Below are 57025 nucleotides of genomic sequence, written 5' to 3'. Positions count from 1 at the left end.
CTTGCGGTTGCTCAGGACAGTGGCGAAGCTCTGGAAGAGGTTACTGTTACTGGTATTCGTGGAGCTCTGCAAGACGCTGTAAATATCAAGCGCGGCGCAACCAGCCTGGTTGACGCCGTATCGGCGGAAGATGTTGGCAAGTTCCCGGACTCTGATGTCGGTGAAGCTCTGGGGCGTATTCCCGGTATCACCGTAGGTCGCGCATTCGGTCAAGGTGCCTCTGTATCCATCCGCGGTGCAGCTCCGCAGATGACCCTGACCCAGCTGAATGGGCAAAATGTCGCGTCCACTGGCTGGTTCGATCAGATCCCGGTAGACCGCAGCTTTAACTACTCTTTACTGCCTTCTGAGCTGATCGGTGGTATCGAGGTTTACAAGACTTCCCAGGCTGATCTGAACGAAGGTGGTGTCGGCGGTACCGTAATCGTCAAGACCCGCAAGCCGCTGGATCTGGACGCAAACACTGCCTGGTTTGGCACCACCGCAAAAATAGGAACCGTCAGCGACGAGCTGGCACCGGAAGTGTCTGGCTTGTACAGTTGGAAAAATGACTCCGAGACTTTTGGTGTACTGGTATCCGCTGCAGCGGAAGACAGTGAGTATGTGCGTCGCGGTACCGAGTCCGACTACCGCTGGTGGGGTGACGTAGCACCGACTACCTTCCTGCAGGAGCGTGAGCGCAAGGCGCTGGACGTAACTCTGCAGTACGCCCCGAGCGAAAGCCTCTCCTTTACGCTGCACTCCATGTCCCTGGACCTGGAGGCAAACAACACCAACACCAGCCTGTACCTGTTCTCCCTGTTCGACAATGGTGGCCTGACCTGCCACACCACTAATGCAGCGGGTCTGTGTACTTCCAGCACCACCGAAAATTCGCAAGCCGGTGACCTCGCTCCGGGTTGGGCCAGTGGCTCCCTAGGCAACGAAACCTTCAACCAGACCTGGGGCCGCCTGTCTTCGATGAGCTCCAAGACATTCGATTTCGGAACTGAATACGAGGGGGATGGTTTCCGTGTAAGCGGCAACATCGGTTCCTCCAAGGCCGACGGCGGTACCGATTTCACCACCAACTTCTCTCACTTCCCGAGCATTCGCGCGGGCGACACCATGTCTCTGTGGGAAGGTTCCATTGATGCAACCGGCAAAGAAATCAAAATCCACCCGACCATGGATCCGAGCCTGACTCTGGATGACTACGGCGATACCCTTTCTCCCGAAGGTTGGGCAGTCGGTAGTGGCCCGGCCAATGACGAAGAGGTTTACGCACAAGTAGATGTCGAGTTCGACCTTGAAGCCGGCATTCTGACCTCTTTCAAAACCGGCGTTCGCTGGACCGATCACGAAGTAAACCGTCGCGCCTATCGCGGCGTGATCACCGACCCGGTTCAGGTTGCGTCCTCTGACATTTATGGTGGCTCTTTCGAGGTTGGCTCCCAGGGTTTCACTGCACCCAAGCCCAACCTGGGTGCCATGGTTGCCGCGACCCGAGCGAGTATCGACGAGTGGGTTGAGGCTCGTGCCGGTTACTCAGATCTGACCGAAGAGAACACTGCGCTGTACGGCATGTTCGAATTCGAGTCCGGCGCGGTTAGCGGTAATTTCGGTCTGCGCTATGTCTCTACCGACATCACCCGTACCCAGTACAAACTGGACGGTTCCGCCCTGGCTGCCGGTGATCTGCCGCGCAACAACGGCTACAGCTATTCTCTGACAGATCACAACGCCGACTACAGCGATGTTCTGCCGAGCGTTAACGTCGTATACGAACTGTCTGAAGAAGTTGTACTCCGCGCCGCGGCCTCTCAGACCATCTCGCGCCCGAACTACGACGATATGCTGGTTTCCTACTCCGGTTTCGACGACAGCAATGCACTCAACCAGACTGCGCGGCTTGGTAGCGAAAGCCTGAGTCCGATGAAGTCCACTAACTTCGATCTCGCACTCGAATACTACTACGGCGATGGCAACCTGGTTTCCGCAACCTACTTCGTCAAGTCTATCGACGACTTTGTAACCTCCAGTTTCCTCACTGACCAGTCTATCGGCCTGGTGGATCCGGATGGCGGTGATAGTTGGAATATCGAGACGCTGGAGAATGCCGGTGGTGCCGATATCCAGGGTATCGAGCTGCAGATTCAGCACGCTTTCGACAATGGATTTGGTATAGCGGCTAATTACACCTATACCGACGCTGAAGCACCTGAAGAAGCGTTTATGGATCAGCTGCCTATCTTCACCGAGTCTTCAGAGCATGCATATAACCTGGTGGGTTACTGGGAAAATGATGTGATCTCTGTTCGCGCAGCGTACAACTATCGTTCTGAGTACCTGATTCGAGACGGCGGTTTCTGGTATGGTAACCGCATGCACGACGACTATGGTTCTCTGGACCTGAGCTTTAACTGGTATGCTACCGAAAGCCTGGACGTTACCTTCGAGGCAATCAATGTGCTTGAGGAGGATGATATCCAGTACGGTGCAGCCGGCACTGAAAGCGCTGCGACCGGCATGAAGGCTTCTTTGCAAGAGGGCTTCCCGGCCTGGTCATTCCAGGGTGAGGCCGTCTACCAGCTGGGCGCCAGCTATAAGTTCTAAGGATCAGAGCTAAGAAAAGCCCGGCTAACTGCTGGGCTTTTTTTTGTCTGGAGATTGGTAAGATGAAAATAAGAAAGATTGCTATTGTTGGTGGCGGGACGGCGGGTTGGATGGCAGCCAATCATCTCGGTGTGGAGTTATCTCGAGATCCCGACATCGAAATCACACTTATCGAATCCAAGGATGTTCCAGTGATCGGGGTCGGTGAGGGTACTGTACCCAGGATCAAGGAGACCCTGAAAAAATTCGGCGTCTCTGAAGTGGATCTGCTGTCCAGTTGTGATGCAACATTTAAGACGGGAATTAAATTTTCCAACTGGTCGTCGGTAAAGGCGGGTTCGCCGAAGCATTACTACTATCACCCCTTCAGCTCCCCCTATCCAGAGGGGTTTGATGTTACGAACTATTGGTTGCAGGAGAATGAGAGTCTCGAGTTTTCCAGGTTGTCTGACATTTACCCGGTGGCAGAAAACAACCGTTGTCCCAAGCATAGATCCTCTCCTCCCTATATTGGGTCGGTCGACTATGCCTATCATTTCAATGCTGGAAAATTCTCAGATCTGATCGCCAGAAACGCGAGAAAAAGATTTGGAGTAAAGCACAAGTTTGAAACAGTAAAGGATGTCAGGATAAGTTCGGACGGTAGTATCGATTCGCTTATCTATACAACTGGAGTAGAGGAAAAATTTGACTTTTATATAGATTGCAGCGGATTCAGTGCTGTTTTGTTGGGGCAGGCGCTGAAGACGCCGTTTGAGGATAAATCTTCTCAGATACTGACTGACTCAGCACTGGTGCTCCAGGAATCAACGCCCGGAGACAGCGAAATTCAACCTTATACTACTGCGTTGGCGCACAAGGCTGGCTGGATTTGGGATATACCTTTGACAACTAGAAGAGGATTGGGGCTGGTTTACTCCAGTACTCACTTGTCCGAGGCCGAAGCGGTAAGCGAATTTTCAAAATATGTAGGTCGTCCTCTAGAGTTGGGGCAAGTCAGAAAAATACCCATGAAGATTGGCTTTCGTCAGGATTTCTGGAAGAAGAACTGTGTCGCTTTGGGGTTGGCTCAGGGGTTTGTAGAGCCTTTGGAGGCAACATCGATTCTTGTTACGGATTTTTCTGCCAATATGTTGGCGAAGAGTTTTCCAAGGTTTAAGGACGATGTGTCCTCTTTATCCGGTTATTACAACAGGGCTGTTCGCTACACGTGGGAGCGTATCATAGACTTTGTTCAGCTCCACTACTGCATTTCCGACCGCAGAGACACCGAGTTCTGGGTGGACTGTACGGAAAATGCGACTATGTCTGATGTGCTTTCTGAGAGGTTGGAGCGTTGGTCAGTAACAACACCAAAAAGTACTGACTTTTTCAGCACTTTTGATATTTTTGGGGTGGAAAATCACCTTTTTGTCTTGTATGGAATGTGCTACTCGACAAAGAGCATTGCCGTGAGTGCCCAGGAAGGAGCTAGGGCTAAGGAAATCATACACGATTTCCAGGTTAAGTCAGAAAAAGCGGCGGTGGATCTGATGTCGCATCGGGCTTGGTTGTCGGAGCTGCAACGACAGTTGCGTCAAATGAGTGCACCTTGTGGGTGAGCTGTGGTGTACCTTCTTTCGGTAGCGCTAACTTTCAGTCAGGGTCAATTTTATTATGAAAGTGCTAGAGTTGGGCGAGGAAAAAAACAAAGTCATCATCCTGGATGATTTTCTTGAGAATCCAGATGAACTTATTGAGTTTGCCAGGAGGGTGGAGTTCATGCCTTACGCAGTCGCGATAGAACGCAAAGGGTATCCCGGCGTGCGTGCTGCGGGACCTGCGGAATATGGCGCGAAAGTTAGAGCTCACGTTGACTCTATAGTGCGATCCGAGTTTGAAGTTCCCCCGCGGGCCGAGTTGAAAACATACCAGGAGGCGCTAAATTTGATTTCGGTGCCTGAGGAGAATCTGGGGCCTTTGCAAAGAATCCCGCATTTCGACGCTAGTGATCCCTATTTCTTTGCCATCCTGCTGTATCTATGCGATGACAGCCATGGAGGCACCGGCTTTTATAGGCACAACAGCACGGGGTTTGAGTCGATATCCCCGGAGCGGTGTGACCGCTATCTGGATTGCTGTTTCGAAGAGCTGAATAGAAGTAGAAGGCCAAAGAAGTATTTTTCAGATTCCGATGATCTTTTCACTAAGGTGGGGTTTGTGCCTGCACGTTTTAACCGCTTGGTCATATACCGGGGACGGCTGCTCCACAGCGCCAATATCGGGGGGGATCGGAGTATCAGCCTGTGCCCTGATACTGGGCGCCTCACCGCGAATGTCTTTGTTGGGTACTCGTAGCGGCACAACACCGCTTTCCGCATCCTGTATTGCTTCTCCTTGAGGCCCGTGCCGCTCTGCTGGGAGCTGACTCGAGGGTTGTCGTGGCGGGCGCTTGAAGTCTGTTTTTAGGGGAGGCCTGGTATCTAGGCGCCGACTGGTGTAACTTTCTGCTTCCCTTTTCGAGTATAAAAAATATACTAAGCGGGTTTTTTTAGAATAACTTCAAATTGATAAGGTGTTGTATGGCCACTGCAGAAGCCCCCAAAATCGTCCCCCTGCGCAGCGACGCCCACGGCAAGCTGAAAATCCGCGAACTGGGCTCCTTTGAGCACGTCAAGAGCGCCCATATGGTGCCGGTGACCGCCCACGAGTTCTCCCGCCTGGGTGCCGAATACCCGATCGTTTTTGTCAAGAATTCCGATACCGGCCAGTTCCAGTCCGTGGCCCTGCTGGGCCTGAAGGTCGGCGAGAACCTGTTTGTCGATGGCGACAAGTGGAAAGGGGTCTTTGTGCCGGGCAGTATCCGCAACCACCCCTTCGTGCTGGCTCCCGCTGGAAAGGGTAGCGACCAACTGATGGTCGGGCTGATCGAAAACAGCCCGCTGGTCAGCGAGGAGGAGGGCAATGCGCTGTTTTCCGACTCGGGTGAGGAGACAGACTACCTGAAGGCCAAGAAAGAGACTCTGGTGAGCTTCCTGGAGAGCGACCAGATGACCAAGGCTTTCGTCAATGTCCTGGTGGAAAAGGAATTGCTGACCTCCCAGACCGTGACGGTCAATGCCGGTGAAGAAAAGATCAATCTGAGCGGCCTGTACATCGTCGATGAGAAGAAGCTGGGTGAGCTGAGCGAGGAAGATTTCGCTGATTTCCGCAAGCGCGGTTTCCTGCCGCCGCTGTATGCGCAGCTGGGCTCGCTGCACCAGTTTTCCAAGCTGGCGAAGATGCAGGCCGGCGCCTGAGTTTGATCTGAGTCCGCGCGCCCTGGCGGCTCAGGCCATGGCGCGCCCGTCCGGAGCCGGGCTGCTCCGGGTGAAGCCTGCTCCTCATATCCCATACATCCCATGGCACTTCTCTCCCGCTTCCGAGCTCCACGTGAACGCAGTTTTCTGTGGATATGGCTACTTTTCCTGGCTGCGTTTTACTGCGCCTGGCTGATTCTGGTCGCGGGCTTGGGTCATTGGGATCTTGCCCGTGAAAACTGGCCCATGGCCCTCGCCATGGCCATCGGCAGCTACGCCGCCGGCTCCACGCCCATGGGCGGCGGAACCGTGGGCTTCCCCGTCCTGGTGCTACTGTTCGACACTCCCGCCAGTCTCGGCCGCGACTTCAGCTTCGCGGTGCAGTCCATCGGCATGGTCAGTGCCAGTATCTTTATCCTCTGCCGCCGTCAGCCGCTGGCCTGGTCCATGTTGCGCGGGGCCATGCTGGGGGCTTTGATAGGCACGCCGCTCGGCATTCTGTTTGTGGCGCCGCTGATCCCGGAGCTATGGATCAAGCTGGCGTTTGCGGTGATCTGGGGCAGCTTTGGGGTTCTGCATCTGTACCGCCTCGGTGAGATCACGTCGCATAGCGAGAGCGCGGGGCAGTGTCCGCGGCGGGATTTCCGTGTCGGCCTGCTGCTGGGAATGCTGGCGGGGGCCTTCGCGGCGGCGGTGACCGGCGTCGGCATCGATATGGTGATCTACGCGGCGCTGGTGCTGCTGTGCCGGGTGGATCTGAAGGTGGCGATTCCCACCTCGGTGGTGATCATGGCTTTCACCTCGCTGGTCGGGGTTGCGGTGAAGAGCCTGGCCGGGGACTGGCAGCCACAGGTGTTCGGTAACTGGCTGGCCGCGGCACCAGTGGTGGCCTTGGGGGCGCCCTTGGGTGTGTTTATTGTCGGCCTGATCGGGCGGCGGCCGACGCTGTTGGTCGTGGCGGTGCTCTGCGTGGTGCAGTTTGTGTGGACCTGTACGGCCGAGCGGGATGCGCTGGGCCAACTGGGGCTGCTGGCGGCCCTGATCGCCGTGGGTATCTGTCTACTGGGTTTCGAGTGGCTGCGGCGTCTGGGGCTGCGAATGGCCGCTGGCAGTGCGATAGATCGGGAAGTGTCCGGCGTGCGCACGGAGCTGTCGGGAACGGCCTAGTCCAAAAGGCTGAGAGTAGGTCGCGGCTCGGAGTCCAGGAGTTGTCTTGGCTGAATAAGAGAAAATGGCTGGGGCGGTAGGATTCGAACCTACGCATGACGGGATCAAAACCCGCTGCCTTACCGCTTGGCTACGCCCCAGTTGCAGGACTGCGAATCGACGATTCGCGAGTTGAAAATGGTAGCAAGGGGGAGACTTGAACTCCCGACCTCAGCATTATGAGTGCTGCGCTCTAACCGGCTGAGCTACCTTGCCACTTTCTCTCCCGGTACATACTGCCCTTGGGGCCTTACCGAGGGCGCGCATTATCGGGCGCCGGGGCGGGGCTGTCAACCCCTGTTTTCGTTGTCTTTTCAGTAAGTTAGCGATTTTCTCCAGCCGCCGACCAGGCGCTTCCAGTCGCGCCTGGCGGCCTTTGCCGATAGCCGCAAAAGAGCCCTATCGACCTTTACCGATAGCCGCAAACAGCGAGCCGCAGACCACTGCGGCCGCCCCCAGCCAGCTGATCCAGTTCAGGGGCTCCACTTCAATATAGCCGGGCCAGAGGGCACCTATCAGGGCGCTCAGCGCCAGGGTCATCAGCGGTACCAGCGCCAGGGTGGCGCTGACGCGGGAGGCCTCCCAGTTGGCCAGGGCCTTGCTGAAGGCGCCGTAGGCGATCAGGGTATTGGCGGTCAGGAAGATCAGCAGCGCCCAGCCGACCCAGTCCAACTGGACCACACTGAACGGATCCGCCTTCGGCAGGAAGCAGAGGGTGCCGGCGATATAGATCAGCACCAGCAGGTCCTGGGAGGAGGCGCGGCTCAGTATCTTTTTCTGGAAGAAGCCGTATATCGCCCAGCCGATCGCGGCGACGACGATAAAGCCGAGGCCCAGCAGGTAGTCGCCGGCGGCACCGCTGGCCAGTTCGGACAGCCGCTGGTTGAAAAAGAGCGGCAGGCCGGCGGCGACCATGGCCACGCCCAGCCACTGGCGCGGCGAGAAGTGTTCGCCGAGCCACAGTACGCTGGAGATCAACAGCATCAGTGGCGCCAGCTGGATCACTATCTGCGCCGCGCCGGCGGTAATGTAGTTGAGGCCTGTGGCGTAGGTCAGGTAGTTGGTCAGCAGGCCGGCCACGGCGAAGAGGGTGAAGGGCAGCAGGGCGCGGTCGAACAACTGGCGCAGGTTGAGGCGCCGCGTCCAGCCGTAGTAGCCGCCCGCCAGTACCGCGGCGCCGACGAAGCGGTACCAGGTGGCGGTGGTGGCGGTGACGCTGTCCAGCAGGCCCTTGAGGGCGATCGGCAGCAGGGCCCACATGAAGGCGGTGATCAGGGCCAGGGGGAGGCCGATTTTCCAGTTGGATTGAGGCATTGCTTTTCCGGTAGTGGGGGAGCAGGCGTTGATCTGCGCTCTGGCGGAAGTGGCGACACGCGGGCCAAGAGATACAAGGGCAAGATACAACACAAAAACGCGACAGATGCTACATCACGAAAGTCATTTTAGGCAGGGAAAGTTGTTGAAGGAGCAGTTAAGGGGGATGAGTCCTGTTTGGTGTTGTTGTTAGCGGTGGGTAATAGTATGCTTTGTGGCACCAATAGTATGATTTTGTATGTTTTGAGGTTGGCATGGCTACTGTACGCAAAACCATCACGCTGACAGACCAGCAAAGCGACTGGGTCAAGTCGCGCATCGCCAGCGGCGATTTCACCAATGACAGCGAATACTTCCGTGATCTGATCCGGCGCGATCAGGAGCGCAACTCCGAAATAGAGCAGCTTCGCGCGGCCCTGGTTGAGGGTGAGCGGAGCGGAATCAGTGAGCGTAGGCCGGATGACATTCTCCGCGCTGCCAGGGAAGGGCTAAAAAAGGATGGCCGGATATAGACTGAGCAAGCGCGCCGATGAGGACTTCGAGTCCATCTATCTGTTCGGGGTGCAGACATTCGGATTAATGTAGGCCGATGCTTACGCTGCCGGCATGCAGGCGCGCTTCGATCAACTGGCGGAACAGCCGCTTCTCTGTCGGGCCATTGATGACGTGCGGCCGGGGTATCGGCGCAGTGTCTATGGCAGTCACAGTATCTACTATCGTATGGACGGTGACAGCGTACTGATTGTCCGTGTTCTGCGTAATCAGAACCCTGGCGCGGCGCTGGGGAAAGGCACAGAAAAGTAACAAAATCTACGCGACGCCAATAATGCATGCCCTGATCCGCTCTTCCGGGTTTCGCAGTACAGGGAACTTGGCGAAATGTGCTTCAAGTTTCTCAATCAGGCCATCCTTGTCCATCAGCAAATCCTTGCGAATGTCCTTCAGCAGCAATGGTGTTTCACCTTCGGCGTCGATAATTTCTTAGACTTGCGATCAACAACGGACAGGCGGCTGAGCGGTCGGGTCAAGACGTTGGCACTGGGCTGGTCAAGTTCCAGGCTTTCCGCATCGCCGGCGGGATCGGCAAGGTGCGGGGTGCCGGCGGCTGGGGCGGGTACACCGCCGGCCATCATGGCCGGCGGTGCGTAAGGCATCAGACGTTAAAGCGGAAGTGGATAACGTCGCCGTCCGCGACGACATAGTCCTTGCCTTCCAGACGCCATTTGCCCGCTTCCTTGGCGCCGGCCTCGCCCTTGTAGGCGACGAAGTCGGCATAACCGACTACCTCGGCGCGGATAAAGCCCTTCTCGAAGTCGGTGTGGATCTTGCCCGCCGCCTGGGGCGCGGTGGCGCCGACGGGGATGGTCCAGGCGCGCACTTCCTTGACCCCGGCGGTGAAGTAGGTGTGCAGGCCCAGCAACTGGTAGCCGGCGCGGATGACGCGGTTCAGGCCCGGCTCTTCCATGCCCAGTTCCTCGAGGAATTCCTGCTTCTCGTCGTCGTCCAGCTCGGCGATTTCCGACTCCAGCTTGTTGCAGATGGGCACCAGCACCGCGTTCTCCTCGGCGGCGATGGCGGCCACCGCGTCCAAGTGCGGGTTGTTCTCGAAGCCGTCCTCGTGCACGTTGGCGATGTACATGGTCGGCTTGACCGTGAGCAGGCTCAGCTCGCGGAGGTTCTCGAACTCCTCGTCGGACAGGCCCCCTTCGGCGAGATTGAAGGAGCGCAACGGCTTGGCCTCGTCGAGGTGCGGCAGGATCTTTTCCAGCAGCGCCTTCATCCTGATGGCGTGCTTGTCCTGGCCCTTGGCGGCGCGGCTGTAGCGCTGCAGTGCCTTCTCCACGGTGTCCAGGTCGGCCAGTGCCAGCTCGGTGTTGATTACCTCGATATCCGCCACCGGGTGCACCTGGTTGGACACGTGGATGACGTTGTCGTCCTCGAAGCAGCGCACCACGTGGGCGATGGCGTCGGTCTCGCGGATGTTGGCGAGGAACTTGTTGCCCAGGCCCTCGCCCTTGGAGGCGCCGGCCACCAGGCCGGCGATATCGGTGAACTCCATGGTGGTGGGGATCACCTTCTGCGGCTTGACGATCTCCGCCAGCTTGTCGAGGCGCGGGTCCGGTACCGGCACCACGCCGGCGTTGGGCTCAATGGTGCAGAAGGGGAAGTTCTCGGCGTCGATGCCCGCCTTGGTCAGGGCGTTGAACAGGGTGGATTTGCCCACGTTGGGCAATCCGACGATTCCACAAGTGAATCCCATAATTTTGCTATTCCAGTCGTTGATCGCCTGCAGGGCAGGCTCCCACAGCGCCGAGAATTGGCTCGGCAGTTGGATTTAGGCGTTTTTCCCGAGTCCCGAGTCCCGCGTCCCGCGTCCCGTTTGTTGCGTGTGCAGCGTTTTCATGGCCGCGCCCCAGTCGCCGGAGACGGCGGCGGGCATCACATCGACGGCGCGGTCGATGGCTTCGGCCAGTTGTTCCTGTTCCGCTCTGGGGGCGCGCTGCAGCACATAATTGACCACGTCGCGGGCGCTGCCCGGGTGGCCTATGCCGAGGCGCAGGCGCATGAAGTCGCGGTTGTTGCCCAGGGCGGAGATGATGTCCCGCAGGCCGTTGTGGCCGCCGTGTCCGCCGCCGGCTTTCAGGCGCGCGGTTCCCGGGGGCAGGTCCAGTTCGTCGTGGGCCACCAGTATGGCTTCGGCGGGAATCTTGAAGAAGTTTGCCAGCGGGCCGACAGACTGGCCGCTGCGATTCATGAATGTGGTGGGAACCAGCAGGCGCACTTCCCGGCCGCCGATCCGCACCCGGCCGCTGAGGCCGTGGTACTTGCTGTCCGGCGCGAGCTGGGCGCCGCAGTGGCGCGCCAGCTCGGCGACGAAGTCGGCACCGGCGTTGTGGCGTGTCCGGTCGTATTCGGGGCCGGGATTGCCCAGGCCCACGATCAACTGGATTGGCGTGTCCGGTGCCTTAGACAAGGGTCTTACTCTTCGCCGCTCTCGCCTTCAGCGGCTTCCGCTTCGGCTTCGATGGCGCCGCGCGGCTTGTGCACTGAGGCTACAACCAGGTCGTGGTCGGCGCCGTGGCTCAGGTCCACAGACTCTACACCGGCCGGCAGCTTGAGGTCGGAGATGTGCAGGATGCCGTCCATTTCCAGGTTGGCCAGGTCCACTTCGATGAACTCGGGCAGCTTGGAGGCCGGGGCGCTGATTTCCAGCTCGGTCAGGGTGTGGGACACGATACCGCCGGCCTTGACGCCCTTGCAGGTGTCTTCATTCAGGAAGTGCAGCGGCACTTTCACGTGCACCTTGGTATCGGCAGATACGCGCTGGAAGTCAACGTGCAGCAGGATCGGCTTGGCCGGGTGGCGCTGCAGGTCGCGCAGGATCACGGTGTCTTTCTTGCCGTCTACGTCCAGGGACAGGACGGAGGAGAAGAAGGCCTCGTTTTCCAGGGCCTTGAACAGGTCCTTCTGCAGTACGGAGATGGACTGCGGCTCGGCCTTGCCACCGTATACGATGCCGGGGACACGACCTTCCAGGCGACGCAGGCGGCGGCTCGCACCTTTCCCTTCGTCGCTGCGGACGTTGGCGTTCAGTTTGATATCAGACATGGGGTAAACCTCGGGTTGTCTGCCCAGAGCGACCTGCGACCGGACCGCCCTGGCATTGTTGTAAATCGGATTGCTTCAATCCAATAGTAAACGCCCGGCGGAGCCGGGCGGGCGCGTATTCTACGGGAATCGGCGGGGGTACGCCAGTAGGGGCGAACCTTGTGTTCGCCCTCAATAAAGGCGATCAAAACGACGGTTTCGATGCGAAGGCCCTGATGCCGGTGGCTGTTTGCGGGACTGTCAGCGGGAGGGGCCTCGCTGCCTAGCCTGCAGGGATGTATTAAGGGGGGGCGCCTAGCCCGTGTTCCGCAAACATCCACCGGTAGCAGGGCCGCCACTGCACCAGCCGCGGAACAACCCCGCCTCGGGCGAACACAAGGTTCGCCCCTGCAGGTGAGGTGAGGTGACGGGTCAGCGGAACATCGCCGACAGCGATTCCTCGTTGCTGATGCGGCGCATGGATTCGGCCAGCATGGCGGAGAGGGTCAGCTGGCGGATCTTCGGGGCCTTTTCCATCTTGTCGCCCAGGGGGATGGAGTCGGTGACCACCAGCTCATCCAGTACGGAATTGTTCAGGTTGTCGATCGCCTTGCCGGACAGCACCGGGTGGGTACAGTAGGCCACCACCTTCAGGGCGCCGTGCTCCTTGAGGGCGTTGGCGGCGTTGCACAGGGTGCCGGCGGTGTCGACCATGTCGTCCACCAGCAGGCAGGTGCGGCCGTCCACCTCGCCGATGATGTTCATCACCTCGGCCACGTTGGCGGCCGGGCGGCGTTTGTCGATGATGGCCAGGTCGCAGTCCAGGCTCTTGGCCACGGCGCGGGCGCGCACTACGCCGCCGATATCCGGGGAGACCACCACCAGGTTTTCGTAGCTCTGGCGCTCGATATCGTCCAGCAGCACCGAGGAGCCGTAGACGTTGTCCACCGGCACGTCGAAGAAGCCCTGGATCTGCTCGGCGTGCAGGTCCACGGTCAGTACCCGGTCGATACCCACGCTGACCATCATGTCCGCGACCACTTTCGCGGAAATCGGCACCCGCTGGGAGCGCACGCGGCGGTCCTGGCGCGCATAACCGAAGTAGGGTACCACCGCGGTGATGCGGCCGGCGGAGGCGCGACGCAGGGCGTCCACCAGCAGGATCAGCTCCATCAGGTTGCGGTTGGTGGGCTGACAGGTGGACTGCACCACGAAGACGTCGCGGCCGCGCACGTTATCGGTGATTTCCACCGCGATCTCGCCGTCGGAGAAGCGCTTGACCACCGCTTCGCCCAGGGGGATCGCCATATGGTCGACAATTTTCTGTGCCAGTTCCGGGTTTGCGTTGCCGGTAAAGACCATTAAGTCAGCCACTGTAAGAGTCCCTTTGGTTCTGTCTGGAAGTGAAAAAGTGTAGATGCCTGCAATTGTGAAAGCTGTTAGCGCGCGTTTGCGTCACCTTTTGCCGGGCGGCACAGGCGGCCGCGGAGGATCTGGAAAGAAATGGCTGGGGCGGTAGGATTAGCTTCGCCCTGCGGGCTCGCTGGTCTCCGGCGGCTGCGCCGCCTCCGGCTCGAACCTGTCGCGCCCAGCAGTTTCGTTCAGGCATTTTCGCAGCCTGATAAAATGGCTGGGGCGGTAGGATTCGAACCTACGCATGACGGGATCAAAACCCGCTGCCTTACCGCTTGGCTACGCCCCAGTAAAATTTGCGCCTCACCCAAATGCAGGTTTGGGTGCGGACGCAATCTTCGCGAGCTGCCGGTGGGCGGGAGATTCCTGCACCCCGGCGGCGACAAAGCCGCTCCATTTCGGCGGCAGTTCGGCGAACACATGCTTGGCTGCCTCTGCCGAGTCAAAAGCTGCGAATACGCAGGCCCCGGTACCGGTCAGTTGCGCCCTGGCGAACTGTTGCAGCCACTCTCTGGCTGCACGGATTTCCGGGTAAAGGCTTTCGACCAGTGCTTGGCAATCGTTGCCGGAGTGTCGCTCCAGCCAGTCGCCGTCCAGTGCCGGCTCACCCCCTGGCCCCTTGCGAAGGTGCGCTAATTTAATTGCGGCGGAATCTCTTGTCAAACGCGGGTGGCCAAAAACCGCCGCGGTGCTGACCGCGCAATCGGGCACAAGCACCAGGTAGTTGCGCGATGCGGTGTTCACCGGAGTCAATATTTCACCCACGCCCTCGGCCCAGGCGGTGCGACCGCGCACAAACACCGGCACATCTGCCCCCAGCTGTCGGCCCAGCTCCGCCAGTTGGTCGAGGGTCAGGCCGCAGCCCCAGATGTGGTTGAGCCCCAGCAGCGCCGTGGCCGCGTCCGAACTGCCGCCGCCGATACCACCGCCCTGGGGCAGGTTTTTCTGCAGGCGGATATGCGCACCCTTATCGCAACCGGTTTTCTGCTGCAGCAGGCGTCCGGCGCGGTAGATCAGGTTGTCCTGCAGTGGAATATCGAGACTGCCGGCATCCACGCTGATTCCATTGTCATCGCGCAATTCGAACTCCAGCGAATCGCCGAAGTCCAGTAGTTGGAACAGTGTCTGCAGTTCGTGGTAGCCGTCGGGCCGGCGGCCGAGGATGCGGAGGATCAGGTTGAGCTTGGCGGGGGCGGGGAGCTGCATGAAGTAATGATGAATAATGACAAATTTGCTGGGATCAAATTTGGACGCCGCAGGCGCCCAGCGGGTGAGCGCCATGGATGGCGCGAATCAATGATGAATGATACCCGCTCACCACCTGTTCATCATTCATCATTATTCATCATTCCGCATTCATCATTCAGAACAGCCACTCCTTGATCACCAGCTTCACCGTCACCGGCCCCGCCGCGCCGCGCGTGGATGCATTGATACGCGTCGGCAGGACATAGGGTCCCCGGTTCTGGTAGCCGCTGAAATCCAGCTGCCAGCCGGATTGCTGCAGGCTCTGCAGCTGTCCCTGCGCATTGCGCTGCTGGCTGGCGGCAGGGCCGGGGGCGGCCAGACCTCGGACCCAGTAGAACATCTCGTCGATCGGCAGTGGCCAGCCCAGGGTCTGCATGGTGAGCTGTGCCGCGCTGGGTGCCTGCACCGGTGGATCGTCGCCCCGCTGCAGGTTGACGCCGGCGGGGCTGCCGGTGATCACCGTGGCGCCGGCGCCCAGCGGGCCGCTGAGGTTGATGCGGTAATTGGATGCCGCCTGCTGTTGCCAGTTCAGGTTGGCGCTGCCGTTTTCGTCGGGCGAGCGCACACCCAGCTTGCCCTTGATGGTCCAGTGCTGCAGCTGCGCCACCGAAGTCGGTGATTCCACCGTGGCCGGCGGTTGCGGTTGCGGCTGTGGTTGCTGGCCTGCGCAGGCGGCGAGCAGCAGCGCGAAAAAACCGGGCAGCAAGTAGCTTGTAAACCCTCTCCCCCAGCCCCTCTCCCGCAAGCGGGAGAGGGGGGCGCATTTACCGAGTCCCGAGTCCCGAGTCCCGAGTCCCGTTTCTTCACGTGTCGGATGCATGTTGTTCCAGTGATTCGTTGATTTGCAGGCGCTTCATCGCCGCCGGGATGACTTTGCTCTGCGGATTGATTTTCAGGCCCTGCTGCCAGACCTCCATGGCCCGCTCGCGGTTGCCCTGCATCCACAGCACTTCGCCCAGGTGCGCGGCGATTTCGTGGTTGGGCATCTTTTCCATGGCCTCTTGCAGGTATTTCACCGCTTCGCTGTGGTTGCCGAGACGGTACTGTACCCAACCCATACTGTCGATGATAGCCGGGTCGTCCGGGCGCAGCTCCAGCGCCTTGCCGATCAGCGCGAGCGCCTCGTCCAGGCGCGCGCTGTCCTCGATCAGCTTGTAACCCAGCGCGTTGAGCACCGTCGGGTTGTCCGGGTCCCGTTCCAGCAGCTTGCGCATGCCCTGTTCGAAGGCGGCGGCGTTGCCCAGCTGTTCGTAGAGCAGCGCCTGGGTGTAGATCAGGCGGCCGCTGTCACTGTGCTGCTCGAGGGCCCGGTCGGCAAGTTCCAGGGCCTGGCCGTGTTCTTCGTGCTTGCTCAGCAGCTGCACTTCCATCAGGTAGAAATGTTCCGCCTGTTCGGGGTGGCGCCGGCGCAGCTCCGCAAACCAGTCGCGGTTGCGCTGGACCCGGCCTGAGGCCGCGAGCAGTTCGGTGCCGCGGGTGATGGCCTCGACATAGTCGTTTCCTGGCTCCACCCGGCGATAGTGGTCTACGGCGGAGAGAATATCGTTTTCCCGCTCGGCGATGCCGGCGAGGTAAAAGTGCGCGGCGGACTCGTGCTGTTCCAGTTCGAGCAGGCGCTCGAACAGCGGCTTTGCCTCGGCGAAGTCGTCCGTCTCATAGCGGATCAGCGCCAGGGACAGGATCATGTTGCCGTCCCGCGGGTGCTGTTTCACCAGTTCCGCGAACTGCTGCTGGGCCAATGCCAGGTCCTCGCGGATCAGCAGGCGCGCATACTGCAGGCGCAGGCGGCTCTCCCGCGGGTAGATGGCCACCAGTTTCTCCAGCAGTTGTATGGCCTCCCGGCGCCTGTCCTGGTCGACCAGCAGGTGTGTCTCCAGCAGCGGCGCGTCCAGTATATCCGGGTGCTGTTCCTGTACCTGCCGCACGATCGCCAGCGCCTCGGGATACTGCTCGGTGGCCCGCAGCATCATCGCGTGGGCCAGGGCGACCTCGCCGTTGTCCGGGTACATCTGCGCCAGGCGCCGGAACTCCGGCAGCATCTTCTCGGACAGCTCGCGGTTGGAGACGGCGGTGGCCGCGACCGATTGCAGCGGCGCGTCCCCTCCCAGGGCCAGGGCCTTCTCCGCGTGCGCCATGGCGGCGTCCAGTTCGCCGGCCAGGGTCAGCTCCGCGGTGGCGGCCAGCTGCGCTTCCGGCTCCTCGGGTTCCAGTTCCGCCCACAGCTGCGCCGACCGGAGGGCGGCGCGGCGCGCGTTCAGGAAGCGCGCTATGCGGGTGGCGCGGGCGGCCACGCCGGCGTCGCGGGTCTGTTCCGCCTGGCGGTAGTAGTTGAGCAGGGCGATGTCGTAGTGCTCCCGGTTGCCGGCCACCTCGGCCACCAGCAGGGTGTAGAAGGTATCTATCGGGAAGGGGCGGGTGCCGGCGTCCGGCTCCGCGGCCGTGTCGGCTGCCAGTTGTGGCGCCTCGGCGGCTGCGGGCACCGCCTGCTGTTGGGCGCAGGCGCCGAGCAGCAGGGCGGCTGCCAGCAGCGAGGCGGGGAGGCGGAGGTATCTGCCGGAGGATGCCGGTCGCGGTGCAGGGACCATAGGGGTGTATCCGTACATTGGTGCCGCGCGGGCCATTGCGCGGGTGGCGTGTTTTGGGCGGTTATCACCGTATAATTCTAGTCGCGATTCGCGCTCCGGGCCGGTTCGGGGCCTCCCTCTCGTCGAGTCTGCGCCAAATTAAACCGGCGTTCGACCTTGCAAGCGGCGCGGCCGCCCGGGAAAATGCGCCCCCAACGCGGGCTCCTCCAGATTTAACGCCGACGGGAATCTATGCCAATCCTCGCCCTGGGTATCAACCACGACAGTGCTCCGATAGAGGTGCGCGAGCGGGTGGCCTTTGCTCCCGAGGTGATGTCCGGAGCCCTGGCCGATGCGCGCAAGGCCCTCAGGTGCCCGGAACTGGCGATACTGTCCACCTGCAACCGCACCGAGATCTACGGCGAGGTGGATCGCGACCGCCTGCTGGAATGGCTGGCCCAGTACCACAGGGTGTCCCGGGAGCAGCTGGAAAACTGCAGTTACAGCTACAGCGGCGAGGCCGCGGTGCGCCATATGATGCGGGTGGCCTGCGGGCTCGATTCCCTGGTACTGGGGGAGCCGCAGATCCTCGGCCAGATCAAGTCCGCCTACGCGGTGGCGCGGGAGAGCGGCAGCGTCGGCAGCCTGCTGCACAGCGTCTTCCAGCAGGTGTTCGCGGTGGCAAAGAAGGTGCGCACCGAGACTGCCATCGGCGAGAACCCGGTGTCCGTGGCCTATGCCGCCGTGTCCCTGGCCTCGCGCATCTTCACCGACCTGGGGCAGCAGACGGCCCTGTTGATCGGCGCCGGCGAGACCATCGAGCTGGTGGCGCGCCACCTGCTGGAACAGGGGGTCAAGCAACTGATCGTCGCCAACCGCACCCTGAACCGCGCCCAGCAACTGGCGGAGAACTTCGGCGCCGAGGCGATACTGCTGGCGGATATTCCCGAGTATCTGCCGCGGGCGGACATCCTCATCAGTTCCACCGCCAGCCAGCTGCCGATCCTCGGTAAGGGTGCGGTGGAGTCGGCGCTGAAGGAGCGCCGCCACCGGCCGGTATTCATGGTGGATATCGCCGTGCCGCGGGATATAGAGCCGCAGGTGGGCCAACTGGACGATGTCTACCTCTACACGGTGGACGACCTGCGCGGCGTGATCGACGAGGGCAGGCGCTCGCGGGAGAAGGCCGCCGAGGCCGCCCACACCATCGTCGAGACGGCCGCGGCCGAATTCATGCGCCAGCACCGCGCCCTGGGCGCCGTGGACACCATCCGCAGCTACCGCCAGCGCGCCCAGGAGATTGGCGGTGCCGAACTGGAGCGGGCGCTCACACAGCTGGATAAGGGCGAGGATCCGCGGCGGCTGCTGGAGCAGCTGGCCCGCTCGCTGACCAACAAATTGATACACGCGCCCACCGTCAGCCTCAAGCGCGCCACCGCCGAGGGCGATCTGGAGCGGCTGCGGTTGGCGCGGGAAATTGTCGGGCTGGAACCGCTGCCCGGGATTGAACTAGAGAAAAAAGACGGATGAAAGACTCGCTGTTAAACAAGCTGGACAACCTGGTGGAGCGCCACGAGGAGGTGTCCGCCCTGCTCGGCGATGCCGGCGTCATCTCCGATCAGGAGCAGTTCCGCGACTTGTCCCGCGAGTACGCCGAGTTGGAGGAAGTGGTCAAATGCTACAACCGCTACCGGCAGCTGCAGGAGGACATGGCCGCGGCGCGGGAAATGCTCGGTGAGAGCGACGCGGAGATGCGTGAGATGGCGCAGGAGGAACTGGATGCGGCGGAGGCGCAGCTGGAACCCCTGGAGCGGGAGCTGCAGACGCTGCTGCTGCCGAAGGATCCCAACGACCGCAAGAACGTCTTCCTGGAGATCCGCGCCGGCACCGGTGGCGACGAGGCGGCCATCTTCTCCGGCGACCTCTTCCGCATGTATTCCCGCTACGCGGAAAAGCAGGGCTGGCGCATTGAGATCATCAGCGAGAATCCAGGCGAGCACGGCGGTTACAAGGAGATCATCACCCGCGTGGCCGGCGAGGACGTCTACGGCAGGCTGAAATTCGAGTCCGGTGCCCACCGGGTGCAGCGGGTGCCGGAGACGGAATCCCAGGGCCGCATCCACACCTCCGCCTGCACAGTGGCGGTGATGCCGGAGCCGGACGAGCGCGACGCCATCGAGATCAACAGGGCGGACCTGCGCGTGGACACCTACCGCGCCTCCGGCGCCGGCGGCCAGCACGTGAACAAGACCGACTCGGCGGTGCGTCTCACGCACCTGCCCACCGGCATAGTAGTGGAGTGCCAGGACGAGCGCTCCCAGCACAAGAACCGCGCCAAGGCCATGGCGCTGCTGCAGGCCAAGCTCTCCAGCGAGCAGGAGGCGGCCGCGGCCCGGGAGATCTCCGACGCGCGCCGCAACCTGGTGGGCAGCGGCGACAGATCCGAGCGCATCCGCACCTACAACTTCCCCCAGGGTCGCGTCACCGACCACCGCATCGGCCTGACCCTGTACAAGCTGGACGAAATCATGCAGGGCGCACTGGAAGAGGTGATAGAGCCGCTGCGCACCGAGCACCAGGCGGATCAGCTGGCGGCGCTGGGTCAGTGATGGGTGGTTGGTGGTCAGTGGGACCTCCCTGTAGGAGCGGCCCATGGCCGCGATCGGGCTTTCAGTAGTGAGCGGACTCAGATTGCGGCCACCGGTCGCCCCGGCCGCTCCACGCTTTCACGGCGCCTTCGTCCCTACAGAATTAAGATGACCACGGTAAAAGAAAATCTCACCCGCAGCACCCAACTCACACAAAGCGACAGCGCCCGCCTGGATACCGAAATCCTGCTCGGCCATATCCTCGGCCGCCCGCGTACCTGGCTTTACACCTGGCCGGAATACGAACTCACGGAAACCGAGCAGAAGCAGTTCGACCAACTGCTGGAGCGCCGCAAAAACGGCGAGCCGGTGGCCCACCTGACCGGCGAGCGGGAATTCTGGTCGCTGCCGCTCAAGGTCAATGCCTCCACCCTGATACCGCGACCGGAAACCGAACTGCTGGTGGAAACCGCGCTCGCCCTCTGCCCGCAGGAAAAACTGCGCGCATTGGACCTGGGTACCGGCACGGGCGCCATTGCCCTGGCGCTGGCCGCGGAAAAGCCCGGCTGGCAGATAGTCGCCGCGGAGAAATCCCCCGACGCTTTGCGGCTTGCGGGGGAGAACCGCCGTTCGCTCGGCTTCGACAATGTGCAGGTAATCGAGAGCGACTGGTTCGAAAACATACCGCCGCAAAAATTCGACCTGATCGTCAGCAACCCGCCCTATATCGACGCCGCCGATCCGCACCTGGGCGAGGGCGACGTGCGTTTCGAGCCCCGTTCGGCATTGGTGGCCGGGCGCGAGGGGCTCGCGGATATTGAGTTGATTGCGCAGAAGAGTCTCGAATATCTCGAAGCAGGGGGTTGGCTGATGGTCGAGCACGGCTGGCAGCAGGCGGAGGCGGTGCGTGAAATTTTTGCCGCCGCCGGTTTCAAAGAAATCGAGAGCCGCAGGGACTACTCCGGCTGGGAGCGGCTGACGCAGGGCCGGAAGTAGTGCCTGTAGGAGCCTGCTTGCAGGCGAATGGCTACGGAGCGCCGTTCTTTTTCGCCTGCAAGCAGGCTCCTACAGGTGAAAAATCAAACTTAGGGAGGGAACCTGTGCACGACCACGTCCACCACCGCCGCGGCAGCGGCCATCTGCGCCCGCTGGTCTGGAGCTTGGTCATCACCTTTGCGTTCGCGATGGTGGAGGCGGTCGGCGGCTGGCTGTCCGGCTCCCTGGCGCTGCTCGGCGACGCCGGCCATATGGCTACCGATTCCCTGTCCCTGGCCCTGGGCGCGGTGGCGGCGCTGCTGGCGCAGCGGCCGGCGGACCGCGAGCTGTCCTTCGGCTGGGGCAGGGCGGAAGTGCTGGCGGCGATCGTCAACGCAGTATTTATGCTGCTGATCGTGATCGGCATCTGCTATGCGGCGGTCGATAGGCTGCGCGACCCGCAGCCGGTTGCCGGCGGTACGGTGATGCTGATCGCGTTTATCGGCCTGCTGGTCAATCTGCTGGTGGCCTGGACGCTGCACCGCGGCGAGCAGACCCTGAATATCCGCGGCGCGCTGCTGCATGTGATGGGTGACCTGCTCGGTTCGGTGGCAGCGCTGGTCTCCGGGGCGGTGATCTATTTCACCGGCTGGCTGCCGATAGACCCGTTGCTGTCGTTGCTGATCTGCCTGCTGATCCTGCTTTCCAGCCTGCGCCTGCTGCGCGACGCGGTGGATGTGCTGATGGAGCGGGTGCCGCGGGAGCTGAGCCTGCCGGTGGTGGGGGAGACGCTGGCGGCGGTGGACGGCGTGCGCTCGGTGCACGACCTGCATATCTGGCGGTTGGACAGCAGCACCATATCCCTGTCCGCGCATATCGTCGTCGACGACCTGCAGGCCTGGCCGGCGGTGCTGGAGCGGCTGCGGCAGACGCTGATAGTGCGCTTCGGCATCGACCACATCACGCTGCAACCGGAGCCGATTCGGTTGCTGGGGATCAGTGATTAGGCCTCTGGCCACTCACCACTCCCTAATCCTCGTCACTCTCCACCGTCCCCGCCTCCGGAACCTCCTCCGCCGGCTCGTCGGTAGCGGGTTCCTCCGCGGCCGGCGCGGTGGTTTCCGCCTCGGCCTGCTCGCTCTCCGCGGTCACCTCTTCGGGCGGGCTTATCTGCTCCTGCGGCGCCTGAATCCCGATGTGATAGGCGGCGAAACCGGGTTGCACCACCTGGTTCATGGCCATGCCGAGGATGCGGCCGTTGTGTTCCGAGCGGATCTCGGTGCGCACATTGGTGATCGGGTTTGTGACCGTGCCGAGCAGGTCGCCCTTGCGCACGAACTGGCCCAGCTCCACCTTGCTGAAGATGATGCCGCCGGTGGTGGCGCGCTGCCAGGTGGAGTTGTAGTAGACCGGTTCGGGATCGCCCCAGAGGCGGAACTTGGTCACCATGCCCAGTTGGTTCAGCAGGGTGCGGATGCCCTTGACGCTGTGGCTGACGGAGGGCTCGTCCAGCACCATGGGCGCGCCCGCCTCCAGAGTCACGGTGGGAATACCGACCTCGACCGCGGCCCGGCGCAGTGTGCCCTTGGCGCCGTCGCTGTGCAGCACCACGGTGGAGCCGAAGCCCTTGGTCAGCTTGACCACCTTCGGGTTCTGCAGGTCGCCGCGCAGCTGCGGCAGGTTGGTACGGTAGAAGGAGCCGGTGTGCAGGTCCACCACCGCATTGCAGTGGCTGATCACCTCGTGGAAGAACGAATAGGCGATGCGCGATGCCGAAGAGCCGTGGGGGTCGCCGGGGAAGTGGCGGTTCAGGTCGCGGCGGTCGGTCAGGTAGCGGGAGCCGCGGTGGAAGCCCTGCAGGTTGACGATGGGCACGCCGATCACCGCGCCGCTCAGGTTGTTCGCATCCAGGTTGTACATCACCCGGCGCACCGTCTCTATGCCGTTCAGTTCGTCGCCGTGAACGGCCGCGGTCAGGCAGAGGGTCGGGCCCGGTTTGGCGCCGTTGACCACCAGCACCGCAGTGGAGCTGTAGACTCCCTCGAAGTGCTGGGAAGGGGACCAGGCCAGGCGGGTGGAAGTGGCCGGCGGCACTTCGGCGCCAAGCAGGCGCAGCGGCCTGGCCTGCTCCTCGGCGGCTGCCGCGTCTGTCTGCCGCTCCTCGCTCTCGGCCGCGGCCTCCTCCCGCGTTTCAGGGCTCTCCGGCTGTGCTGTCTCCGCCTGCGCCGGTGCCGGCTCTTCCAGGTCCTCTATCGGCTGGTCCAGCTGCAGGTTCTCGGCCTGGGGCAGGGGCTCTTCGTCGGTCTCCACGGACTTGGCTTCCGCCTCTGCCGGCGGAGTCTGTTTCCCCTCCACGACCGGCTTGTCCAGCTGCTGGTTTTCCGCCTTGGGAACCGGGCTGTTGTCTACTGGCTCAGGGCTGTTGTCCATAAGCCCAGGGCTGTCCTGCGGCTCCTCCGCTTCGGTCAGGGCGAGAGCCTGCGGGCATGTGAGCAGCAGGGCCGCGAATGCCAGGGGAAGAAAGGGCAGGGCGTGGTGCGTTCGGCTCAGAGGTGAGCGCAGTGACATGCAGAAACTCCGGTGAAAAATGGTCGGCGGGCGGCGACAGGCACCACCGTGTGTAGGGCTTGGAGCGCGATTATAGCGAAAGCGTTCCCCTCGGCGCCGATGATTAATGACTGGTCATGGCCCGTAGGCCGCCCTGATCGCCTTGCGACTGGTGCGCCACAGGCGCAGACCCAGCAGTATGGACGCGACGCCGAGGCCGATACAGATACCCGTCCAGTAGCCGTAGACGCCCCAGAGGTTCTCCCCCAGCAGGTAGGCGGAGGTCAGCCCCACCATCCAGTAGGAGAAGAGTTGCAGGTACATGGGCACCCGGGTGTCCTTGTAGCCCCGCAGGGCGCCCCAGGCCATGGCCTGGGCTACGTCCACCAACTGGAAGGCGGCGCACAGCAGCAGCAGGTTGGTGGCCACGGCGATGATATCGGCGTTGCTGGTGTAGGCGAGCACGAACAGGTAGCGCAGGGTGATCAGCAGAATCCCGGTGGCCAGGGCATAGACGAGGCCACCGCCGACGCCGACCACACTGGCGAAGCGCGCCCGCTTCGGGCGTCCTTGGCCCAAGAGTTGCGCGGCGCGGATGCTCAGCGCCTGCGCCAGGGCCAGGGCCACCAGGTAGAAGATGGAGCCGATATTCAGGCCAATCTGGTGCGCGGCGACGATGGTGGCACCGTAGGAGGCCAGCAGCACCGTCAGGCTGGCGAAGAAGGTCACCTCGCTGGCGGCGCCGATACAGATCGGCAGGCCCACCGCCAGCAGGTGGCGCTGGGTCGGCCAGTGGGGCCTGGGCGGCAGCGCCTTCAGCTTCAGGGCGCGGTAGACTGGATCGCTGCCCGCGTGCCAGAAGAGCGCCGCGGCGATGGACCAGCTCACCAGGGCCGTTGCCCAGCCGCAGCCGGCACCGCCCATGGCCGGGATGGGCCCGGCGCCGAACACGAAGAGGATATCCAGCGGAATATTCAGCACCGCCGCGGCCAGGTAGATGCGCATTACCGGGCGCACCTGGCCCATGCCCTCGCAGTAGCCCCGCGCTGCGGTGCCCATCGCAAAGGGCAGGGTGCCGGTGGCCAGCGCCAGCAGGTACTGCTGCATCACCCGGCGCACTGGCTCCTCGGTGTCTATCCACTGGCTCCACCAGGGCACCGCCAGCAGCGCACCCACCACGATCAGGCCGCCGATCAGCGCTATCCACAGCGCCTGCTGCAGCTGCTGCGCACAGCCCTGCTCGTCCCGGGCGCCGCGCAGGTGCGCCACTATCGGCGACACCGCCGCCAGCAGGCCCATCAGCGTCACCGCGCACACCGCCCAGATACTCGAGCCCAGGGCCAGGCCGGCCAGGTCCACTTCACCGGCGCGGCCGGCGACTATGGTATCGGTCACGCTCATGCTGATCACCGCCAGGTTGCTCACCACCAGCGGGCCGCCGAGGGTGGTCAGGTGCCTGAGTTCGGTGGCGGTAGTACGCCGGTAAAAGACGCGCCGATAGAGTCTGGGCATGGGGTCGGACTACGGTGTAACAGAAGGGATTGCGCGTCGACTAAAGTGGAAACGACCGCATCGAAAGAGGGCAGAATTATGGATGGCGCACTGGACGGGTTCAATCGGCTTTACGGGGTTTTTCTGCGCTGCCTGCGCAGGCTGGACTGGCTGGCTCCGCTGGCCCTGCGCATCTACCTGGCCCCCATCTTTATCCTGTCCGGGATGAACAAGGTCAGCCATATCGGCGATGTGGCCGCCTGGTTCGGCAACCCCGACTGGGGCCTGGGCCTGCCGGCGCCCCTGCTGATGGCCTGGCTGGCGGCGCTGACGGAACTGCTCGGCGGCATAGCGCTGCTGCTGGGGCTGGGGGTGCGCCTGGCGGCGATACCGCTGATGTTCGTGATGGCGGTGGCCGCGGTGACCGCCCATTGGCAGTACGGCTGGTCCGCACTGCCGGACCAGACCCTGGTGATGCCCTGGGAGTGGCGCCGGGACCTGATTGCCGAGGCCGCGGTGCGCAAGGAGAAGGCGGTGGAACTGCTGAAAGAGTACGGCAACTACGACTGGCTGACCGAGGCCGGCAACTTCACCGTGCTGAAAAACGGCGTAGAGTTCGCCGCCACCTATTTCATCATGTTGCTGGCCCTGCTGTTCAGCGGGGCGGGCCGCTTTGTCGGCCTGGACTACTGGATCTGCCATCACTGCGCCAAATCGCCGCCCGGGCAGGAATAAGAGTTCGGGCTCCAGTCCATATAGATGATATACTCGCCGATTATTTGAGCATTTAAGCGAGTATTTCACTTGATAGGAAAGTTGTTCCGGCGTTCCGGATCCAAAGACGAGAGCCAGAAGCCTGAGAGCCCTCAGCCTCGGGGAGACAGGAGCCCTCAGCCCGAGGGCAAGAAGAGCCCTCAGCCCGAAGGCAAGAAAAGCCCTCGGCCGGAAGGTAAGCCGCGTCCCAAATCCAAAGGGGAAAAGGCGCCCGAGTCCAGGTCGACCGGTGCGGAGAAGGGGAGACCCCGCCGCGGTGGCAAGAGCCAGGAAGCCCGGGCCGACCAGGGTGCACCCTGGTCCCTGGATGACTTCCAGGTGCCGGAGCAGGAGGGCAAGGTGCGCTTCCACGACCTGGGCCTGCCGCTCGAGTTGATGCACGCGATTTGCGACCTGGGCTTCCAGTACTGCTCGCCGATCCAGGGCCGCTCCCTCCCGCACACCCTCAACGGCCACGACCTGGTGGGCAAGGCCCAGACGGGCACCGGCAAGACCGCCGCATTCTTGATCACCATCATCGACGACCTGCTCAAGAACCCCTTCGAGGGCGAGCGCTATGCCGGCGAGGCGCGCACGTTGATCATAGCGCCGACCCGCGAGCTGGTGATGCAGATCGCCGACGACGCCAAGGCCCTGTGCAAATACACCGACCTGGAGATCCACACCCTGGTCGGCGGCATGGACTACCAGAAGCAGCAGCGCAACCTGAACGAGCGCCTGGTGGATATCCTCGTCGCTACTCCCGGCCGCCTGCTGGACTTTGCCAGCAACCGCGACTGCTACCTGGACCAGGTGGAAGTGCTGGTGATCGACGAGGCCGACCGCATGCTGGATATGGGTTTTATCCCCCAGGTGCGCCGCATAGTCCGCCAGACCCCGCGCAAGACCCACCGCCAGACCATGTTCTTCTCCGCCACCTTCACGCCGGAAGTGGATTCCCTGGTGGAGCAGTGGACCGAGGAGCCGGTGACTGTGGAGATAGAGCCGGAGCGGGTGGCCACCGACACCGTCGAGCAGCATGTCTACCTGGCCGCGAGCGAGGAAAAATACACCCTGCTGTACAACATACTGCAGAGCGATGAAGTGGACAGCCTGATCGTCTTCGCCAACCGCCGCGACCAGTGCCGGCGCCTGCACGAAAACCTGCTCGCCCACGGCATCTCCGCCGGCCTGCTGTCAGGGGAGATCGCCCAGAACAAGCGGGTGCGCACCCTGGAGGACTTCAAGTCCGGCAAAACCAAGGTGTTGGTGGCCACCGACGTGGCCGGCCGCGGCATCCATATCGACGGCATCAGCCACGTGGTCAATTTCACCCTGCCGGAGGAGCCCGAGGACTATGTCCACCGCATAGGTCGCACCGGCCGAGCCGGCAAGACCGGCACCTCCATCAGCTTCGCCTGCGAGGACGACGCCATGCGCCTGGAGCCGATTCAGCAGCTGCTGGGCCAGAAACTGAAGTGCGAAGTGCCGCCGGAGGAACTGCTGGTGGCGCCGCCGAAGGTCAAGGTGCAGCGCAGCAGTGGCGGTGACAGGGACAGCCGCGGCGGTCGTCGCGGCGGTGGTGGTCGCGGTCGTTCGCGGCGTTGATCGTTAGCGGTGGATGCCCTTGGCGCTTATCCACCCTACAAAATCTGCTGCGACGCCAAACCGTAGGGTGGATAAGCGCTAAGGGCATCCACGCCGGGCGAGTCCACGCCGGGCGAGTCCACGCCGGGCGAGTCCACGCCGGGCGCATCCACCTATTCGCTAGGTTCCGTGCCCGGATCCCCCGCCTGCCTGAGCCGCTCGATCCACAGCGCGGTGCCGCCGGCCACCGCCGCCGGCATCACGAAGATATTCAGCACCGGCACCATCTTCGCCAGCATCACCGTACCGCCGAAGCTCAGGGTGGTCAGCTTGCGCCGCAGCAGCACGCTCTTCAGTTCGTCGAAGGGCCGCTGGTGGTTGTCCAGGGGGTAGTCCACATACTGGATCGCCATGCACCAGGCACCCCAGAGTGCGCCCAGTACCGCGGGGACGAATACCGTCCAGCTGGTAAACAGGGCGATTACGAGGATCACCAGGCCCCAGCCGATAAAATATCTGAGTTTGCGCAGTTCGCGCCCCAGGGTGCGCCAGACCATTCTGCCCAGCGGCTCCGCCGGCGGCGCTTTGCCGGTGAGGAGTTCCTCTACCTTCTCTGCCAGGAAACCGTTGAAGGGCGCGGCGATGATGTTGGTGATGATGCCGAACAGATAGCCGTAGACGAAGAAGAAGAGCAGCAACACAGCCAGCGCGATGATCCAGGCCAGCCACTCGAACACATTGGCGGCCCAGGCGGCGCCCCTGGCCATGACGGATTCCCACCAGGACATGTTTTCCGTATTCACCGGCGTGTGCGACAGCAGGCTGCCGAGATAGTCGGCGAGGCCGCCCAACTGCGAGATCATTACCGCGGTGATGGCGATGAACAGTACCAGGTTGATCAGCAGCGGCACTATGATAAAGGGCCGCAGCTCGCGCCTCGTGAGCAGGCGCGCGCCGCGCATCAGGGCGTCTACGCCGTGCATCGGGTTTGAAGTCATGTGCTGTCCTCGCTGGCCGGCGACGGCGGTCATGATTTTGCGCCGGCGGCCCTTAAGATGTCTGCGTACTCTTCGCCCTGACGGTGCTCCCGGATCCGTCCCAGCAGGGTCTTGCCGTCCGGGCCGGGGCTGTCCAGGTCCAGATTCTGCGCCAGGAACAGGCGCACGAAGGTCTCGAAGTTTTCCGCCTTCATGCTGCGGTAGGCGCGCTCCAGCAGGTGGTAGTCGCGATTGACGCCCTCCGGTGCTTCGCCGATCAGGAAGCCGGCGATGCGCTCCTCATCGAAGACTTCGCCGAGGACTTTCTGTTTGTCTTTTTTAAGGTTCAAAATTTTATCCTTAATTGTTGCCCTGTAGGGCGGATAAGCGTCAAGCGAGTCCACGCCGGGCGCATCCGCCGCGATGGTTGGTGGATGCGCTTGGCGCTTATCCACCCTACGATTTTTCCCGAGTCCCGAGTCCCGAGTCCCGAGTCCCGAGTCCCGCCTATAGCAATGCGTCCAACTTTTCCTTCAGGATCTTGTTGATCATCTGCGGATTCGCCTGGCCCTTGGAGGCCTTCATGATCTGGCCGACGAAATAGCCCATCATCTTCGGCCGCTTGGCCTCGTCCGCGCTGCGGTAGTTTTCCACCTGGGCCGCGCTCGCGGCGATAACATCGTCGACCATCTTCTCGATGGCGCCGGTGTCGGATACCTGCTTCAGGCCGCGTTTCTCGATTACCGTATCCGCGTCGCCCTCGCCGTTGGCCATGGCCTCGAACACCTGCTTGGCGATTTTGCTGGAGATGGTGTTGTCGACGACGCGCGCGATCAAGCCGGCCAGCTGTTCGGCGGAGACCGGCGACTGCTCGATGGAAAGCTCCTCGCGGTTCAGCAGTGCGGCCAACTCGCCGGTCGTCCAGTTGGCGGCCAGCTTGGGCTCGCCGGATTGCTTCGCCACCACCTCGAAGTAGTCGGCGACGGCGCGTTCCTGAGTCAGCTGGTCGGCGTCGTAGGCGGACAGCCTGTACTCGCTCTGGAAGCGCGCGGCCTTCGCATCCGGCAGTTCCGGCAGTTCGCTGCGCAGCTTCTCCACATAGTCGTCGGTCAGGATCACCGGCAGCAGGTCGGGGCAGGGGAAGTAGCGGTAGTCGTTGGCCACTTCCTTGCTGCGCATGGAACGGGTTTCGTTCTTGTCCGCGTCGTAGAGGCGGGTTTCCTGCACTATGCTGCCGCCGTCCTCGAGAATATCGATCTGGCGTTCGGCCTCCACTTTGATGGCGCGCTCGACGAAGCGGAAGGAGTTGATGTTTTTCAGCTCGGTGCGGGTGCCGAGTTTTTCCTCACCCTTTAAGCGCACGGACACGTTGGCGTCACAGCGCATCGAGCCCTGGGACATGTCGCCGTCGGAGATGCCGAGATAGGTCACGATACTGTGGATCTTCTTCAGGTAGGCCACTGCCTCGGCAGCGCTGCGCATATCCGGTTCGGACACGATTTCGATCAGCGGTGTGCCGGCGCGGTTCAGGTCTATGCCGGACATGCCGTGACCACCCTCAAAAACCGCTTCGTGCAGAGACTTACCCGCGTCCTCTTCCAGGTGCGCGTGGTGCAGGCGCACCGTCTTGCTGCTGCCGTCTTCCAGGTGGATCTCGATCTCGCCGGCGCCGACGATCGGCTCCGCCAATTGGGTGGTCTGGTAGCCCTTGGGCAAGTCCGGGTAGAAGTAGTTCTTGCGCTCGAACACGGAGCGGCGGCCGATCTCGGCGTTCATCGCCAGGCCGAACATGACCGCATAGCGGAAGGCCTCCTCATTGGGTACCGGCAGTGTGCCGGGCATCGCCAGGTCTATGGCGCAGGCCTGGGTGTTCGGCTCGGCGCCGAAGCGGGTGCTGGCGCCGGAGAAGAGTTTCGATTTGGTGGAGAGCTGGACATGCACCTCCAGCCCGATCACGATTTCCCATTCCACGTTGAATCTCCTCCCTTTAAGCAGAGCCGGCCGGGCTTGCGTACTGTTGGTGCCAGCCGGTGACCTGCTGATACTGGTGTGCGACGTTGAGCATACGCGCCTCGTCCAGGTAGTTGCCGATAATCTGCAGCCCTACCGGCAGTTTGTTCACCAGGCCGCAGGGCAGGGACATGCCGGGCAGGCCCGCCAGGTTGGCTGGGATGGTGTAGATATCCTCCAGGTACATAGCCACCGGGTCCGCCTTCTTCTCCCCCAGGCCAAAGGCCGGAGAGGGCGCAGTCGGGCCCATGATCACATCCACCTTCTCGAAAGCCTGCACGAAGTCCTGCTTGATCAGGCGGCGCACCTGCTGCGCCTTGTTGTAGTAGGCATCGTAATAGCCGGCGGACAGGGCGTAGGTACCGACGAGTATGCGGCGCTGCACCTCCTCGCCGAAACCCTCGCCGCGGGAGCGCATATAGAGATCGCGCAGGTCCTTGGGGTCCTCGCAGCGGTAGCCGTAGCGCACGCCGTCGAAGCGCGACAGGTTGGCGGAGGCCTCCGCCGGCGCAATCACGTAGTAGGCGGGTACCGCCAGCTCTGTGTGCGGCAGGGTGACTTCCACCAGTTCGGCACCCAGCTTCTCGAATTCCTTCAGCGCCGCCTCCACCCGCGCGGCTATGTCCGCGTTCAGGCCCTCGTCGAAGTACTCCTTCGGTACGCCTATCTTCAGGCCGGCGATGCTGTCATTCAGGTTCAATGTGTAGTCCTGTACCGGTCGGTTCAGGCTGGTGGAGTCCTTTTCGTCGTGCCCCGCCATCGCGGACAGCAGGAGGGCGCAGTCCTCGGCGTTGCGGGCGATGGGGCCGGCCTGGTCGAGGCTGGAGGCAAAGGCGATCATGCCCCAGCGGGACACGCGCCCATAGGTGGGCTTGAGGCCGGTGGTATTGGTCATCGCCGCCGGCTGGCGGATGGAGCCGCCGGTGTCGGTGGCGGTGGTGCCGGGGGCCAGCAGCGCGGCTACCGCGGCGGCAGAGCCGCCGGAGGAGCCGCCGGGCACGCAGTCGGTGTCCCAGGGGTTTTTCACCGGGCCGTAGTAGCTGGTCTCGTTGGAGGAGCCCATGGCGAACTCGTCCATGTTGGTCTTGCCCAGGGTCACGGCACCGGCAGCGTTGAGCTTCTCCACCACGGTGGCGTCGTAGGGCGGCGCGAAGTTGTCGAGCATCTTCGAACCGCAGCTGGTGCGCACGCCGCTGGTGCAGAAGATATCCTTGTGGGCGATGGGCACGCCGCAGAGCGCCGGTGCCTCGCCCGCGGCCAGGCGCTCGTCTGCCGCCGCGGCCTGCTGCAGCGCGAGCTCCCCGGTGACGGTAATGAAACTGTTGTAGTTGCCGTCCAGCTGCCCGATGCGGTCGAGCAGGTGGCGGGTGATCTCGACGCTGGAGAACTGTTTGTCCCGCAGTCCGTGGATAATCTCGGCGATGGTTAACTGGTGCATGTCCTTCCCCTCTAATTCTTACAGCTAGCCCTTAAAGCCCCTGGTCAGTCGATCACCTTCGGGACCAGGTAGAGGCCCTCTTCCGACTGCGGCGCCAGGGCCAGGAACGCCTCCCGGCGATTGGGCTCGGTAACCTCGTCCGCGCGCAGCACCTGCACCTCGTCCAGTGGATGGGCCATGGGCGCCACGCCTTCGGTGTGAACCGCCTGCAGCTGGTCCACCAGCTGCAGCACATCGCCCAGGCGGTTGCTGACTTCGTCGATGGTCTCTTCGGAGATGGCGATGCGGGCCAGCTCCGCCAGTTTTTCTACGGTTTGCGTATCCACGGCCATGGCGATAGGGGCTCCCTTTTGACTGCTGCCTCTAGAAGTCGCTTCACAGCTACTGCGCGTGCGCCTGGCGGCGTTCGGCGGTGCTGGTACGCCAGCCCGGTCGGCATCTCATGTACGCCCTTGTACACTCCGGTGCCTCCGCTCCGGCGACCGCCGCCAGCCACCCGCTCGCTACGCTGTGAAACCACTTCTGGCTAAAGTGGGGCGAGGCAGGGGGCCGCAAATTTAGCACATAAGCCCACTATTCTCACCGGCCGGTCAGGCCGGCGACCGCGGTGGTGGCCGGCGGTCCGCGATTGACTGTTTTTCAGCCTTGCCCTGAACCCCCGCCGTTGTTAGAGTTTGCCGATTCTGGCCGGGGTCTGCGCCTTCCCGGCAACATGACAGAAGACCGGCTCGAAAATGCGGCCCGGAACTCAGAATTTTTCGCGCGGACTAACTAGGCTTTGAGCCAACTTTCAAGTCCGCGCCCGCGGCGCCCGCCCCGGGCGCTGACAATTAGTACAAGGTAACCGAACTCCATGTTTAAACGTTTGCGGGGCATGTTCTCCAGTGATCTCTCCATCGACCTGGGAACCGCCAACACGCTGATCTACGTGCGCGATCGCGGCGTAGTCCTGGATGAACCCTCCGTCGTCGCCATCCGCCACTACAACGGCCAGAAGATCGTCGAGGCCGTCGGCGTCGAGGCCAAGCGCATGCTCGGTCGCACCCCCGGCAACATCACCGCCATACGCCCGCTGAAGGACGGCGTCATCGCCGACTTCCAGGTGACCGAGAAGATGCTGCAACACTTTATCAAGAAGGTGCACGAGAACAGCTGGATGCGCCCGAGCCCGCGGGTTCTGGTGTGCGTGCCCTGCCAGTCCACCGAGGTGGAGCGCCGCGCGATCCGAGAATCCGCCATGGGCGCCGGCGCCCGCGAGGTGTGGCTGATCGAGGAACCCATGGCCGCGGCCATAGGCGCCGGCCTGAAGGTGGAAGAGGCCAGCGGCTCCATGGTGGTGGACATCGGTGGCGGCACCACCGAGATCGCGATCATCTCCCTGAACGGCGTGGTCTACTCCGATTCCGTGCGCATCGGCGGCGACCGCTTCGACGAGGCCATCGTCAACTATGTGCGCCGCAACTACGGCAGCGTGATCGGCGATGCCACCGCGGAAAGAATCAAAGAGGAGATCGGCTGCGCCTACGCCGGCAGCGAAGTGCGTGAAATCGACGTGCGCGGCCGCAACCTGGCGGAAGGGGTGCCGCGCAGCTTCACCCTGAACTCCGACGAGATCCTCGAGGCCCTGCAGGAGCCGCTGACCGGTATCGTCCAGGCGGTGAAGAGCGCCCTGGAGCAGTCCCCGCCGGAACTGGCCTCGGATATCGCCGAGCGCGGCATGGTGCTGACCGGCGGCGGCGCGCTGCTGCGCGACCTGGACCGCCTGCTGATGGAGGAGTCCGGCCTGCCGGTAATCGTCGCCGACGACCCGCTCACCTGTGTCGCCCGCGGCGGCGGCAAGGCCCTGGATATGATGGACAAGAGTCGGCTGTATCTGGTGTCCAACTGAGCGTGTACTTTATGGGAGCGGCCCATGGCCGCGATCCGGCTTTGGTAGCACCTCCATGAGAGCTCCGTAGCTGGTTCCGTGGGGCCTTCGAAAGATGCTAGTAAGAAAGTCCTGAGCGGCCCTGCTGCCGGTACTCCCTTGCGAGACACGCCGTGAATACATCCCTGTAGGCTTGTCCGCGAGGTCCCTCTCGCAGACAGTCTCGCAAGGGAGTACCGGCATCAGCGCCTTCGCATTTAACTTCAGCTTTCTTCCCGCCGTTCTCTCATGCGGAGGTGGGTAGAACTCAATAGTCAAATGCGAAGGCGCTGCTACCGGGATTCGTTTGCGGGACTGTCAGCGAGAGGGACCTCGCTGCCAAGCCCCCATGGATGGGTTCACGGCGTGTCCCGCAAACGAATCCCGGTAGCAGCGCCGCCACGGAACCAGCTACGAAGTTCCCGTAGAATCGACCACGGAACCCGATAACAACAACACACTGACTGACCTGTAGACGGGGGTCTGCCCATCAAACCGCTATTTACCCGCGGCCCCTCGCCTGAGTCCCGCATTCTCGTGCTGGGCCTGGTGGCGGCGGCGCTGATCGTGATCAATCTCTACACCGACTGGCTGCAGCCCCTGCGCGAGCGCGCCGCCGGGCTGGTGGCTCCCTTCTACTGGATTACCGGTGCTCCCGAGCGCGTCGGCGACTGGGCCGGGGAGCAACTGCGCAGCCGCGAGGAACTGCTGGATGAGAACAGCCGCCTGAAGCGCCAGGTGCTGCTGCTGGAGCAGCGCAGCCAACTGCTGGCGGCAGTGAAGGCGGAGAATACCCAGCTCAAGGAGCTGATGAACTCCGCCGAAATGGTCGACGAGCGGGTGTTGGTGGCGCAGGTCATCGGCGTATCCCCGGACCCCCTCGAACACGTGTTGATGATCGACAAGGGGCGGGACGACGGCGTCGAACTGGGCACGCCGATCATGGACGCCAGCGGCCTGCTGGGCCAGGTGATCGAGGCGGGCGGCTCCGCCAGCCGCGTACTGCTGATCACCGATGCCAGCCACGCCATCCCGGTGCAGGTACTGCGCAACAGCGTGCGCGCAGTGGCCGAGGGCACCGGCGACCTCTACCGCCTCAAGCTGCGCCACCTGGCCAACACCAGCGACATCCGCGAGGGCGACCTCCTGCTCAGTTCCGGTCTCGGCGGCCGCTTCCCGGCCGGCTACCCGGTGGGGGAAGTTATTTCCGTCGACCGCGATCCGGGCCGTCCCTTCGCCGAGGCCGAGGTGCAGCCCCGCGGGCGCATGAACCGCAGCCGCTTCGTGCTGGCGGTGATCGGCGAGCGCAGTAGCGAGGAGGGTGCCCACAGCGGGAGCGAAAGCGCTGGCAGCGACGGCGGGGACGGCGACCTTGGAAGCGAATAACCGCTGGTTTATCGCCGTCACCGTGATCGCCGCGCTGCTGCTGGCGGTGATGCCGCTGCCGCACCAGTGGCTCTGGTTCCGCCCCGCCTTCACCGCGCTGCTGGTGATCTTCTGGATCACCCGCATGCCGCAGAGCCTGGGGGTCGGCTTCGCCTGGGTGGTGGGCTTCTTCGAGGACCTGGTGACGGGCGCGACCCTCGGCACCCACGCCCTGGCGCTGGCGGTGCTGGCCTATTTCAGCCTGCTGACCTACCAGCGCACCCGCGCCTTCAACCCGGCGCAGCAACTGATGTGGGTGTTTATCCTGGTGGGTATCAACCAGGTGGTGGGCAACTGGGTGCACAGCCTGGCGGGCAAGCCGGTGCCGGGCCTGACCTTCCTGTGGCCGGCGATCACCACCGCGCTGCTGTGGCCCTGGGTCGCCCCCTGGCTGAGTAGCATGGCCGGACGGTTGCAGGTACGCTGAACCCTCAGTCACAGACTGTTAAACACTGCAAAAGGCCGATCATTTTTCGACCGGTACGGCTATAATCAGCCGCTGATCCACCAAGAATAAGTAGTACAGTGCCGAATACGCCCGCCGACAGCCGACTCCTCCTCGCCTCCGGCTCCCCGCGCCGCGCCGCGCTGCTGGCGCAGATCGCCGTGCCCTTCTCGCAGATCGTCCCCGCGGTGCCCGAACAGCAAAAGCCCGGCGAGAGCCCCCAGGACTATATCCAGCGCCTGGCCCACGACAAGGCGCAGGCCGGCCTGGAGCTGGCCGGCGAATCGGACGGGAACCTCTGGGCCCTGGGCGCCGACACCCTGGTGCTGGCCGGCGACCGGGTACTGGAGAAGCCGCGGGACTTTGCCGATTTCGAGTCCATGATGCACCAGCTGTCCGGCTCGGAGCACTCGGTGCTGACCGCCGTGTGCCTGCGTTCGCACGAGCGCCAGTTCAGCCGCCTGGTGGAAACCCGGGTGCGGTTCCGCCATCTGAACAGCGAACAGGTAGCCGCCTACTGGCGCACCGGCGAACCGGCCGACAAGGCCGGCGGCTACGGCATCCAGGGCCTGGGTGCGGCGCTGGTGGAATCCATCAGCGGCAGCTACAGCAATGTGGTGGGCCTGCCGCTGGAGGCGCTGGTGCCGATGCTGGAGCACGCCGGCCTTTCTTACTGGGATAAGTCCTATTGGAGTGATTTACCGAAGGAGCGACCGTGAGCGAGGAACTGCTGATCAATGTCGCCCCCACCGAGACCCGCGTGGCGTTGGTGGAGAACGGCGTGCTGCAGGAGGTTTACCTGGAGCGCAGCGCCCGCCGCGGTATCGTCGGCAATATCTACAAGGGCAAGGTGGTGCGCGTGCTGCCGGGGATGCAGGCGGCCTTCGTGGACATCGGCCTGGAGCGGGCCGGCTTTATCCACGCGTCCGACATAGCGCCCCTGGACGAGGAGGGCATGGAGTCCCGCGAATCGACCGAAGTCGCCGATATCCGCGCCCTGGTGCGCGAGGGCCAGTCTCTGGTGGTGCAGGTGGTCAAGGACCCGATCAGCAGCAAGGGCGCGCGCCTGACCACCCACCTGTCGGTGTCCGCCCGCTACCTGGTGTATATGCCGCAGACCCGCCATATCGGCATCTCCAACCGCATCGAGGACGAGGGCGAGCGCGAGCGGCTGCGCGAACTGGTAGAACTGGCCTCCACCAGGCTGGCGGAGGAGGGCCTGTCCGGCGACGGCGGCTTTATCCTGCGCACCGTGGCCGAGGGAGTCAGCGAGGAGGACCTGCTGCGGGATATCCCCTTCCTGTACAAGCTGTGGCGGGAACTGGAACAGCGTATCAAAGACCGCCCGGTACCCGCTGTGATCTATGAGGACCTGCCGCTGTTTATGCGCGCCCTGCGCGACCTGGCCCGCCCGCACACGGAGAAGATCCGCATCGACTCCCGCGAGGCCCACGGCCGCGCGGCGGAATTCTCCGGCAAGTACGCGCCGGAGATCGCCGGGCGCCTGGAGCACTACCCGGGCGAGCGCCCCCTGTTCGATCTCTACGGCGTCGAGGAGGAGATCCGCAAGGCGCTGCAGAACAAGGTCACGCTCAAGTCCGGCGGCTACCTGATCGTCGAGCAGACGGAGGCCATGAGCACCATCGACGTCAATACCGGCGCCTTCGTCGGCCACCGCAACCTGGAAGAGACCATCTTCAAGACTAACCTGGAGGCGGCCACCGCCATCGCGCGCCAGCTGCGCCTGCGCAATCTGGGCGGCATCATCATCATCGACTTTATCGACATGAGGGACCCGGAGCACCAGCGCCAGGTGCTGCGGACCCTGGAAAAGACCCTGGAGCGGGACCACGCCAAGACCAGCATCACCGGCGTGTCCGAGCTGGGCCTGGTGGAGATGACCCGCAAGCGCACCCGCGAATCCCTCGGCCAGATACTCTGCGAGCCCTGCCCGGTGTGCCAGGGCCGCGGCACATTGAAGAGCGCCGAGACCGTCTGCTATGAAATCTTTCGCGAGATTATCCGCGAGGCCCGCGCCTACGACAGCGAGAAGATCATGGTGCTGGCCAGCCAGGTGGTGATCGATTTGCTGTTGGACGAAGAATCGGCCAACGTTGCCGACCTGGAGGAGTTTATCGGCCGGCCGATACAGTTCCAGGTGGAGCCCATCTACAACCAGGAGCAGTATGACATTGTTCTTGTGTAATAACGGGACTCGGGACTCGGGACTCGGCGGGCAATCGGGATTCGGGACTCGGGACTCGGGACTCGATAGTGCGATAGGAAACTGTGCCGCGGCGCAGTCGACTGCCCGCGTGCGGACTTTGTTTTCATCGCGCATTTGTTCGCGTCCGCTTGCTGTAGGAGCCTGCTTGCAGGCGAACCCGAGTCCCGAGTCCCGAGTCCCGAGTCCCGTCTTTTCTACATGGCGAGGCCGGTAATGAAATTGCTGCGTTTCCTCGCCCGCAAGATCTGGCTACTGGCCGTGACCCTGGTCATCAGCCTCGCCATCCTGGTGCAGGCCGGGCGCCTGCTGTCGCCGCAGGTGGAGCAATATCGACCGCAGATCAGCGCCTGGCTGTCCGACAGTCTCGGCGTACCGGTGCAGATGGAGCGGTTGTCCCTGCGCTGGCAGGCGCTGGAGGTGGCACTGCAGCTGGACGGGCTGCGGCTCGGCGAAAAGGGCGAGGTACAGATGGGCTACGGCCTTTTCCATCTGGACCTGCTCGCCAGCCTGTGGAACCGCGAGCTGGTGTGGAGGAACCTGCAGGTGCACGACTTTGCCGCCGGCCTCAGCCGCGGCGAGGACGGCCACTGGCATATCGACGGCTTCCCCAGGGCCGCCGCGGATCCGCGCGAAGGCACCAGTGAGGGCGCCATGCGCCTCGGCGACCCGGCGCGCATCTTCCAACTGGGCCCCAAGGTGCAGGTGCGCAACGCCGGCATCACCCTGCGCCTGGCCGACGGCCAACTGGCCCAGCTGCAGCTGCCGCAGATACAGCTGGAAAACAGCGGCTACTTCCACCGCCTCAGCGCCCGCGCCTTCCTCTCCCGCGACGGCGAAGCCCAGGCTGATACTGCACCGGCGGCCGGTGAAGCGCCTGCGGCCAATGAAGAGACACTGCGCCTGGTACTCGAGGGCCGCGGCAACCCGCGGGACAAGTCCCGCTTCTCTCTCAACGGCTATCTACAGCTGAACGAACTGCTGCTGGACGAGGACATGGTCACCCTGCTGCACCAGCTGACGCCGCTGCCGGAGAAATACCACTGGAGCGGGCGCAAGCTGGCCCGCGGCAGGCTGTGGCTGGAGAGCAATGTGAAGAGCGGCTACAGCCTGCGCGGCCGCCTCAGCCTGGAGCAGCTCGAGGCCGACCGGGCGGAAGGCGGCGATGCGGCCGCCGAGGTCGGGGAAGTCGCCGGGACCGTGCAAGAAGAGACGGAGTCCACGGTCCCGGCACGGGCAGTTTCGGCACTGGCGCCGCTCCGGTCCCTCACCGGCGACCTGTCCGGGCACTGGCAGCCGGGACAACAGTGGCGGCTGGCGCTGCAGGATATCCGCCTGGACTGGCGCGACCTGCAGATGCCGCCCCTGAACCTGCAGGCGCGCTCGGGCGCCGATACGGGCCTGCAACTGGCCGCGGACGTGATCGACCTGGGCGGCTGGAGCCGCATACTGAAGCGGCTGCAACTGCTCGAGGGACCCGCGGACGAATGGCTGCGCGCCCTCGAACCCAGAGGTCAGCTGCGCAATATCCAACTGGCCCGGGCGGCTGGCGGCCAGATGGAGTTGAGCGCCAATCTGCACGATGTCAGCGCCAGCGCCCACCGCGGCGCGCCGGCGGTGCAGGGGCTGAACGGCTACCTGCACCTGCAGGGCGCGGATGGTCGGGTCGAGCTGGGCGGGGGCGAATTGGGCGTGCATTTCCCCCAGCTCTACGAGGAGGCGTTCCAGTTCCGGCAGGCCGGCGGCACCGTCGCCTGGACGGTGGACCGCGAGGACAACTCGGTGCAGGTCTATTCCGGCCCGCTGCAGATGGACGGCGCCCTCGGCGGGATCGGCGGCCAGTTCCTGCTGCAGCTGCCTTACTTCGCCCACACCCGCGCGGCCGAGTTCACCCTGGCCTTGGGGCTGCGCGATGCGCCCATGTCCGCCCAGCAGCAGCTGGTGCCCCACACCGTTGGCGACGACCTGCGCCACTGGCTCGACAGCGGCCTGGGGGAGAAAAATCCCGGACGCGTCGCCAGCGCCGCCTTCATCTACCGCGGTACCAGCTATCGCGACGGCGAGGACAAGGCGTTGCTTGCCCTGGGGGATCACCCCGAGCGGCAGACGGTGCAACTGGCGGCGGATATCGACAGCGCCAACCTGGATTACGCTCCCGGCTGGCCGGCCGCGCGGAAGGTGGCCGCGCGCCTGCTGGTCAGCGACCGCAATGTGCTGGTCAACGCCAGCGCGGCCAGGCTGTGGGATATCGACGCCCGCGATATCGAGGTGGGCGTGACCCCGAACCCGGCCGGTGAGGGTTCACTGCTGGGGGTGCGCGCGCAGCTGTCCGGCCCGGCGTCGGACGGCCTCAGGCTGTTGCAGCAGTCACCCCTGCGACAACAGCTGGGCAGCGCCTTCGACGATTGGCGGCTGGGCGGGCAGTTGAACGGCAGCCTGACCCTGTCACAGCCCCTGGGCGGCGCCGGGCTGCCGGCGCGGCAGAATGTGCAGGTGGAGTTGCGGGAAGGCTCGCTGGAGCTGGGGGATCTCCGCCTGCAGATCGATGGATTGAAGGGACGGGTCGACTATGACAGCGAGCGCGGCCTGGCCGGCACCAGCCTGGATGGCAGACTCTGGGGACAGCCGCTGAAGGCGCAGATCCGCCACCTGGATGGAGAGGACGGGGCGCGGGATACCCAGGTGGTGGTGGACGGCCGCGCCGCCACCGAGTCGCTGCGGGAGTGGAGCGGCCGTCCGGAACTGGAGTGGCTGGACGGGATATTCAATTACCGCGCCCTGGTGACGATTCCCGCGAAGGCCAAGGAAAAGCCCTATTCGGCCATCTTCGAACTGAGCTCGGACCTGGCCGGCGTCGCCGTGAAGCTGCCGTCACCCCTGGGCAAGCTGGCCGAAGACAGGACCGATTTCGTACTGCGGGTGCCCATAGGCGAGCAGGGCAGCCTCTTCCATATGAACTACGGCGAACACCTGCAGGGCCAGTTCTGGCAGGTGGGGGGCGTACTGGAGCGCGGGGCCATAGCCCTGAATGCGCCGGCAAAACTGCCCGAGGAGCGGGGCCTGGCGATCGGTGGCCACCTGTCGCGGATAGACCTGCCGCACTGGCGCAAACTGCTGCAGGTGTTCCACTCGGAGGGAGGGGCGGGTGACGCCGGCGCCGGCGAAAGCCCGCTGCCGGTGGCCCTGGACCTGAGTACCGACCGCCTGCTGCTGGGCGCCACCGGGATAGAGCAAATCCATGTGCGCGGCCGCGGCCTGGGCGCCGACTGGCGGCTGGAGTTCGACAGCGAGATGGCCGCCGGCACGTTGCGTGGCCTGGTGGATGGCTCGACGCCGCTGCAACTGGAGCTGAGCCACCTGCGGCTGCCGATGCCAGCGGAGGCGGAAGCCGCCGGTGGCGAAGAGAAAGTCGAAGCGGCGGATCCCTGGGCCGGCTACGATTTCGCCGACCTGCCGCGGGTGGATTTCAGTACCGAGCGACTGCGCCTCGGCGACGAGGACCTGGGGCGCTGGTCCTTCCGCCTGCGCCCGTCCGCGGACCGGCTGGTGCTGAGTGATATCCACGGCGCCGCACGCGGTGTGCGCGTCGAGGGGCGCGGCGACGGTGACAACAGGCTGGGCGCGCAATTGATGTGGCTGCGCGATGCCGAGGGCCGCGAGTCGTCCCAGTTTATGGGCCGCTTGGTGGCGGACGACCTGGCGGATGTGCAGAGGGCCTGGGGCCAGGAGCCGGCGATCGAGAGCAAGTCCGCCCGCTTCGACACGGCGCTGCGCTGGAACGGCTCGCCGGCGCGCGCGGCCGGCAGGCGGCTGTCCGGCGAGCTGAAAATCGATATCCGCGACGGCCGCTTTCTGCGCGCCACCGACAGCGCCGGCTCGGCGCTGCTGCGGCTGCTGTCCCTGTTCAACTTCGACACCTGGGCACGGCGCCTGCGGCTGGACTTTTCCGATCTCTACCAGAGCGGCATGGCCTTCGACAGTGTGCGCGGCGAGGTGGTATTCGAGGGGGACGGCCAACTGCTGATTGCGGTGCCCATCCAGGTGGAGGGCCCCACCAGCGAGCTGCAGATGGCTGGCCGGGTCAACCTGGAACGTGAGGACCTGAACCTGACCCTGGTGGCGACACTGCCGGTAGGCAACAACCTGGCCCTGATAGCGGCGCTGGCCGGCGGCCTGCCGGCGGCGGCGGGGGTCTACCTGATCAGCAAGGCGTTTAAGAAACAGGTCAACAGGATGGCCAGCGTCAGCTACCGCATCAGCGGCGACTGGGCGGAGCCGGAGGTGCGCTTCGACAAGCTGTTCGACGGCGACGGCGCCCAGCGCCAGGGGGCTGCCGCGGGACAGGAGCACGAGTCGACGGAGACTCCGGGTGAGAACCGCCAGCCCGCCGGAGTCCACTCGTCGCTGGCGCCGGCGATCTGAACCGAGAGGCATCGCAGGATTCCAACTCTATAGTGAGGGGAAAGCCCTGAGGAGTAGCCCAAGATGAACAAAATCCTGTTTCCGGTCTCGCTGCTGCTGGCGGTGTTCGCGCTGCCCGCCTGCACCGAGGCGGAGGACCCGGGGCGCGACCCGTCGATGACGGTGGCGGAGGCCAGAGCCCATATCGCCGCCGGCACTGAGCTGTCCGCGATCCCGAAATCCGTGTGGAAGCAGCTGCTGCCGGAGGAGCAGTACCAGGTTCTGTGGGAGGCGGACACAGAGCGCGCCTTCAGCGGCAAGTGGTTGCACAACGAGGCGAAGGGTGTCTATGTGACCGCCGGCTGCCGCCTGCCGGTGTTCAGCTCCGAGCACAAGTTCGAGTCCGGCACCGGCTGGCCCAGCTTCTGGGATGTGGCCTACCCGCAAAATGTGGTCCTGAAAGAGGACTACAGCTGGGGCATGAAACGCACCGAGGTGCTGTCCGCCTGCGGCGAGCACCTGGGCCATGTGTTCAAAGACGGCCCAGAACCCACCGGCCTGCGCTACTGCCTGAATTCGCTGGCCCTGGATTTTGTCCCGGGTGTTGCAAAAACCGAATAATTATTCGATATTGTCTCCTGCGGTCCTCCGCGGCCGCAGTGAAGAGGTAAAACAATAATCAACAGAGGTTCAGCCGATGTCCGAAGTGGCCGCGGTGCGCTTGCCGAATAACCGCTACACGCTCTTCCGGGTGTTCAAGTACACCGTCTACCTGTTGCTCGCCTACAACGTCTACGCCTTCTTCGTGGAAAACCACGCCGCCGCCGGCGCCGTCTTTGCCGACGGCCTGCAACTGGGCAGGGTGATCGAGGCCTACAACGACTCCATCGATACCCTGGCCTGGGTGCTGTTGCTGCTGGTGTTCGAACTGGAGACCTTCGCGCTGGACGACCGGGTGATCCGCGGCTGGGTCAAGTGGTCGCTGAACGCCATCTCCGCCTTCTGTTACCTGTTTATCGTCTACTCCTGCTACGGCTATATCGCGGAGATGGTCTACCTGACCGATCTGGCTCCGGTGGCACAGTCCGCCTGTGGGCTGGCGGGGCAGGGGGGCTGGCAGCTGGTGGTGGGGCAGGATGACTATGTGCCGCTGACGGCCGAAAGCTGCATCGCACTGGGAGACGCGCAGCTATTGCGCCTGGCCGATGTGCAGATTCTCGGCAGTGCCGCCACCTGGGGTGAGATCGAATTGCTGGCCTGGACCGACGTGATCAACGCCAGTGCCTGGCTGCTGGTGGTCGGCATCCTGGCCTTCGAGGTGTGGTTGCAGCTGCGTCACCAACTCTCCGACCGCATCATGCGCTATTCGCAGTGGGTGAAGGGCATTCTCTATTTCACCCTGTTCCTGTGTGCGATTTACTGGGGCGTCAGCGGCAGCTTCCTGGATTTCTGGGACGCTTTCCTGTGGCTGGTGGCCTTCTTCTTTATCGAGATGAACCTGTTCCAGTGGCAGGCGGAGACCACTGCTGACTGACTGGCGCTGGTCGTCGTATGCGCCGCAGTCCTGGGGGCGAACCAGAGTGCCACGCCGGACAAGGGCGAACACAAGGTTCGCCCCTACAGATGGGGTTCCAGGTTTCCCCCGGCAGCGGCAGTTTATTGGGATTCCTGCATAAAGAAATCGCGCAGATAGCGGAACAGCTTGCGCTGGTTGGTCGGCGGCTTGTTGTTCTTTATTTCCCTGTTGGCCTCGCGTACCAGCTGGCGCAGCTGTTGGTGGTCGGCTCCCGGGTAGCGGTCGAAGAAGTCGCTCTGTGCGTCATTGCCTTCCCCCAATAGCCGTTTGCGCCACTCCTCGGCCATCTTGTCGAAGCGCAGGTGCTGCTGGTCGCGCTCCTTGAATCTGTTCAGAACCTCCTCGATGGCATCGCTGTCGGCGCTGCGCATCAACTTGCCGATATACTGCAACTGGCGCCGGCGCGCCTCGTTGGACTTGATGCGGTGCAGTGTGTCTATCGCCTCGCGCAGATCCGCGTCCAGCGGGACTTCCGCCAGCTGTGCCCTGGACAGTTCGGTCAGCTGCCGGCCCAGCTCCTGCAGCTGGTGCATCTCCTGTTTGACCTTGGTCTTGCTCTTCGGCAGCTCTTCTTCGAAATCGTCAAATTCGTCCATTCGTCATTCCGCATTAATGAAGTACATCCCTGTACCTCCCCCTTCGGGTAACCTTCGGTTGTTCAAATCGGCGTCCTGCCGATTTGTCATCAATCAATACTAACCAAAATACCAGGTGGCCAGGCCCAGAAAGGACATAAAGCCCACCACGTCGGTGACGGTGGTCAGGGCCACGCCGCCGGCCAGGGCCGGGTCTATGCGCATCGCCCGCAGGGCCACCGGCAGTATGGCGCCGGCCAGGGCGGCGGTGACCAGGTTGATCACCATGGCGGCGACAATAATCAGTGCTATGCGGTTGTCGCCGAACCAGCCGGCGGCGATCAGTCCCATCACCAGGGACCAGAGCAGTGCGTTCAGGACGCCGGATCCCAGCTCGCGGGACAGCAGCCAGCTCAGGTTGCTGCGGCCTATCTGTCCCAGGGCCATGCCGCGGATCACCACCGTCAGCGTCTGGCTGCCGGCCACGCCGCCCATGCTGGCGACGATCGGCATCAGCACCGCCAGTGCCACCACCTTGTCCAGAGTGCCCTGAAAGAGGCTGATCACCCAGGAGGCCAGCAGCGCGGTGAGCAGGTTGATACCCAGCCACAGGGCGCGGCGGCGGGCGGTGCGTCTTACTGGCGCGAAGGTGTCCTCTTCCTCGTCCAGGCCGGCCAGGCTCATCAGCGAGTGGTCGGCGTCCTCGCGGATCACGTCCACCACGTCGTCGATGGTGATGCGGCCCACCAGGCGGTTGTTCTCGTCCACCACCGGCGCGGTGATCCAGTCGTATTTCTCGAACAGCCGCGCCACCTCGGTGTCGGGCATATCCGCCGGAATCGGTTCCACGTCGGTGTTCACCACTTCGCGCACCGTGACCGAGGGATCCGTGGTCAGCAGTTTGGACAGCGGCAGCAGTCCTATGTACTGGCCCTTGCGATTGACCACGAAGAGGCTGTCGGTGGATTCCGGCAGCTGTTCGTGACGGCGCAGGTAGCGCAGCACCACGTCGAGGGTCAGGTTGGGGCGCACGGAGATGGTGTCCGTGTCCATCAGCCCACCGGCGGTCTCCTCGTCGTAGGCGAGGACGCCCTCCACCCGCTGCCGGTCCGTCTCGCTCATCGCGGAGAGGACCTCGCCCATCACCCGCTCGGGCAGGTCCTGGAGTATGTCGGCGACGTCGTCGGCGTCGAGCCCCTCCATCACCGCCACCATTTCCTCTGTGTCCATGGTGGCGAGTATCTGGCTGCGCACGTCGTCGGTGAGTTCCTGCAGTACCTCGCCCTCGACTTCCTTGTCGATCAGTTTCCATAGCACCTGGCGGATGTGCGGTGGCGAGCTCTCCAGCAGTTGGGCGATGCTCTGCGGTGTCAGGGTGCTCAGCATGCGCCGCACCTCGCGCCCGGTACCGCCGTCGAGTGCGGCAAACAACTCACCCAGCTGGCTCTGCGCGCGGAACTTGATTTCGGCTGGGGGTTGGCTGGGCACTGAGGGGTCTCTTAATGCGGAATGATGAATGCGGAATGATGAATACGGGATCCGGCTTGTCAGTTGGCGGGACGATCGTTGCCCGCGATCATACTACCGGGGTGAATCGAAATCGATTGTGCTCGAAGGTAGCTGCGTCCGCATTCCGCATTAACCCTCACTCCGCCTCGCCGAAGCGATCCGCCACCAGCTCGCTGATGGCGTCCAGCGCGGCTTCCTCGTCGCGGCCACTCACCTCCACTTCCAGTTCGGTACCCTTGCCGGCGGCGAGCAGCATCAATGCCATCACACTCTTGCCGTCCACGCACTTGCCGTCGCAATGCACTTTCACGTCCGCGGAGAAACGCGCGCAGGTCTGCGCCAGTTTGCTCGCGGCGCGGGCGTGGAGGCCGAGTTTGTTGACTATCTGGAGGCGGCTCTTCTGCATGGGCGGGTCGGTTTTCCGGCTGGCTCAGGGGGTTATTTCTGTTGTTCGCGGTGGCGGATCTGCACATTGTCGAACTGGCCGGCGAAGGTCCTGGCCAGCTGTTCCACCATATACACGGAGCGGTGGCGGCCGCCGGTGCAGCCGACGGACACGCAGGTATAGCTGCGGTTGCTCTGCTGGTAGGAGGGCAGCCAGCGCTCGAGGAAACGGATGATATCCCGCTCCATGTCGTCGGTCTCCGGGTGGGTGCGCAGGTATTCCACCACCTCCGGGTCCAGGCCGGTCTTGTGGCGCAGCTCCGCGACCCAGTAGGGGTTGGGCAGGCAGCGCAGGTCGAACACCAGGTCCGCGTCCACCGGCACGCCGTGCTTGAAGCCGAAGGACTGGAAGAGTATCGCCATCCCCGGTGACTCCTCGCCCACCACGCGGGTCTTCACCAGGTCGCGCAGCTGGTGCAGGGTGAGGCTGCTGGTGTCTATCACCAGGTCGGCTATGGCCGCCAGCGGTGCCAGCAGTTCCTTTTCCCGGTTCAGTGCCTCGAGCAGGTGGGTGCGGTTGTCGGAGAGGGGGTGCTTGCGGCGGGTTTCGCTAAAGCGCTGCACCAGCACCGGCGAGCGCGCGTCCAGGTAGATGACATCGCACTGCACGCCGCTCTCACGCAACCCCTCGATCACCCGCGGCGCCTGCTGCACGTCCTGCCACAGGTTGCGCGCGTCTATACCCAGGGCCAGGCGGGGGCTGCTCAGGGCGGGTTGGGAGCCCAGGGCGCTTTGCGGTTGGGAGTTGCCGATCGGCGGCTGCTCGCGCACGCGCCGGACCAGTTCCGGCAGCAGGCTGGCCGGCAGGTTGTCGATACAGTTGAAGCCGACGTCCTCCAGCAACTGCAGGGCGGAACTCTTACCGGAGCCGGAGCGGCCACTGATGATCACCAGGCGCATAGGGGAGATCCTTTCTTCACTTCAGCGCTTTATGTTCTGACAGCTGCAAGTCACCCGTGTGAAGCCTCGGGTCGGTTCAGTCGGTGTAACTCGCTGATCTGGTGCAGATTATGCAGCGGCGGCGCTGTCGATGGCCAGCGCGTAGAGTTCGTCCCCGCTCTCGGCCTGGCGGAGCTTTTCCCTGACCCGGCTGTCGCTGAACAGGGCGGCGATTTCCGCCAGGGTGTCCAGATGCTCCTGTTCGGAGTCCTCCGGCACCAGCAGGGCGAACAGCAGATCCACCGGCTGGCGGTCGACGGCGTCGAAGTCAACCGCAGGCTCGGTGGTGCAGAGCACGCCGATGGGGCGCTCACAGCCCGGCAGTCGGCAGTGCGGAATGGCCACGCCGTCGCCGATACCGGTGGAGCCGAGGCGCTCGCGGGCGATCAGTTGGTTGAAGATGGTATCGGCATCGTGTTGTGGATACTGTTCGGCAATGGCCTGGGCAATGTTGAGCAGCAACTTCTTTTTGCTGCTCCCCGCCAGATGGCAGAGGCTCAGGCGGGGAGAGAGTAATGCTTCCAATGTCATAGTTCAGCGGTGGTTCTGCAACTTCTCTTTGTGTTTCCTGAGTTGGCGATCCAGCTTGTCGGCCAGGGCGTCAATGGCCGCGTACATGTCTCTGTCTTCAGAGCCGGCACAGAGATCGTGCCCGTTCATGTGCACCCTGGCTTCGGCCTTCTGGATCAGTTTGTCCACGGACAGGATTACGTGTGCATTGGTAATGTTGTCGTAGTGTCGGGAGAGCTTTTCCAGTTTGCTTTCACAGTAATCGCGCAGGGGCGGAGTGAGATCTACGTGGTGACCACTGATGTTGATCTGCATGGATTTCTCCTTATTGAGAGCATCGCTTGGCGGCGCCCCTCCCGTTAGGGCCGCAACCCTACTAGGAAGTTCGCCAGATTGGAAGGATACACTCAAAGTTTGGACGTTGGTCGCCGCCGGGGTGGCTTGGGGCGCCTTGCAGTTTGTGACTGGCCGTTCTTGGTTAGTCAGAATTCTGGCGCTAGGGATGCCATTCCCATCCGTGGTGATTGCTCCGTAAGCGAGTGGTCGGCCGGGAAAAAGCCTCATCGGCAAACATTTCCCGGATGGCCCCCGGCAGCTGGGTCTTCGTGTCGGGCTTCGGCATTCTTTTCCCGAGCCCCGACCTAAACCAGCCGCTTGCGCTCGCTGGAGGAGGGGATGCCCATGGACTCCCGGTACTTGGCCACGGTGCGCCGGGCCACCTGGATGCCCTGCTTGTCCAGTTCCTGAGTGATCTTGTTGTCGGACAGCGGCTTGCGGGGTTGCTCGGCGTCGATCAGTTTGCGGATCATCGCGCGGATGGCGGTGGAGGAGGCGTCCTCGCCGGAGTCGGTGCTGACGTGGCTGGAGAAGAAGTATTTGAGTTCGAAGACCCCGCGCGGGGTGAGCATGTACTTCTGGGTGGTGACGCGGGAGATGGTGGATTCGTGCATGCCGATGGTTTCGGCGATATCCGCCAGCACCATGGGCTTCATCGCCTCGGGGCCCAGCTCGAAGAAGCCCTGCTGCTTCTCGACGATGCTGGAGGCCACCTTGAGCAGGGTTTCGTTGCGGCTCTGCAGGCTTTTCAGGAACCAGCGTGCCTCCTGCAGGTGATCGCGCAGGAAATTGTTATCGCTGGAGTTGTCGGCGCGCCGGATCAGGGCTGCGTAGTCGCCATTGATGCGCAGCCGGGGAGTGGTTTCCGGGTTCAGTTCCACCAGCCAGCGCTGCTCCCGGCGGCTGACGATGATGTCTGGCACCACATACTGCGGCTCCTCGCCGCCGAAGGCCTCGCCGGGGTAAGGGGTCAGGGTCTGGATCAGGCGCACCACCTCGCCCAGCTGCGCCTCGTTGAGGCGGGTTCTGCGGCTGAGGCTGCGGAAGTCGCGCTTGCCGAGCAGGTCCAGGTGGCGGTCCACTACCAACAGCGCCTGCTCCAGCCAGGGGGTGCCGACCGGCAGCTGGCGCAGCTGCAGCAGCAGGCATTCGCGCAGGTCGCGGGCGCCGCAGCCGGCGGGCTCGAACTGCTGGATGGTCTTGAGTACCGCGAGGACTTCGTCCTCCTCCGCTTCCAGCGTCGCGGCTATGTCGCCCAGGGGCGTTTCCAGGAGGCCGCTCGGGGCTATGCCGTCGATCAGGTTCTCACCGATCAACTTGTCCTGCGCGGAAAGGGTGGTCAGGTTGAGCTGCCACAGCAGATGGTCCTGCAGACTGTCCGGGGCGGAGTTGCGCTGCTCCAGGGCGAGTTCGTCCCCGTCGCCGCCACTGTAGCTACCGCCGCTGTAGATATCGTCCCAGCGGGTGTCCACCGGCAGTTCGTCGGGGATATCGTGGCTCCAATCACTTTCGGTACCCTGGTCGCTGCCGTTGACCGAGGAGTCATCGGAGGCGGAGCGCTCCGGCGACTGCTCCTCGGTGCTGTCAGGGTGAGAGTGATCCTCGCCGTCCACCTCCAGCAGCGGATTGCTGTCCAGCGCCGACTGTACCTCCTGTTGCAAGTCCAGCGTCGACAATTGCAGCAGGCGAATAGCCTGTTGCAGCTGGGGCGTCATGGTCAGCTGGGTGCCGAGCTTTAACTGGAGAGACTGCTTCATATTTGAGGGACTGCAGACCTGTGCGGCGGATGAATCATCTAAAAATCCAAGACGCCGCAGACTAACCCTCTGTTCGGTGGATTACAAGCAATAACTGTGCCGGTTTTGAATGCGGAATGCGAAATGCGGAATGATGAATGCGCGGTCTGGATCTCCTCAGGCGGACAGTGGTCCGGCCGCGCTTGGGCCTGGGAGGCGTGAGCTAGCGATATTAGGTGGTTTTTGCGGCACTATGGGTTGATGCTATTCCGCATTAAATGGTGAACTCGTGTCCCAAGTAGACTTCGCGCACCTGCTGGTTGGCGAGCACTTCCGCCGGGGTGCCGGCGGCGATGATATGGCCCTCGCTGACGATATAGGCGGTTTCGCAGATATCCAGGGTCTCGCGCACATTGTGGTCGGTGATCAGCACGCCGATGCCGCGATCGCGCAGGTGGCGGATGATCTGCTTGATGTCGTTGACCGAGATCGGATCCACGCCGGCGAAGGGTTCGTCCAGCAGGACGAAGTCCGGGTCCGTGGCCAGGGCGCGGGCTATCTCCACACGGCGCCGCTCGCCGCCGGACAGGGCCATGCCGAGGCTGTTCTCGATATGGGTGATGTTGAATTCCTTCAGCAGTTCCTGCACCTGCTGCAGCCGTTCGGCGCGGGACAGTTCCCTGCGGGTTTCGAGGATGGCGAGGATGTTGTCGCGCACAGACAGGCGGCGGAACACCGAGGCCTCCTGGGGCAGGTAGCCGATGCCCTTGCGCGCGCGCCCGTGCATGGACAGGTGGGTAATGTCCTCGTCGTCGATCAGCACCTGGCCGGCATCCGCCTGGACCAGGCCGGCGATCATGTAGAAACAGGTAGTCTTGCCGGCGCCGTTGGGGCCGAGCAGGCCGACCACCTGGCCGCTGGTCACGCTGACGGAGACGTCCTGGACCACTTTTCTCTTCTTGTACTGTTTGGCGAGGTGTAACGCTTTCAGCGTTGGCATAGTGTGTTCCGAATTTGCTTCGAGTCCCGACTCGAATGGCGATAAATCAAGGCCTTGGGCGGAGTTATTCTTTCCCGAGTCCCGAGTCCCGAGTCCCGAGTCCCGATAAGTGAGTCGAGCTACTGGTTCTGCTGTGTCTCTTCGGCCTGCTGGCCATTTTCCTGTTTTTTCTCCGGCTTCCAGATCATCTCCACGCGGCCGTCGCCGGACTGGCCCTGGGCCTGTAGCTGCTCGCTTTTCAGGTCGTAGTCGATCTTCTCGGCGGTCAGGGTGTTGCCGTCCCGGTCCACGTGGGCGTCGCCGGTCAGGTGCAGTTCGTCGGAGCTGACGGTGAATTCGATACGCTGCGCCCGGGCCTTGACCGGGTTCTGGCTCTGCTGCACCTGCTGCTGGAAGTGCGCCGGCTTGCCGGTGGCGATCACGTGGCTGATTTCGCCGGCGGCGTTGCCGTGCACCTCGACGCGGTCGGCGCGGATCTGCAGGGAGCCCTGGGTGATGACCACATTGCCGCTGTAGACAGACAGGTTCTTGCCGCGGTTGGCCTCCAGTTTCTTGGCCTGTACCTTGATCGGCTGTTCGCGGTCCTGCGGCAGTGCCAGGGCCTGGGCGCCCAGCACCAGCATCGCGATGGCGGCGATGGGCCGCAGGCGGCAGGGGTTATTTGGTTTCATAGCTGCTCTTTACGTCGGAGAGGATTTCCACCCGGTCTTCTTTCAGGAAGGCGCGCAGGCCCTTGCCCGTAGTGACGTTGGGGCCGGCGGTAATGGTAACAACTTTGTCCGTCTCGGCGTATTCCTCGCGCGGCTTGATGGTGATGGCCTGGGTGTCCAGTCTTACGCCGCCGGGCTCAGGCAATTCGTTGATCTTCACGTCGCCGCTCAGTACCACCCGCTCCCCGTTGTTGTGGGCGACGCCTCTCCTGGACTCGGTGCGCCATTTGGGTTCGCGCTCCTGGTAGAAGAGTATGCGCGGTTCGGTGAGGTCGGCGCGGTCGCGGCGCTCGAACTGGAAGAAGGTGATCTTCTCGGCGTCCACGCGGTAGGCGAGGGTGCCCTCCTCGTTGAAGTGGCGGGTCTTGGCGTCGTGGATCACCAGGTCTGCGGCTTTCTGCTTCTGCTGCGGTGTGGGTCTCTTGCCGAGCAGTTGCTGCGGCGGGCTCTCGGCGAACCAGAGCCCGGCGCTGATCAGCAGTACGACGATGACCAGGGGCAGCCAGGTGCGCATCAGGCTTCTCCGAGGTAGGGGGCCAGGGCGGCGTCGAAGGTGCCCTGGGCCTGCATGATGCGGTCGCAGACCTCGCGCACCGCGCCCTCGCCGCCGCGGGCCTGGGTGACCCACAGGGCGCGCTCGCGCACCGGCGGTGCGGCGTTGGGGACGGAGATGGGGCAGCCGATGCGGGTCATCACCAGCAGGTCCGGGTAGTCGTCACCCACATAGGCGATATCCTCGAGGCGGCAGGGTTCGTCGGCGAACAGTTCCTCGAGGGCGGCGAACTTGTCCTCGCGGCCCTGGGTCAGTTTGCTGACCCCCAGCTCGTGGGCGCGGCGCTCCACCACGGCGCTGCGCCGGCCGGTGATGATGGCGACGCGCACACCGGATTTCTGCAGCATCTTGATGCCGTGGCCGTCCAGGGTGTTGAAGCTCTTGAGCTCGTTGCCGTTGTTGTCGAAGCTGAGCCGGCCGTCGGTCAGCACGCCGTCCACGTCCAGTGCCAGCCAGCGGACTTTTTTCAGGGCTTCGTTGAGTTTTTCTTCTGTGGTCACGGATTGTCCTTTATGGATTCTGGGGCGGCGCTGCTGCCGGTGGCCGTCCGGGAAAAAGCCTCATCGGCAAACATTTCCCGGACGGCCACCGGCATCAGCGCCTTCGCATCAAGTTTCGGTATTCTTTTCGAGTCCCGAGTCCCGAGTCCCGAGTCCCGAGTCCCGAGTCCCGAGTCCCGAATCAAATCACCCCGGCACGCAGTATATCGTGCATATGCAGGACGCCGACCGGGTGGTGCGCCTCGTCCTCCACCACCAGGGCGGTGATCTTGTAGTCTTCCATGATGCGCAGCGCCTCTGCGGCCAGGGTTTCCGAGGAGACGGTCTTGGGCCTGCGGCTCATGACTTCGTCCATGGTGGCCTTGTCCAGTTCCACCTTGTGGTCGATCACCCGGCGCAGGTCGCCGTCGGTGAATACGCCGAGCAGCGTGCCCTTGTGATCGACCACGGTGGTCATGCCGAAGCCCTTGCTGGTCATTTCCAGCAGGGCCTTGGACAGCAGTGTCTCCGGGAAGACCTGCGGCAGTTCGTCGCCGGCGTGCATCACGTCTTCCACCTTGAGCAGCAGCCGCCGGCCGAGGGCGCCGCCGGGGTGGGAGAAGGCGAAGTCCTCGGCGGTGAAGCCGCGCGCTTCCAGCAGCGCCACCGCCAGGGCGTCGCCCATCACCAGGGTCACGGTGGTGGAGGAGGTGGGGGCCAGGCCCAGGGGGCAGGCCTCGGTTTCCACGGCGATGTCCAGGTTGACGTCCGCCGCCTGGGCCAGGGAGGAGTCCGCCTTGCCGGTCATGCTGATCATCGGGATGCCGAGGCGCTTCAGCAGTGGCAGCAGGGTCAGTACCTCGGCGGAGGAACCGGAGTTGGAGATGGCGATCACCAGGTCGTCGCGGGTGATCATGCCCAGGTCGCCGTGGCTGGCCTCTCCCGGGTGTACGAAGAAGCTGGGGGTGCCGGTGCTGGCCAGGGTGGCGGCGATCTTGCGGCCGATATGCCCGGATTTGCCCATGCCGGTCACTATGGCGCGGCCGCGACACTGCAGGATCAATTCGCAGGCGCGCTTGAAGTCGCCGTTGATCCTGTTCTCCAGCTCGGCCACGGCTTCCGTTTCCATCAGCACGGTGCGGCGCCCCGCTTGCAAAATCAGGTCCTGGGTCATTGGGTCTCTCTATATTTTGCACTTCTGTGAGGTTGGGCCCGGACCTGGTCAGTCCCGGGTGGGTCGGCAGGTGCTAACCTCATACTTACAGATGTTGAATTCGGCGTTGCGATAGCGGTTGCGACGCATCGCCACGGCTCCGGGGTCGCCATGTTATAGCTTGCCGCCGCCCCTGTCAGCTCCGCCGCTCGCGGGGTGGTTGTGCCAGGGGATGTCGGGATTTGCGGTGATGCCAGGGGTTGATTTGCCGACAGGAGTACGCTTGTGAACGCATTGTCATCGAGCCGTGGGGTTGCGGTTCTGCGAGGGGTGAAGCTCGCTTTCTGCGCCCTGCTGGTGTCCGTGTGGTTTCCCTTTGCGGTGGCTGCCCAGAATCCGTACACCATGATCGAAGGGGTCTCGGAGAAACTGCTGGGAGTCATTCGTGCCAACGCCGGGCATTTGAGTAGCGACCCGCAGCGCTACTACAGGGCTGTGGACGACGTGCTCGACCCCGTAGTGGATTTTGACTTTGTCGCCCGCGCTGTGATGGGCAGCTACGCCAAGCAGGCCACCGCGGCGCAGCGCTCGCGCTTCGCCAGTGCCTTCCGCCGCGACCTGGTGCAGACCTTCGCCCGCGGGGTGGCCAGCTTTGGCGAAATGCAAGCCAGAGTGGTCAACCCGGGTTCAGTACCCAATGGCAAGCGCGTGAATGTGCTGCAGGAAGTGCGCAGCAGAGAGGGGGTCACCAAGGTTTCCTATACCCTGGTGCGGAACCGTTCCGGCCAGTGGAAACTGATCAACGTAACCCTGAACGGGATCAACTTGGGCAAGACCTTCCGCAGCCAGTTCGCCCAGGCGATGCGGACCAGCGGCGATATCGACAAGGTGATCGCGAACTGGTCGGCGGCCGGAGGTGTCGCCGACAAGCTTGACCGGCGGTAAAGCGGCGGGTGGGGGTGTATACGCGACGCGCCGTCACATCGCGAGGCGCGGTCGTGGTATGATTTGCTGTCATTTCCGTCAGCTTCGCCGGTCCCGGGTTGGGCGGTGCGGTGGGAATCAGAGAAATTTGGCGTCGCCGTGGCACTAATCTGCACCACGTGCGTCCAAGGACCGATTTGCCAACAGGAGATATTTTGTGAACGTATCGTCATCGACTGAAAGGGCCGGATTCATGCAGGGGCTGAAGATCGCCTTCTGCGCGCTGCTGCTGGCAGCCTGGGCCCCCTTTGCCGGCGCCGCGCAGGACCCCTACACCATGATAGAGGGGGTTTCCGAGAACCTGTTGGGAGTGATCCGCTCCAATGCCCAATATATGGATTCGGATCCACAGCGCTATTACAGCGCCGTGGAGGGTGTGTTGACGCCGGTAGTGGACTTCGACTTTATCGCCCGCGGGGTGATGGGCCGCTACGCCAAGCAGGCGACCGCGGCGCAGCGCTCGCGCTTCTCCAGTGCCTTCCGCCGCGACCTGGTGGCGACCTTCGCCCGCGGCGTGGCCACCTTTGGCGATATGGACGTGAAGGTGGTGAACCCGGGCTCCGCGCCCAGTGGCAACCGCGTCAACGTCCTGCAGGAGGTGCGCAGCAAAGAGGGTATCACCAAGGTTTCCTACACCCTGGTGCGCAACCGCGCCGGCCAGTGGAAACTGATCAACGTCATTCTCAACGGCGTCAACCTGGGCAAGACCTTCCGCAGCCAGTTCACCCAGTCCATGCAGACCCACGGCGATCTCGACAAGGTGATCACCAACTGGTCCGCGGCCGAAAACGTGGCCGACAAGGTCGGTTGACGGCCGCTCCGGTGGGATCGCGCAGAGTTGGCTGCGCGACCCGCCGGTTTCCAGTACACTTGCGCGCTGTTTTCCAACTCAACGCATTCCCCGCCTATGCAACCCGATGAAATCAAGGCCCTGATCGAGGGGCATATTCCCGATAGCCGTGCCGATGTCGCCTTCGAGGGCAGTCACGTTATGGTGACCGTTGTGAGCCCCGCCTTCGAGGGCTTGAGCCGGCTGAAGAAACAGCAACTGGTCTACGCGGCGCTGGGCGACAAGATCGCCGACGGCACCCTGCACGCGGTACAGATGCAGACGCTAACCCCGGAAGAAGCCGGTCAGTAAGCCACCGGCGATCACTACGCGAGACCGAATGGACAAGTTAATCATCGAGGGCGGCAGCCCCATTTCCGGAACCCTGAGGATTTCCGGGGCCAAGAACGCCGCGCTGCCGATCCTCGCCGCCGCGCTGCTGGCGGACGGCCCGGTGCACATCCACAACCTGCCGCACCTGAACGACATCACCACCATGATCACCCTGTTGCGGTGCATGGGCTGTGACGTCACCATCGACGAGAGGCTGGGCGTGGAGATAGACCCGCGCTCGGTCAACGACCTCACCGCGCCCTACGAGCTGGTGAAGACCATGCGCGCCTCCATCCTGGTGCTGGGCCCGCTGCTGGCCCGCCACGGCGTCGCCAATGTGTCCTTCCCCGGCGGCTGCGCCATCGGCAGCCGTCCGGTGGACATCCACCTCAAGGGCCTGGAGGCCATGGGGGCGGAGATCACCATCGACGAGGGCTTTATCCGCGCCCGCTCCAACGGCCGCCTGAAGGGCGCCAATATCGTGATGGAGAAGGTCACCGTTGGCGGCACCGAGAACCTGCTGATGGCCGCGGTGCTGGCCGAGGGCACCACGGTGCTGCACAACGCTGCCCGGGAGCCGGAGATTGTCGACCTGGCGGAATTCCTGATCGCCATGGGCGCGCAGATAGAGGGCGTCGGCACGGATACCCTGCGGGTGCACGGCGTGCCGCGCCTGAATCCCTGCACCTTTGCCGTGATGCCGGACCGCATCGAGACCGGCACCTTCCTCGCCGCCGCTGCGGCGGCGCGCGGCAAGGTGCGCCTGACCCACACCCGCGCCGATATACTCGACGCGGTGCTGGTCAAGTTCGAGGAGGCCGGCGCGCACATCTCCTCCGGCGACAACTGGATAGAGCTGGACATGAAGGGCAACCGCCCGAAAGCGGTCAGCTTCCGCACCGCCCCCTATCCGGCTTTTCCCACCGACATGCAGTCCCAGTTCACCGCCATGAATGCGGTGGCCGAGGGCAAGGGCGCGGTGGTGGAGACCATCTTCGAGAACCGCCTGATCCAGGTGCACGAACTCAACCGTATGGGCGCCAATATCCTGCTGGAGGGCAACACCGCGATTGTCACCGGCGTGGAAAAACTGAAGGGCGCCCCGGTAATGGCCTCGGACCTGCGCGCCTCCGCCAGCCTGGTGATCGCCGGTATGGTCGCCGAAGGCACCACTATCGTGGACCGCATCTACCATATCGACCGCGGCTACGAGTGTATCGAGGAGAAGCTGCAGCAGCTGGGGGCGAATATTCGCCGGGTGCCGGGATAATTTTGTCGGGACTCGGGACTCGGGACTCGGGACTCGGGACTCGGGACTCGGGACTCGGGACTCGGGACTCGGGACTCGGGACTCGGGACTCGGGACTCGGGACTCGGGACTCGGGA

At 63.5% G+C, this 57025-nt stretch carries 52 protein-coding genes, 3 tRNA genes and 1 pseudogene (1 of these 56 cut by a window edge); 25 read left to right on the top strand and 31 right to left on the bottom strand.

Features of this window, described 5'->3' with window-relative positions; translation table 11 throughout:
- The 5 genes from AC6R19_RS15490 to AC6R19_RS15470 all read left to right on the top strand — a co-directional run.
- Window positions 1-2595, top strand: partial view of a TonB-dependent receptor gene (locus AC6R19_RS15490; protein WP_500580739.1) — the 3' portion only. The gene continues 69 nt to the left of window position 1, outside the view; the window shows 2595 of its 2664 coding nt (coding positions 70-2664); its start codon lies off the left edge, out of view; it ends in the stop codon at window positions 2593-2595.
- 62 nt (window positions 2596-2657) lie between these two features.
- On the top strand, window positions 2658-4196 hold the full coding sequence (locus tag AC6R19_RS15485; RefSeq protein WP_500580738.1) for a tryptophan halogenase family protein: 1539 nt from the start codon (window positions 2658-2660) through the stop codon (window positions 4194-4196).
- Window positions 4197-4251: 55 nt separating this feature from the next.
- On the top strand, window positions 4252-4932 hold the full coding sequence (locus AC6R19_RS15480; RefSeq protein WP_500580737.1) for a DUF6445 family protein: 681 nt from the start codon (window positions 4252-4254) through the stop codon (window positions 4930-4932).
- 224 nt (window positions 4933-5156) lie between these two features.
- On the top strand, window positions 5157-5873 hold the full coding sequence (locus tag AC6R19_RS15475; RefSeq protein ID WP_500580736.1) for a SapC family protein: 717 nt from the start codon (window positions 5157-5159) through the stop codon (window positions 5871-5873).
- 246 nt (window positions 5874-6119) lie between these two features.
- Window positions 6120-7040 (top strand): sulfite exporter TauE/SafE family protein, encoded by a 921-nt coding sequence (locus tag AC6R19_RS15470; RefSeq protein WP_500580735.1) that lies wholly within the window; start codon window positions 6120-6122, stop codon window positions 7038-7040.
- 65 nt (window positions 7041-7105) lie between these two features.
- Here AC6R19_RS15470 and AC6R19_RS15465 read toward each other — a convergent pair.
- The 3 genes from AC6R19_RS15465 to AC6R19_RS15455 form a co-directional block, all read right to left on the bottom strand.
- Window positions 7106-7180: transfer RNA gene (locus AC6R19_RS15465), tRNA-Gln, on the bottom strand.
- Window positions 7181-7218: 38 nt separating this feature from the next.
- A tRNA-Met gene (locus AC6R19_RS15460) sits at window positions 7219-7295 on the bottom strand.
- Window positions 7296-7478: 183 nt separating this feature from the next.
- A complete protein-coding gene (locus AC6R19_RS15455; RefSeq protein ID WP_500580734.1) occupies window positions 7479-8393 on the bottom strand; it encodes a DMT family transporter in 915 nt (304 codons plus the stop codon).
- A gap of 254 nt (window positions 8394-8647) precedes the next feature.
- Here AC6R19_RS15455 and AC6R19_RS15450 point away from each other — a divergent pair, with 254 nt between their 5' ends.
- Window positions 8648-8905: a type II toxin-antitoxin system ParD family antitoxin gene (locus AC6R19_RS15450; RefSeq protein ID WP_500580733.1), complete on the top strand. Its 258-nt coding sequence runs from the start codon at window positions 8648-8650 to the stop codon at window positions 8903-8905.
- Window positions 8906-8990: 85 nt separating this feature from the next.
- Window positions 8991-9197, top strand: a pseudogene (locus tag AC6R19_RS15445) (type II toxin-antitoxin system RelE/ParE family toxin); the annotation flags it as partial.
- A gap of 6 nt (window positions 9198-9203) precedes the next feature.
- Here AC6R19_RS15445 and AC6R19_RS15440 read toward each other — a convergent pair.
- From AC6R19_RS15440 to AC6R19_RS15400, 9 genes are all read right to left on the bottom strand, one after another.
- Window positions 9204-9344 (bottom strand): hypothetical protein, encoded by a 141-nt coding sequence (locus tag AC6R19_RS15440; protein WP_500580732.1) that lies wholly within the window; start codon window positions 9342-9344, stop codon window positions 9204-9206.
- Window positions 9345-9546: 202 nt separating this feature from the next.
- On the bottom strand, window positions 9547-10653 hold the full coding sequence (ychF, locus tag AC6R19_RS15435) for a redox-regulated ATPase YchF (RefSeq protein WP_500580731.1): 1107 nt from the start codon (window positions 10651-10653) through the stop codon (window positions 9547-9549).
- A gap of 75 nt (window positions 10654-10728) precedes the next feature.
- Window positions 10729-11367: an aminoacyl-tRNA hydrolase gene (gene pth / locus AC6R19_RS15430; protein ID WP_500580730.1), complete on the bottom strand. Its 639-nt coding sequence runs from the start codon at window positions 11365-11367 to the stop codon at window positions 10729-10731.
- Between the two features lie 5 nt (window positions 11368-11372).
- Window positions 11373-12002: a 50S ribosomal protein L25/general stress protein Ctc gene (locus AC6R19_RS15425; RefSeq protein WP_500580729.1), complete on the bottom strand. Its 630-nt coding sequence runs from the start codon at window positions 12000-12002 to the stop codon at window positions 11373-11375.
- 411 nt (window positions 12003-12413) lie between these two features.
- Entirely contained in the window at window positions 12414-13343 is a 930-nt protein-coding gene (locus AC6R19_RS15420) for a ribose-phosphate pyrophosphokinase (protein WP_500580773.1), read from the bottom strand.
- A 265-nt stretch (window positions 13344-13608) separates the two neighbouring features.
- Window positions 13609-13683: transfer RNA gene (locus tag AC6R19_RS15415), tRNA-Gln, on the bottom strand.
- Between the two features lie 14 nt (window positions 13684-13697).
- Window positions 13698-14600, bottom strand: coding sequence for a 4-(cytidine 5'-diphospho)-2-C-methyl-D-erythritol kinase (ispE, locus tag AC6R19_RS15410; RefSeq protein ID WP_500580728.1), 903 nt, complete (start codon window positions 14598-14600; stop codon window positions 13698-13700).
- Window positions 14601-14757: 157 nt separating this feature from the next.
- Window positions 14758-15348 (bottom strand): lipoprotein insertase outer membrane protein LolB, encoded by a 591-nt coding sequence (lolB, locus tag AC6R19_RS15405; RefSeq protein WP_500580727.1) that lies wholly within the window; start codon window positions 15346-15348, stop codon window positions 14758-14760.
- A 97-nt stretch (window positions 15349-15445) separates the two neighbouring features.
- Window positions 15446-17227: a tetratricopeptide repeat protein gene (locus AC6R19_RS15400; protein WP_500580726.1), complete on the bottom strand. Its 1782-nt coding sequence runs from the start codon at window positions 17225-17227 to the stop codon at window positions 15446-15448.
- Window positions 17228-17458: 231 nt separating this feature from the next.
- On the opposite strand from AC6R19_RS15400, the gene hemA reads away from it, so the two are divergent.
- The 4 genes from hemA to AC6R19_RS15380 all read left to right on the top strand — a co-directional run bounded on the left by hemA (window position 17459) and on the right by AC6R19_RS15380 (window position 21776).
- Window positions 17459-18736, top strand: coding sequence for a glutamyl-tRNA reductase (hemA, locus tag AC6R19_RS15395; RefSeq protein ID WP_500580725.1), 1278 nt, complete (start codon window positions 17459-17461; stop codon window positions 18734-18736).
- Window positions 18733-19815: a peptide chain release factor 1 gene (gene prfA / locus AC6R19_RS15390; protein WP_500580724.1), complete on the top strand. Its 1083-nt coding sequence runs from the start codon at window positions 18733-18735 to the stop codon at window positions 19813-19815. Before hemA ends, prfA begins: the two co-directional genes overlap by 4 nt.
- A gap of 147 nt (window positions 19816-19962) precedes the next feature.
- Window positions 19963-20790, top strand: a complete 828-nt coding sequence (prmC, locus tag AC6R19_RS15385; protein ID WP_500580723.1) for a peptide chain release factor N(5)-glutamine methyltransferase — start codon at window positions 19963-19965, stop codon at window positions 20788-20790.
- Between the two features lie 104 nt (window positions 20791-20894).
- A complete protein-coding gene (locus AC6R19_RS15380) occupies window positions 20895-21776 on the top strand; it encodes a cation diffusion facilitator family transporter (RefSeq protein ID WP_500580722.1) in 882 nt (293 codons plus the stop codon).
- A gap of 22 nt (window positions 21777-21798) precedes the next feature.
- On the opposite strand, the gene AC6R19_RS15375 is transcribed toward AC6R19_RS15380, so the two are convergent.
- Both AC6R19_RS15375 and AC6R19_RS15370 read right to left on the bottom strand, forming a co-directional pair.
- A complete protein-coding gene (locus AC6R19_RS15375) occupies window positions 21799-23337 on the bottom strand; it encodes a succinylglutamate desuccinylase (protein WP_500580721.1) in 1539 nt (512 codons plus the stop codon).
- A gap of 114 nt (window positions 23338-23451) precedes the next feature.
- Complete coding sequence (locus AC6R19_RS15370) at window positions 23452-24828, bottom strand: MATE family efflux transporter (protein ID WP_500580720.1); 1377 nt, start codon at window positions 24826-24828, stop codon at window positions 23452-23454.
- A gap of 78 nt (window positions 24829-24906) precedes the next feature.
- Here AC6R19_RS15370 and AC6R19_RS15365 point away from each other — a divergent pair, with 78 nt between their 5' ends.
- Together AC6R19_RS15365 and rhlB are read left to right on the top strand one after the other, a co-directional pair.
- Window positions 24907-25542, top strand: coding sequence for an HvfX family Cu-binding RiPP maturation protein (locus AC6R19_RS15365; RefSeq protein ID WP_500580719.1), 636 nt, complete (start codon window positions 24907-24909; stop codon window positions 25540-25542).
- A gap of 342 nt (window positions 25543-25884) precedes the next feature.
- Window positions 25885-27168, top strand: a complete 1284-nt coding sequence (rhlB, locus tag AC6R19_RS15360; protein ID WP_500580772.1) for an ATP-dependent RNA helicase RhlB — start codon at window positions 25885-25887, stop codon at window positions 27166-27168.
- A 152-nt stretch (window positions 27169-27320) separates the two neighbouring features.
- Here rhlB and cysZ read toward each other — a convergent pair whose 3' ends face one another.
- From cysZ to gatC, 5 genes are all read right to left on the bottom strand, one after another.
- Window positions 27321-28145, bottom strand: coding sequence for a sulfate transporter CysZ (gene cysZ / locus AC6R19_RS15355; protein ID WP_500580718.1), 825 nt, complete (start codon window positions 28143-28145; stop codon window positions 27321-27323).
- A 29-nt stretch (window positions 28146-28174) separates the two neighbouring features.
- Window positions 28175-28474, bottom strand: a complete 300-nt coding sequence (locus AC6R19_RS15350; protein WP_500580717.1) for a PA4642 family protein — start codon at window positions 28472-28474, stop codon at window positions 28175-28177.
- 157 nt (window positions 28475-28631) lie between these two features.
- Window positions 28632-30095: an Asp-tRNA(Asn)/Glu-tRNA(Gln) amidotransferase subunit GatB gene (gene gatB / locus AC6R19_RS15345; RefSeq protein ID WP_500580716.1), complete on the bottom strand. Its 1464-nt coding sequence runs from the start codon at window positions 30093-30095 to the stop codon at window positions 28632-28634.
- 16 nt (window positions 30096-30111) lie between these two features.
- Complete coding sequence (gene gatA / locus AC6R19_RS15340; RefSeq protein ID WP_500580715.1) at window positions 30112-31572, bottom strand: Asp-tRNA(Asn)/Glu-tRNA(Gln) amidotransferase subunit GatA; 1461 nt, start codon at window positions 31570-31572, stop codon at window positions 30112-30114.
- A gap of 44 nt (window positions 31573-31616) precedes the next feature.
- Window positions 31617-31904 (bottom strand): Asp-tRNA(Asn)/Glu-tRNA(Gln) amidotransferase subunit GatC, encoded by a 288-nt coding sequence (gene gatC / locus AC6R19_RS15335; RefSeq protein ID WP_500580714.1) that lies wholly within the window; start codon window positions 31902-31904, stop codon window positions 31617-31619.
- Window positions 31905-32425: 521 nt separating this feature from the next.
- Here gatC and AC6R19_RS15330 point away from each other — a divergent pair.
- The 8 genes from AC6R19_RS15330 (at window position 32426) to AC6R19_RS15295 (ending at window position 43507) form a co-directional block, all read left to right on the top strand.
- Window positions 32426-33460 carry a rod shape-determining protein gene (locus AC6R19_RS15330; protein ID WP_091386284.1) on the top strand — a complete coding sequence of 345 codons (1035 nt, stop codon included), beginning with the start codon at window positions 32426-32428 and terminating at the stop codon, window positions 33458-33460.
- Window positions 33461-33961: 501 nt separating this feature from the next.
- Window positions 33962-34864 carry a rod shape-determining protein MreC gene (gene mreC / locus AC6R19_RS15325; protein ID WP_500580771.1) on the top strand — a complete coding sequence of 301 codons (903 nt, stop codon included), beginning with the start codon at window positions 33962-33964 and terminating at the stop codon, window positions 34862-34864.
- The gene (mreD, locus tag AC6R19_RS15320) at window positions 34851-35330 is read left to right on the top strand and encodes a rod shape-determining protein MreD (protein ID WP_500580713.1); all 480 of its coding nucleotides are present in this window, start codon (window positions 34851-34853) and stop codon (window positions 35328-35330) included. Before mreC ends, mreD begins: the two co-directional genes overlap by 14 nt.
- Before the next feature lie 98 nt (window positions 35331-35428).
- A complete protein-coding gene (locus AC6R19_RS15315) occupies window positions 35429-36067 on the top strand; it encodes a Maf family protein (RefSeq protein ID WP_500580712.1) in 639 nt (212 codons plus the stop codon).
- Entirely contained in the window at window positions 36064-37554 is a 1491-nt protein-coding gene (gene rng, locus AC6R19_RS15310) for a ribonuclease G (RefSeq protein ID WP_500580711.1), read from the top strand. The genes AC6R19_RS15315 and rng overlap by 4 nt, the downstream gene beginning before the upstream one ends.
- A gap of 234 nt (window positions 37555-37788) precedes the next feature.
- A complete protein-coding gene (locus AC6R19_RS15305) occupies window positions 37789-41994 on the top strand; it encodes a YhdP family phospholipid transporter (protein WP_500580710.1) in 4206 nt (1401 codons plus the stop codon).
- A gap of 63 nt (window positions 41995-42057) precedes the next feature.
- Window positions 42058-42594, top strand: a complete 537-nt coding sequence (gene msrB / locus AC6R19_RS15300) for a peptide-methionine (R)-S-oxide reductase MsrB (protein WP_500580709.1) — start codon at window positions 42058-42060, stop codon at window positions 42592-42594.
- Window positions 42595-42670: 76 nt separating this feature from the next.
- A complete protein-coding gene (locus AC6R19_RS15295; protein ID WP_500580708.1) occupies window positions 42671-43507 on the top strand; it encodes a hypothetical protein in 837 nt (278 codons plus the stop codon).
- A gap of 122 nt (window positions 43508-43629) precedes the next feature.
- On the opposite strand, the gene yjgA is transcribed toward AC6R19_RS15295, so the two are convergent.
- The 12 genes from yjgA to AC6R19_RS15235 form a co-directional block, all read right to left on the bottom strand.
- Entirely contained in the window at window positions 43630-44145 is a 516-nt protein-coding gene (gene yjgA / locus AC6R19_RS15290) for a ribosome biogenesis factor YjgA (protein WP_500580707.1), read from the bottom strand.
- A gap of 99 nt (window positions 44146-44244) precedes the next feature.
- The gene (mgtE, locus tag AC6R19_RS15285) at window positions 44245-45612 is read right to left on the bottom strand and encodes a magnesium transporter (RefSeq protein WP_500580706.1); all 1368 of its coding nucleotides are present in this window, start codon (window positions 45610-45612) and stop codon (window positions 44245-44247) included.
- A 157-nt stretch (window positions 45613-45769) separates the two neighbouring features.
- Window positions 45770-46039 carry an HPr family phosphocarrier protein gene (locus tag AC6R19_RS15280; RefSeq protein WP_500580705.1) on the bottom strand — a complete coding sequence of 90 codons (270 nt, stop codon included), beginning with the start codon at window positions 46037-46039 and terminating at the stop codon, window positions 45770-45772.
- A gap of 32 nt (window positions 46040-46071) precedes the next feature.
- Complete coding sequence (gene rapZ / locus AC6R19_RS15275; RefSeq protein ID WP_500580704.1) at window positions 46072-46977, bottom strand: RNase adapter RapZ; 906 nt, start codon at window positions 46975-46977, stop codon at window positions 46072-46074.
- A gap of 108 nt (window positions 46978-47085) precedes the next feature.
- Window positions 47086-47547, bottom strand: coding sequence for a PTS IIA-like nitrogen regulatory protein PtsN (gene ptsN / locus AC6R19_RS15270; RefSeq protein ID WP_500580703.1), 462 nt, complete (start codon window positions 47545-47547; stop codon window positions 47086-47088).
- Window positions 47548-47550: 3 nt separating this feature from the next.
- On the bottom strand, window positions 47551-47841 hold the full coding sequence (gene hpf / locus AC6R19_RS15265) for a ribosome hibernation-promoting factor, HPF/YfiA family (RefSeq protein WP_500580702.1): 291 nt from the start codon (window positions 47839-47841) through the stop codon (window positions 47551-47553).
- Between the two features lie 326 nt (window positions 47842-48167).
- Complete coding sequence (locus AC6R19_RS15260; RefSeq protein ID WP_500580701.1) at window positions 48168-49619, bottom strand: RNA polymerase factor sigma-54; 1452 nt, start codon at window positions 49617-49619, stop codon at window positions 48168-48170.
- A gap of 253 nt (window positions 49620-49872) precedes the next feature.
- Complete coding sequence (gene lptB / locus AC6R19_RS15255) at window positions 49873-50598, bottom strand: LPS export ABC transporter ATP-binding protein (RefSeq protein WP_500580700.1); 726 nt, start codon at window positions 50596-50598, stop codon at window positions 49873-49875.
- 119 nt (window positions 50599-50717) lie between these two features.
- Window positions 50718-51269, bottom strand: a complete 552-nt coding sequence (gene lptA / locus AC6R19_RS15250) for a lipopolysaccharide transport periplasmic protein LptA (protein ID WP_500580699.1) — start codon at window positions 51267-51269, stop codon at window positions 50718-50720.
- Window positions 51256-51822, bottom strand: coding sequence for an LPS export ABC transporter periplasmic protein LptC (lptC, locus tag AC6R19_RS15245; RefSeq protein ID WP_500580698.1), 567 nt, complete (start codon window positions 51820-51822; stop codon window positions 51256-51258). Before lptC ends, lptA begins: the two co-directional genes overlap by 14 nt.
- Complete coding sequence (locus tag AC6R19_RS15240) at window positions 51822-52361, bottom strand: KdsC family phosphatase (RefSeq protein ID WP_500580697.1); 540 nt, start codon at window positions 52359-52361, stop codon at window positions 51822-51824. Before AC6R19_RS15240 ends, lptC begins: the two co-directional genes overlap by 1 nt.
- A 181-nt stretch (window positions 52362-52542) precedes the next feature.
- Complete coding sequence (locus tag AC6R19_RS15235) at window positions 52543-53514, bottom strand: KpsF/GutQ family sugar-phosphate isomerase (protein ID WP_500580696.1); 972 nt, start codon at window positions 53512-53514, stop codon at window positions 52543-52545.
- Between the two features lie 309 nt (window positions 53515-53823).
- Here AC6R19_RS15235 and AC6R19_RS15230 point away from each other — a divergent pair, with 309 nt between their 5' ends.
- The 4 genes from AC6R19_RS15230 to murA all read left to right on the top strand — a co-directional run bounded on the left by AC6R19_RS15230 (window position 53824) and on the right by murA (window position 56909).
- Window positions 53824-54438: an MlaC/ttg2D family ABC transporter substrate-binding protein gene (locus AC6R19_RS15230; protein ID WP_500580695.1), complete on the top strand. Its 615-nt coding sequence runs from the start codon at window positions 53824-53826 to the stop codon at window positions 54436-54438.
- 196 nt (window positions 54439-54634) lie between these two features.
- Window positions 54635-55288: an MlaC/ttg2D family ABC transporter substrate-binding protein gene (locus tag AC6R19_RS15225; RefSeq protein WP_500580694.1), complete on the top strand. Its 654-nt coding sequence runs from the start codon at window positions 54635-54637 to the stop codon at window positions 55286-55288.
- A 96-nt stretch (window positions 55289-55384) separates the two neighbouring features.
- Window positions 55385-55618, top strand: coding sequence for a BolA family protein (locus tag AC6R19_RS15220; protein ID WP_500580693.1), 234 nt, complete (start codon window positions 55385-55387; stop codon window positions 55616-55618).
- A gap of 28 nt (window positions 55619-55646) precedes the next feature.
- The gene (gene murA / locus AC6R19_RS15215; RefSeq protein ID WP_500580692.1) at window positions 55647-56909 is read left to right on the top strand and encodes a UDP-N-acetylglucosamine 1-carboxyvinyltransferase; all 1263 of its coding nucleotides are present in this window, start codon (window positions 55647-55649) and stop codon (window positions 56907-56909) included.
- Window positions 56910-57025: the final 116 nt, after the last annotated feature.

The organism is Microbulbifer sp. SE14 (genome assembly GCF_059834885.1).
This window is presented reverse-complemented; position numbering and strand designations above follow the sequence as displayed.

Excerpts from the sequence above, each read along its gene's own strand:
- AC6R19_RS15485 (WP_500580738.1), top strand. The coding sequence starts at position 2,658 with ATGAAAATAAGAAAGATTGCTATTGTTGGTGGCGGGACGGCGGGTTGG.
- AC6R19_RS15480 (WP_500580737.1), top strand. The coding sequence starts at position 4,252 with ATGAAAGTGCTAGAGTTGGGCGAGGAAAAAAACAAAGTCATCATCCTG.
- AC6R19_RS15475 (WP_500580736.1), top strand. The coding sequence starts at position 5,157 with ATGGCCACTGCAGAAGCCCCCAAAATCGTCCCCCTGCGCAGCGACGCC.
- AC6R19_RS15470 (WP_500580735.1), top strand. The coding sequence starts at position 6,120 with ATGGCCCTCGCCATGGCCATCGGCAGCTACGCCGCCGGCTCCACGCCC.
- AC6R19_RS15455 (WP_500580734.1), bottom strand. The coding sequence starts at position 8,393 with ATGCCTCAATCCAACTGGAAAATCGGCCTCCCCCTGGCCCTGATCACC.
- AC6R19_RS15450 (WP_500580733.1), top strand. The coding sequence starts at position 8,648 with ATGGCTACTGTACGCAAAACCATCACGCTGACAGACCAGCAAAGCGAC.
- ychF (WP_500580731.1), bottom strand. The coding sequence starts at position 10,653 with ATGGGATTCACTTGTGGAATCGTCGGATTGCCCAACGTGGGCAAATCC.
- AC6R19_RS15425 (WP_500580729.1), bottom strand. The coding sequence starts at position 12,002 with ATGTCTGATATCAAACTGAACGCCAACGTCCGCAGCGACGAAGGGAAA.
- AC6R19_RS15420 (WP_500580773.1), bottom strand. The coding sequence starts at position 13,343 with ATGGTCTTTACCGGCAACGCAAACCCGGAACTGGCACAGAAAATTGTC.
- ispE (WP_500580728.1), bottom strand. The coding sequence starts at position 14,600 with ATGCAGCTCCCCGCCCCCGCCAAGCTCAACCTGATCCTCCGCATCCTC.
- AC6R19_RS15400 (WP_500580726.1), bottom strand. The coding sequence starts at position 17,227 with ATGGTCCCTGCACCGCGACCGGCATCCTCCGGCAGATACCTCCGCCTC.
- hemA (WP_500580725.1), top strand. The coding sequence starts at position 17,459 with ATGCCAATCCTCGCCCTGGGTATCAACCACGACAGTGCTCCGATAGAG.
- prfA (WP_500580724.1), top strand. The coding sequence starts at position 18,733 with ATGAAAGACTCGCTGTTAAACAAGCTGGACAACCTGGTGGAGCGCCAC.
- prmC (WP_500580723.1), top strand. The coding sequence starts at position 19,963 with ATGACCACGGTAAAAGAAAATCTCACCCGCAGCACCCAACTCACACAA.
- AC6R19_RS15375 (WP_500580721.1), bottom strand. The coding sequence starts at position 23,337 with ATGTCACTGCGCTCACCTCTGAGCCGAACGCACCACGCCCTGCCCTTT.
- AC6R19_RS15370 (WP_500580720.1), bottom strand. The coding sequence starts at position 24,828 with ATGCCCAGACTCTATCGGCGCGTCTTTTACCGGCGTACTACCGCCACC.
- AC6R19_RS15365 (WP_500580719.1), top strand. The coding sequence starts at position 24,907 with ATGGATGGCGCACTGGACGGGTTCAATCGGCTTTACGGGGTTTTTCTG.
- cysZ (WP_500580718.1), bottom strand. The coding sequence starts at position 28,145 with ATGACTTCAAACCCGATGCACGGCGTAGACGCCCTGATGCGCGGCGCG.
- gatA (WP_500580715.1), bottom strand. The coding sequence starts at position 31,572 with ATGCACCAGTTAACCATCGCCGAGATTATCCACGGACTGCGGGACAAA.
- gatC (WP_500580714.1), bottom strand. The coding sequence starts at position 31,904 with ATGGCCGTGGATACGCAAACCGTAGAAAAACTGGCGGAGCTGGCCCGC.
- AC6R19_RS15330 (WP_091386284.1), top strand. The coding sequence starts at position 32,426 with ATGTTTAAACGTTTGCGGGGCATGTTCTCCAGTGATCTCTCCATCGAC.
- AC6R19_RS15305 (WP_500580710.1), top strand. The coding sequence starts at position 37,789 with ATGAAATTGCTGCGTTTCCTCGCCCGCAAGATCTGGCTACTGGCCGTG.
- msrB (WP_500580709.1), top strand. The coding sequence starts at position 42,058 with ATGAACAAAATCCTGTTTCCGGTCTCGCTGCTGCTGGCGGTGTTCGCG.
- AC6R19_RS15295 (WP_500580708.1), top strand. The coding sequence starts at position 42,671 with ATGTCCGAAGTGGCCGCGGTGCGCTTGCCGAATAACCGCTACACGCTC.
- yjgA (WP_500580707.1), bottom strand. The coding sequence starts at position 44,145 with ATGGACGAATTTGACGATTTCGAAGAAGAGCTGCCGAAGAGCAAGACC.
- AC6R19_RS15280 (WP_500580705.1), bottom strand. The coding sequence starts at position 46,039 with ATGCAGAAGAGCCGCCTCCAGATAGTCAACAAACTCGGCCTCCACGCC.
- rapZ (WP_500580704.1), bottom strand. The coding sequence starts at position 46,977 with ATGCGCCTGGTGATCATCAGTGGCCGCTCCGGCTCCGGTAAGAGTTCC.
- ptsN (WP_500580703.1), bottom strand. The coding sequence starts at position 47,547 with ATGACATTGGAAGCATTACTCTCTCCCCGCCTGAGCCTCTGCCATCTG.
- hpf (WP_500580702.1), bottom strand. The coding sequence starts at position 47,841 with ATGCAGATCAACATCAGTGGTCACCACGTAGATCTCACTCCGCCCCTG.
- AC6R19_RS15260 (WP_500580701.1), bottom strand. The coding sequence starts at position 49,619 with ATGAAGCAGTCTCTCCAGTTAAAGCTCGGCACCCAGCTGACCATGACG.
- lptB (WP_500580700.1), bottom strand. The coding sequence starts at position 50,598 with ATGCCAACGCTGAAAGCGTTACACCTCGCCAAACAGTACAAGAAGAGA.
- lptA (WP_500580699.1), bottom strand. The coding sequence starts at position 51,269 with ATGAAACCAAATAACCCCTGCCGCCTGCGGCCCATCGCCGCCATCGCG.
- lptC (WP_500580698.1), bottom strand. The coding sequence starts at position 51,822 with ATGCGCACCTGGCTGCCCCTGGTCATCGTCGTACTGCTGATCAGCGCC.
- AC6R19_RS15235 (WP_500580696.1), bottom strand. The coding sequence starts at position 53,514 with ATGACCCAGGACCTGATTTTGCAAGCGGGGCGCCGCACCGTGCTGATG.
- AC6R19_RS15220 (WP_500580693.1), top strand. The coding sequence starts at position 55,385 with ATGCAACCCGATGAAATCAAGGCCCTGATCGAGGGGCATATTCCCGAT.
- murA (WP_500580692.1), top strand. The coding sequence starts at position 55,647 with ATGGACAAGTTAATCATCGAGGGCGGCAGCCCCATTTCCGGAACCCTG.